The sequence below is a fragment of the Amazonocrinis nigriterrae CENA67 genome (genome assembly GCF_016056305.1).
GTDB lineage: Bacteria > Cyanobacteriota > Cyanobacteriia > Cyanobacteriales > Nostocaceae > Amazonocrinis > Amazonocrinis nigriterrae.
This window is the reverse complement of the sequence record NZ_JAECZC010000029.1, coordinates 153,072-209,891: the sequence shown is the minus strand read 5'-3', so window position 1 is coordinate 209,891 and position 56,820 is coordinate 153,072. Positions and strand designations below refer to the sequence as shown.

Genomic DNA, 56,820 nt, shown 5'->3' with positions numbered 1-56,820 from the left:
CTCATCCCCCTCATCTCCCTCATCCCCCTATCTCCCCTACTCCCCTAAGAATTAACGTGCAGCGGCTTTGCGTCCACTACCTTTTAAAGCATTGATACTTCGTAATCCTGTCCAGCCGATGATAATGTAACCAATGGATAAGAGCAGGCTGCTAATACCAATACGCAATCCAGATTTCCAAGCGTTATCTTTAGCCTGTTTTTCATCTTGTTCTTTTTGAGAACGAATTAGGCTCAATTGTTGATTTTGCAAGGACTGAATATCAAACTGCTTGGCGATCGCTTTGTCCAGTTCTTGGGGGTTTGCTTTGGCTTTCTTCAGCAAATCTTTCAATTCCGCAGGAGCCTGGGGATTGTCTATTATTTGCTTATATCTTTGCTCATCTTGGAGAATTCCAGTTAAAAGAGTTTTCCGCTGGTTACGCAACTGCTCTAACTGAGCTTTTCCTTGGTCGGTGTTCAGTTGTGCCTGTAATTGACTAGCCTGTGCTTTCAGTTGGTTTTCTTGTGCATCGGCTCTCTGATTAATTTGATTTATTAGCTGACCCTTGGCTTGATTCACATTGTTAAGGTGCAGGGGAAAAATCAGCAAGAACAATAACCCCAAAATGCTAGCTATGATCAAAGCTGGAAATCTTAAGTCTACAGTTGGCGGGCGATCGCCATCACTGGCTTCATCAATCCAATAACCGACAAACAACATGCCTAAACCGACTAAAGGTACAATTCCTCTATCAACTAGTGCTGTTGCTAGGTTGATTTGCCATCCTCGATCAGTTGGTTGGAAAGGTAACAACAGAATCAAAAAGTCAAGAAAAAAGGACAAAATTAAGATTATTCCCACCACTTTTAGAGTGAGGGCAGAATTTACAGAGGCAACACGGTTAGTCATAATTATTCAAACTTGTGGTGAATCAAACTGATTGTCCTATTTAAAGTTACTTGAATATTGTTCACACGACTTTGGCTATTCCATTAAGCTACGTATAAATTATGTAGAAACAAAAAGCAGATGCAATAATATTACCGATTTTTTGCCTCTTAGTTTGAAACTACACCACGGTAGCATTTGTTATCTTCCGTGTCTTCAGGAATAGCATCGTGTTTAAATATACGAACCTAGGCTGAGTTCGGGTAAAAGCATCTACAAAAATATAAACGCATACTTTGAATTTGTCTTTCTGATTTTTCCACCTCTTAATTGTCTGACAGCCCGACTTCCCTGTTAAAAACTTGTTCCCAAATCGGCAGATCCTCTGGAAGGTCAACATCAGCCAAAGCAGGTAAGTATATAAGTGAGATGTTGAGTTCTTCGGCAATATCCACAGTTTGTTGCAGTACTTGAGAAGTTCCCCAGTCGATGTTAGCGAATAATTCCGGGATGAGGCGACGTAAACCTATCAAGTAATAACCGCCGTCAATCGCTGGCCCCAGCACGAGGTCAAAGGTATGCAGTTGTTCAAAGGCTTGAGTGAGAATCTGGGAATTGACACCAGGACAATCAGTACCAATGATAATTACTTGTTCCATGCTAGATTGAAAAGAATCGAAAAGCGATCGCGCCATCCGCAAACCTAGATCCCCTTCACCTTGAGACTGGTAAACTAAACCAAGCCCCAACCAATCTTGCATTAGTTGTAAATTGCCACCAGTAAATCGTACTTCTAGAGATATGCCAGTTGCTTTCTGCAATTCTTTAACTTGAGATACTGTATATTCAGTCATCTGCCGTTGCAGATTTGCAGCACCAAGAATACCCAAAGCAGGTATCAGTCGAGTTTTCGTCTTCCCTGGTTCTGGATAGCGAGTGAAAATAATCAAGTGCTGTTTTGAATTCATTGATGATTGCAGCACACAATACCTTATTTAACTTAACTAACAAATATCTTAATAGCAATAATCGCCATCTGTATTAGCCCTACTATGCTCTTTTGCTGTTCGCATAGCCCCTATGAGTGTAGAGACATAAATACAACGCTTAGCTTTACCACCATACTTACTAGATAGCGTCATCCTTCTGATCACATTAGGATTACCCATGTAATCAAATTTAATTTTGCGTATGCCATTTGACAGTTGTAAAGTTGTCTCAGAATCAATTAGCACGTGAGAATCTAAATTATTCCAATTAAGACTCGATGGGTTGACACTAGCAGGATGAACTACCCATTGAAGGATACCATTTTGTTCACGCAAGCTAAATTGCCAAGTTACTTTTTCTTTAGTAGATTGACTTCTGGTTTGTCGTATAGCTTTGTGAAGTTCTTCTTGAGCATTAGTAAGGCGATGAGTGTCCACAAAAGCTAGCCAGTTAGGTAATGCCAAACCAGCTAAGACCCCAATTGCCATAATCACTACTAAAATCTCCACCAGTGTGAAGCCACTGTTAGAGTTATGCTTAGATATATTTTTGATATTAACTAAAAGCAGAAAACGCACTTAAGTACTTTCCTACAATATTATGCACCCGACTGAATCATTCCATTAAATACCAATAGCTTAATGCTAATAGTAATTTTATTTGTCTAAATAGCCATTTCTCCACAGATAAAAATGGCTAATGAAACTACTTAAAAATAATTGCATTTCACAGGCTGCAACCAAATCTGTTTTTACTTTTAATCTATATTTAAGTATATGCAATAATATTTTACGTAAATCATTAATCATATAAGCCAATAAAGCTATTGGTCTAACCCAAGATTTTATATTTACCATTCGAGTAACATAACGACTCAACCCAATACCTTTAAAGAATGGAATTAAATACTCTTTTTTTAGGCGATTTTTTGGTATTTGATGATAAATTTCCATTTCTGGATTGTACCAAATCTCCCAACCCGATTTTTGAATATAAGACAACATTTCTAAGTCTTCACTAGTTAGCATGTTGTCAGTAACTCTACCAGTTAAAATAGACTTATTTGGCACACTATCTAACCAAGCTTGTCGGCGAACAACAAGGCCAGCAGAGGGCGGTAATAATTTTTTTGATGGTTTATACAGCAAAGGTAAATTACCTCGTTCTGTAATTGCTAAAAATGGAGCAATACGGTGAAAGTTTTCTGGTGGTTCCACTTCCCAACGAGCATGTATTTGGCTGCCATAAGCCCCTGCTTGAGGATACTTTTGACCAAAAGCATAAGCTGCTGCTACCCAGTTTGGCTGTGGATAGTTATCATCATCTAGAAAAGCAATTAATTTCGCTTCAGATTCTTGAACTGCTCTTTTTCTGGCATAAGCCGCTCCCTGTTGCTCTTCAAAACAATATTTCAACGGGTAAGCACATTGCCAATTATCTTGATAGCTCTCAACAACTTTAGCTGTATCATCATTACTATTGTTATCGACAACAATAATTTCCCATGCAAAGTGTTCAGTAGAAATTTGATTTCGTAGTTTATCTAGCAATTCAGGCAAGCGACTTGCCCCGTTATAAGTTGGAATTGCGACAGTCAAGTCAAGGCCTGTTATCATGAGTAAATATACAAAAATTCAATAAATAAACTAATTTTGAACCTTGAGCATTTTTATAGTGTTCAGCCTCTTCACAGAATTCACAGTATATTTTAAAATTCAAAAATTTTTAGCTGCATTCATTCTCATTTTTCCCAATTTTCACTGCACCTAAAATAGTTTTCATGATTATACAACGTTTGATATTATAAGCTTGAGTAGGATTTCCAGGTTTAGCCATAGCTACCACAACAATTAAGCCCTTAGTACCAAGATTAGTATTTTGTACAGATGTTGAATTAGCGTTACCTGTCTTAATTGTCAAATCTAAAGCCCCTGTATAGTCAAAGGTAATAGTTTGTGGTTTGCTAGTAGCAGTAAAGACGGGGCTAGAGGCATAAGTGGGACTAGAATTGTCAGTAGTATTTTCGTTAGTAATATTAGTCTGGATGAGAATTTGTCCCGGTTGAATTCTTAAATCTGTGCCCAAGTCACGCCAGTAGTTAGTAACAGTAGAGCCTTTGGGATAGATGGCAATTTGCGGAACGTTATTGTTATTTCTGAAGCTAATGCTGTAACCAAGTTTTCGTTTTTTAGCTTCTTGCTGAGCTTGCTGGAGTGCTGACCAAATAAGATCATTGGCTTTATTTACCCGTTGTGTGTTCATAAAACTTAGCCAACTAGGAGCGGCGATCGCTGCTAAAGCTCCAACTATAACTACCACTACCAAAACCTCAATGAGAGTAAATCCAGTCGTTGGTTGATAAAAGCGGGAAGATAGTTTTGCTTTTTTAGCTAATACTTTCATAAAATATTTATATAAAATTTTTATAAAACAGGGTTGGTACAAATACAACGATGAGCAAAATATGATTTGCTTCTATTTCATCTAGTTTTGTATAAGTCTATAGGTACATCTCCAAAAAGAATATGATCAAACATACTTTTTTGATAAAGGCAACCAAACCACAATTTATTTCGTAAATAAGAATCCACGTCCTTTAACCTGTGTGCTAAATTCGGGAAAATAAATTTTTTTATTCTCAGAGTATTTAATTTGATTCTCATTGTTTTCAATACGAGCATATGCATTACCACGTAAATGAACCTCTGCTACAGTAATTTTTGCTGTGGATTGAACACAGACATAGAAGCTTCCCGTTTTGAGGTTCGTATCAGGAACAGAAGCACCTGTTGCACCACTAGCATAGTTTGGAACTTGTTGCATACCTGTGGGACAATTGCGGGGGCTGACTGCTGAATTATCACTAACTGTGGTTTGATCAATATAATCAACTAAAGGCAAAATGCTTGGAGTATTAGTAGCACTAGCATCTTTTGTCCAGTTATTCATCTTATCCCTCAAAGTTGTATATAAATTATTCGGATCAAATATCTGAAAACCAGGATCTCTAGTGCTTGTTACATCAGCGGTAGTTTTTCCATAACCATCACTCAATTGAAACCTACCAATACGAGCCGTTTTAGACCAAATATTATCAGCATTGTCACCTTTAATCAAATAATAGGCAACTAAGGAGTAAACATAAGTATCATCATATCCAGCACTAGCGCCAGTACCAACACTAATAGCTTTGGGAATATATTGACGTTTCCAAAATACGAGGACAGGAAAGTAATTAGTTTGCTGATCATTCTTAGGTAGCTGGCTTCTAATTGCCGCAATTCCATCAGCATCATAAATGTAAATTGCTTGCTCTAAATCTCGTGCAATGTAATCAAGTGCTGCTTTAATTTCTTGCTCAGAAGTAGCTTTTGCTTGTTCTTTGCGGTCATTATCCATAATCGTGATCATGAATCCCAATAAAGGAGTGATGACAAGTGCTGCTAAAATTAACGCCACAAGCAATTCAATCAGTGTAAATCCACCTGATTCTCGTTTATCTTGAAAATGTTTTAGATATTGATTGAAAAACCATTTTTGATATTTCATATTCAGCTAACTTGTAATTCAGTAATTCATATTTATAGTGAATTAGATCAACCCAATCTTTCCAGCTTTCCTTACTTTTTAGTAGAGAATAACAAGTAAAAATTAGGGTTTTGCTCTACTATCGTTGTGACAAAGGGTTTGAAAAAGAGTTATAAACCAATACAGTTCAGTTAAGCATTTCTTTCTTCTCTCTTCGTCCTTGGCGTCCTTAGCAGTTAGTTAAAACATTTGACTTTGACCGAGAGTTTTAGCTTTAACTGAACCGTATTGAGTTATAAACAGTACTTTTTGACTTTACGTCAATTAGGGGTTACAAAATTAAAACCTATTGCATTGTTTTAGAGTGACTTTTCAGTGTGTAGCATCAAAATTTGCAATTATTAATTGCAAGTACTATTAGAAGTAGTGTTAGTAGTATCCTTGAGGCGTTCACAGAAATTATTAAAAGTAGTGGAACTATTGGTAATTTCTGTTGTTATTTCCACCAATGGTGATTTGCGATCGCCTACTCCCGCAGTAAAAGTCGTTTGCTTATTAGGTGCTTTTTTGAGGTTGCCACCATTATTAGCAAAACCATCTGCTCTATAAACACGAACACCCAACTTATAGCCTTGTGCAGGGTCAGTAATATTAGTGGTGACTCCAGCAGTAGTAGTGGTGGCTTTGTTATAGCGAAACGCTTGAATTATCAAATCATTTGCACTGTTATTGCTACAGCCACTTCCATCGATATCGATGCAGTATAAATCAGTTGATGGTGCTGAGCAGTAGGCATTAGCGTTACAAGTCAAAGTTCCTAATGAAGGAGCATTGTAGTCGTTTATTTTAATAGGAGTGCCTGAAGATTCACCAGTGGTTGGTGGAGTAGGAATTGTTCCTGATCTCACACCATCGATATAGCTTTTGGCAGCATTTGTTGCCGTCTCAACGCGCTTTGCTTGTACCCGTGTTGCCACAGAAAAGACAATCACAGGAGTAATCGCACTGAGCAAAAAGGCAGCAACTAAAAGTGCTACTAAAGATTCAATAATAGTGAAACCAGATTCATGAGACTGACTTTTCACGTCATGTGGAAAAGTTAACGCCAGACCTAACCCCCCAGCCCCCTTCCCTTCAAAGGAAGGGGGAGCAATTAAAGCCTCTACGCCACTTGCTACAAGTCGGGAAACCCGCCCAACGCAGTCGCTCCTCCTTGTAGGGGAGAGGTTTGGAGAGAAGTTTTCCAGATCCCGTGAAAAGTCTGATTCATGAGAAGGCGATCGTTGCTGCTGTTTGTGATCAATCATAATCTCAGCAATTAGGGTAATATCAAGGACAGGTAGGACGTTGGTCTGAGCTAAGAGCGTATTTAAAGCCAGTGCCATAGGAAGCAGCTGCATTATCGAAGCCTGTAGTTGTGTCAGTTTGGGCACCACATAACAAAGTTTTTACCCAAGGATCATCTCGCCCTACTTCTCTGTAATACTCATTAGGATCGCCTACAGTCGGTGATGTGAAGCGCTGAGAGAACAAGTCAGGTAACTGCGTCAGCAAGGCGACATCAAAACCCCACGCACGGTTAGGCTGTACATAGAAGGGTGTACGTCCCAAGGTTGCACCAGAAGCACCACCAGTATTTACGGTAGTTCTGTAGCCCTGTGGGTATCCAAAAGCCGTTGTTGAACTGCTGTAACCGTTGGTAGCTGAGTAAGTACCAGTAAACATAAATGTTTGGAAAGGCGCTGTGGCATAAGAACTGCGTTTATATTGAATGAATGCTCCAGCAATTTTGTGGTTTCTGTTGTTCCAGTTCTCTAAATAGCGCACGAAGTTTTCTAAACCGCCATTACTTTCTTTTGGTCGTCCTGGGGTGTCACCTTGAACAAATGCAACATTTGTCTCGGTTGTGGGATCAGTAACGTTTTGCAGCCAAGTGTTGCTTCTATCTTTGATATTGCGGGTATATGAGGAACCTGTGTTTAAAGTGTTAGTATCTAAGTCTGTTCCAGAACCACCAAAGGGATACTGAATTTGTAAAACTGGTATCAATAAAGGCTGGTCTGTATTTTTGGTATTACCAATACCATCACGATTCATAATCCACAGAGGATAGTTATAGCCATAATTGGGTGTAGGTGTAGAAGTATTAGGATTAACTGCCGTTCTAAACCATAAAGCTCTACTATGTAACCTCGGTCGGTTAGTACTACTGTATGTGTCGTAAGAATAGTAAGCTACTTGTCCACTTTTATCGTCGGTAGAATCAGGAGTGGGGTTATCATTACTAAGAAGACCAAGAATATTAGTACCCTTTATTCCTAGAGGAATTGGTCTACGATTAGGAGAAGTGCCAGTTAAGAGTAAGTTACCACTGGTATCACGTAAGAAAGCAACTCGACGAGGGAAGCGTTGGTCTGTTGCATTTAAAGCTGGTCTAGCTGTAGTACCTGCTCCCAGTTTATCAACGGTAAAACTTGTATCGTTTGTTAGTATTCGCTTTGTACCCAGATCTGTTGCTTTGTAATCCCAATCAACAGCACCACCAGTTAGATAACCAACACTCCAATCACTAGGTTTACACGCTGAAACTGTTGGTTTGTGACACAGTTCCATTACATACTCTGGAAATGAAGTCCTGCGCTGAACTGGGGTAACGAAGTTGTTAAAGTACGAGCTTTTTAGGGTTGCACTAGTACTCAAATCAATTGGATTACCATTATCATCACCATTAGGCTTCCAAGGGAAACTGGTTACGAAGTTGTTATCCCAAAAACCATTTAGTCTACGAGCAACAACGCTGGGTATATTTTGCTCAATAATGGTAACAGCAGTGTCACTCGTGTCACCATCATTGTTGAGATCGACTCCCAGAGTCGTTTCATTCAAGGCAGTAATACTAGTATTATTTATTACATCATCATTGTTGAGGTCTAACTGTAGAGTCGTTTCATTAAGTGTGACTGTGTTGGTTCCTATAGTATCGTTCCCATCGTAGTCATACCCTCTGAGAGGAGGTGCATTATCTCTCAAATCATAGTCACCTTCGTTACGAAAACCTTCCTTAAAATTACCTGACAAGATAGTGATACTATCTGCTATGACAGTGGCAGACCGCCATGTTTCACCAGTAGTGCAAGTGGTGAACTGACCAGGACGACAAGCGAAGTTATCATTGAGAGTTGTACGACCATAGAAATTATTCCAGTCGGTAGCTAAATTTTGACTGGAAATGAACTCTTCTTGGGAGTGAGTATTGAAATTCCCCTTAATATAAGCTGGCAAATTGGTTGCCAAAATTAGGCCCTTTTCTTCTGGCTTATAAGTAGAGTTACGGCTGATGTTACTACCATTAATCAGCATGATGCCACCGGGACGACGGGTAGAGTCTAGTTTAAAGTCAGTAGCGCTGAGGTTTGATGTTGAATCGCTTGCGTCTCCTAATGCATCATCACGAGTTGCATAGATTATGCCACTGTTAGGTAATAGAAATTCGCCTGTTCCAATTGCTTTTCCCCGCAATAAATTCAAATCTAATACTGTGGCACGAATTTCTAAGGGTTGACGCTGTTCTACATCTAGGTTGTATTCGGTAGGATCAGAACTACCTGGTTTAGTAATTGCCTTAACTTGTCTGGCATCAAGAAAAGCTACTTCCTTAATTGCACCATGAGGAATCACAGTATTTGTCGGAGTTTTAGTTACTCCTGAATCCAGAAGTTCTAGGGCGCAAATTGCAGAGTCAAGGGCAGATTTGTCAGAAAGAGTGAGGTTTCCACTGCCCTTGTCCAAAGCTTTCTTAAGTGGTTCATTCACCAGTCGTCCATTGGGATATTTCAGAGAGGCTTGGTAAGTCAGTGCAGCTGCATAATCGGTCTTTGTCTTACTGGGAGCAGCATAAACTACGCCATTGTTAGAGTTACCCGGATTTGCTGTAACAGTGCCAGTTGTATCTGTTAATCTACTAACATCTGGAAGACTTGATTTGTTTCTAGCTGTGGTGCTACTGGTAGGGTCGTAGAAACTGCTAACACAAGCGATAGGTGTTTGGGGGTTGGTGCTGGGGCTTTGAGGATTGAAAGCGCTTTGGGTGTAGTGATAAACCGCTGTAGCCCGCATTTGTAGATAAGGTGTTTTATCACTGGGTAATCCCTCTGTAGTAGTAGTGGCTACAGCCATTGAGTCTGACCAGACGGTAGGTAAGGCAGTACTAAAGTCTGTGGTAGTTGGAGTGAAACCAGTAGGTAAGTAAATACCTGCACCTGTTACTACACGCAACCCGCCAACCACATCAAGAGAACCTTGAGCCTGTTCTGCGGCTTTCTTCTCCCAAAAGTCATCCCGTTCTGTAATCCCTAAATCGTCTAATTGATGAACTTGAGGAAAGCGCTTGCGCGGATCTGTTCCACTACCGGTTGCATCCCATACTTTACCTGAAATTGTCTGACCACTGTCTAGCCCATCTAGCTGGCTAACAAACTTAGTACCATTCCACCAGATTTCTGGTAAACCATTCCCTGCTACGACGCGATCGCCAATTTTTCCTTCATCACCTTGTGGTTCTGGAAATTTGGTTGCTGTTGCTGGTAAAAATATCTTTGTTGTGTCGCTGGTTTGAGTTTTGATAGGTAAATTGGAGTAACCTGTATGAGTTGTTCCATTAGTGGGATCATACGGATACATCCATTTATCTGGTGGGCGTAAATCGTTAGTACCACTCCCCTGAAGAACGTCGCTGGTTGTATAGTCAGCTGAAACTGTATTTTTTATTGCTTTAGCTACTTCTTGCCCAAAATTAACTTCCGCATAGGGAACGCGGCGTGTACGCTTTCTAAAGTAAATTTCTAGTTGTTCTTTTTTGACTGTCGTTGCGTCGAGACTAGCATCAGCAGTTGTTTGCCGTGTAATCTCTTGTGTGACTTCTTGAGGAAGAGTAGCCACAAGCATTGCGGCATCTACTAACAGTTGAATCCGCATTTCATAGGCTTTGCTGTTGTAAGCTATATCGCTTCCGCCGGAGTTGGTTACACTTTTGTTGTCAGTGTTAATAAAATTAAAGTCACAATCCTTAGCAGGGTCATACTTAGTGGTGTCGCAGCTATTCCTAGTCAACTGAGGGCCGCTTTCTTTGAAGTAATGTAGCAATGTACCAGGAGCAGCAGTAGTAGGAGCATTATTGATATCAGCAGCATCTATTACACGACCATTAGCAACATTACCACCGACAATAATTTTGCTGTTTGCTTCGTCATAGTAACAAGACTTAGGACTGCTAACTAAAAATAACTGGATGGGTTCACTACTAAACCGTTGTCCAGTCAACAAGTTACCGTTTGTTACAATCCTTCCATTTAAACGGAGTGCATCTCCAGGGGCTATTTCCAAGTCATCGTTATACAATACTGCGTTGTTGCTGAGGGGAACACGTTCTCTATCTTGCTCATATTCCAGAGCAGCAAAGCCTTTATTTCCTTTAAATGGTTGATACTTATTAGCATCAAGACCTGTAATATTAGTGATAGGTACTGTAGTTGTATAAACAAAAATGCCTCTTTTGAGCGTTCCAGCTCTTTTAAACCAACCTTGAGTACCTACTAATTGGGCGCTGGTAGTAGAACCACCAGTACATTGACTACCTTGGTTGTTTTCATTCATTGGTGGTGTCCTTGCCTCTAAAGGACTTCTTGGTCTACTAGAAAGAGGCGAACGAAAGTAAATACCATACAATGTAAAACTATCAAATTTGCCGTCATTGTTAGTATCTACTGGATATTTCCAAGCAGTAGTCAGAGTTTCTTCTGTGTCTAAAGTGCCTGTGTTTGTTTGAATAGATGAGTTATTATTAATGTCATAAACCAGTTTTAATTGCGTTTCATCACCAAAGGTATATTGATTAATACTGCTGGTCATCACTTGGTATAGTGAAAAATCCGCTGGTGTGGAACGTGGTAATTTAGGATCTTGAAAGAGTTTATCAATTTTTGCCTTTGCTCGCTCAAGGGCTGGTGATGCTGAGCTAATAACAGCCTGATTGACGCGAACATTATTAGCATTTTTAGAACGTTCAAAAGACCTAAATAAAATTGCTGTAGTTAGCAGTATGACTACCAATGCTACCATTGCCACTGTTGGTAAGACAAAACCAGCATTGAGCGAACCTCGTCGTCTTTTGGTGATAAATAAAGTTCGTAATAGCCAAATAATTGGCTTTTTAATTGAAGATAAAAATGTCTTACTAAATTGTTTGAATATTATTTTTATTGTCTTTGCTAGCTGGCGTTTTCTAAACATAGCTGCTTTCCTATAAAGTAAGTTAATTACCAATTTTTTTTGCAATTTAAACCTATATCTGTAAACTCAATTTACATATAAATGAGATTTTTATTTATGCAAATACTGGATTGTTCCTGCTACCAAATACAGCAAAAATTAAAAATATTTTTCAGTTATATGATTTATCAGATTTTTATGTTTTCCATCAATACTGATTTTTTCTGAAATTAATTCGTAGTCTAAAAAAAGTATTAAAACCATAACTTCACATGAACTTTTACAAAATGTATCTCACCTGAAGGCAACTTCATGAAGATATAGTTAGGGGAGTAAGCTTATAGTACCCACTGCTTAAAGGAAACATATCAGTCAGGTGCTAAATAATATTAAGTAATTAAAAACCTCCCGAAATGGGGAGGTTAGTAGTGTAAATATTCTGGATTCCAGATAACTTTCCAAGGACTAAGGCGTGTATTACCAGCCTGAGTTCAGAAACTTAGTAATGATTCAGGTTAATTCCTGCTTCTTTAGCCATTGCTTCTAACCCTTTGATTTCTAGGGTTTTGATGGCTTTGGTAGATAGCTTCAGTTTTACCCAACGATTTCCACTTTCCCACCAAACACGCTTGGTTTGCAAATTGGCGTGCTGAAGGCGTTTGGTACGGCGGTGAGAGTGAGAAATTGCAAAGGCGTTATTTGCCTTTTTACCAGTTAATTCACAGCGACGAGACATAGCAAGTTTCTCCAGATTGCTTTGATTTTATTACAGCCTTTCTATTTTAGGGCTTAGGTGGGGAGATGGGGAGATGAGGAGCAGGGGTGCAGGGGTGCAGGGGTGCAGGGGAGATGAGGGAGATGGGGGATAAAGAAAATTACCACTGACCACTGACCACTGACAAATGACAATTAACTCCTAACTCCTCACTCCTCACTCCTAACTTACTTGCTAGCTTGTTCTGTCAGCTTTGTGAGTACTTCATTTGAGCGTTCGACAAAGGATTTCATTCCCTCAGCATCAAAGCCTTTTTGAGACATCAGCGCTAAGTCGTAGACGTGTTGGCAAATCATATTCACTAATTGGGTTGTTGGTGACTCGCCATCACCTTGAATAATACTACCTTGGTTGAGATTGGCTAGATTTTGAATCAGGGGATGGGCAGTATTCACTAGCAAAATGTGGTCTTCGGGAAACTCTACATTCTGCTGTTGCATCATGGCGTTCATCTCCCGCAGGCGACGCAGAATTTCTGGAAGCAATACCATCGCTGGCGGTGTACCTTGAGGATCGTCTGACTTTAATGCTTCGGTGCGAATGTTGACTTTGGGTTTGTTGAGGGCTTTCTCAAATAATTCTTTGATTACCTCTGTGCGGGTTTTGTTGGTCTTGGGGTCAACTATTTCGCTGGCTTTGTCTTTATCCAGCAGAGTATTATCTAAGTCAGAGTCTACCCGCGTAAATTTGACATCTTGATATTCCCGCTCTAGGAAGTTGATAAAGTGAGTGTCGATGAAGGAGTCCATAAACAGGACTTCTAAACCTTGGTTTTTATGTAATTCTATGTAGGTCGCTTGTGTTGCTTCATCGGTGCTATAGAAAACGCGGTTTTCGTGGCGTTCTTTATTACGTTCTAAGTATTCTTTGAGGGTGGTATAGGGAGTAGTGGATATTGCATCCTGGGAGTTAGCAGTGACATCTTGCCAAACATCCCCTTCTTGAGACTGTACCTCAACTGCTGGAGTCTCGGCAGCTTTTTGGGCAATTTTAGCGGTGCTACGAAAGATGATGATGTCTTCGACTTGTTTTTTAAATTTCTCGTCGTTGAGAACACCGAATTTGACAAAAGTGCCGAGATCCTTCCAAGCACTGATGTATTGTTCGCGGTTGTCGCGGTAAAGTTCTTTGAGGCGATCGCCTACTTTCTTAGCTATATAATCGCCGATTTTCCGCACGGTGCGATCGCCTTGTAATGCACTACGCGACACATTCAAGGGTATATCAGTACTATCAATTACACCGCGCATTGGCGTGAGAAATTGCGGGATAATTTCTTCGCAGTTGTCGCTGACAAAGACTTGATTGCAAAATAGCTTGATTTGCCCTTTTGTCACATCGACATCTGGCTTCATTTTGGGAAAATACAAAATCCCGTTGATGATAAAGGGATAGTCTGTATTTAGATGCACCCACAACAGTGGTTCTTCTTGAAAAGGGTATAGGTAACGGTAAAATTCTAAATACTCTTCTTTGGTCAGGTTGTTAGCAGACTCTCGCCAAGGTGCTTTTTGCTGATTTAAAACTTCACCTTCCAGTTTGATTGGTACTGGCATGAAGTCGCAGTAGGTCTTGACAAGATTTTTAATACGTGCTGATTCTAAATATTCTTCTTCGTCTGGTAGGAGAGTTAAGGTAATGGTAGTGCCGCGAGTGGTGCGGGATGATTCTTCTAGGGTAAAGGCTGGGGAACCATCGCAACTCCAATGTACAGCTTGCGCCCCTTCTTTGTATGAAAGAGTGTCGATTTCGACTTTTTGCGCCACCATGAACGAGGAATAGAAGCCAAGACCAAAGTGACCGATTATTGGTTGGTCTGATTTGCCTTGGTACTTCTGAATAAATTCTTCGGCACTAGAGAAAGCAACCTGATTGATATATTTCTTAATCTCCTCTGCTGTCATGCCGATGCCGTTGTCAGAGATGGAAACGGTCTTTTTATCTTTATCAATGGCAATTACAATTTCTGGTTCACCGATGTCTCCCGCATATTCCCCAGCGCGAGATACCATGTTCAGCTTTTGGATTGCATCTACAGCGTTGGATACCAATTCTCGCAAGAAGATTTGATGGTCTGAGTAGAGCGACTTTTTGATAATTGGGAAAATATTCTCAGTATGAATACTGATAGTGCCTTGTTCTAGCATGATTGGTAATCTTCAATGTGACTAACTGAGATTATCATTATGGCAAATACGCCCCAGCCCTCTAAAAGCAGAGGTAAACTCGGAGAATGTAGGGAGCGTGATACCAATTAGGATTTTAATGGCATAGCTGAGGCGATCGCTTGTTTTTTCAGCACTGTTTGCCCCATAGGGATGATTCGGATTTCCCTACCAGTGGTATCTAGTTACAATTTGTTAAGGATTTTCAAGCGATCGCTCAGTGTCTTTGTGCCTTTGTGGTAAAAAATTTACTCTTTAACCACTAAGACACAAAGACACCAAGGTGAATAGGTAAAAATTTGACCCAATTTTCTGGGATTTTTACTTGCTTTGAAAGGCTAGGTAGACTTTGCCCACCATATCTAGTTTTTGCTGAGCAAAGCTTACGTCTATTTAAAAAATTAAATCGTAGTCCTATCGATGCAAGATATAAATTAAACAAAAGGAAAAATAATTTTAAAAATAGCAATTAATATAAGTCTACTTTGCCGTAGTGCAGATGGATCATGCTTAATATAATTCCAGAGAAATATTGCAGATATCCAGCTTTTTTTTAACTTACTTGGTGACTCCAAGGCTTTAAAAGTTAAGTATTTGTAAAGGTAAGCAATACTATATCTTTTTAAATGAGATAAAGATTCAGCTTTCTGATTACTAAAAGCACGTTCAATCACTTTTAGAGAAGCAGCTTCTTGTATTTTCAATTTAGTAGACATCGAGTTGGGAGATACTCGATATAATATTTGAGCTTTTGGTACAGCTACAAATTCGTAAAGAGCAGCTAGCCTTAACCACATATCCCAATCTTCAGCCGCAGGAAGTGTTTCATCAAAACCACCAACTTCTTTTAGCGCTTCAGAGCGAACTAAGGGGTTAGAACCATTTTCTAATAAGTTGCGTAATACAAGCTGTTTATAAACATCTCCTGTGACAGTGATGTGTGTGCCTGATTTTAAAAATTTACCTTCAGTGTCAATATAATTAGTCCAGCTATAAGCAACAGCTGCCTTTGGATGCTCTTGCAATGCTTTAAGTTGAGATTCAAGTTTATCAGATGTCCAAAGATCATCAGCGTCTATAAAAGAAATAAAGTTTCCTGTACAGTGAAATAAACCGCGATTACGGCTAGCAGCTAGACCCGCATTCTGATAAGAGAATACCTTTAATCGGTCATCTTGTATACTTTCAATAATCTCTAATGTCGAATCATTAGAACCATCATTGATAAGTATAAGTTCTATATTTGTAAAAGTTTGGTTTAAAACTGATTGAATAGTCTCTTTAACAGTTTTTTCTCCATTATAAACAGGAATAATAACAGATATTTGGTTTAACATTTTTTTGGCAATATTCAAATTAAGAAGTTTTTTCGTATCCTAAAAAAGTACTTGTATTAGAAAGTTTAGGAAATTTATTCAACAACTGCTGAGCCAATTGAGAAGGCAGTACAGTCATTACTGTAAGTTTTAAAAATGCTTTAAAAATAACAGGTTTTAGTACCAGAGAAGGGTCACTTTTGATGGCTGTTGCTAAAATTCTAACTGCTTGTAGAGTTTTTTGCTTACCTGGGGTTACGTCTAGAACTTTATAACTTAAGTATTTATATAGGTTAGCAATACTATACTTTTTCAAATACTGTAGAGATTCGGCTTTTTGGTGAGCAAAAGCTTGTTTAATAACTTGGAGATTAGATTTTTCTAAACCCAATATGTCCGAGGACATCGAATTGGCAGAGATGCGATATAAAATTTGTGGTTCTGGAATGACAATAAAATGATAATTGGCTGCTAAGCGTAGCCATAAATCTGTATCTTGTGCATTGGTTAGTGACTCATTAAAACCCCCAACTGCTGTAAAAGCACTCTTACGTATCATGACGTTGGAGCCGCTACCAATGAAATCATCTAGCAATAACTTATGATAGACATCTCCTACCCATTGAACATAAGAACAAGGACGTAAAAATTTACCATTCTCATCTATACAATTAGTCCAACTATAAGCTACAGCAGCTTCAGGATGTTTTACTAAAGCTGTATATTGAGCTTCTAGTTTGTTGGGTGTCCAAATATCATCTGCATCTAAAAAGGTAATAAATTCACAGGAAGAATGTTGAACTCCACGATTACGATTTACAGCCACGTTAGCTTTAGGGTAAGAAAAGACTCTTATTCGCTCATCTTGAATTTGCTCAATCATATCTAATGTTGAGTCTGTAGAGTTAGCATTGATAATGATTAGTTCAAAATCAGCTAATGTTTGCTGTAAAACAGAGCTGATAGCCAATTTAATAGTTTTTTCACCATTGAATACGGGAATGATTACAGATATTATTGGCATAATTTATTCATGATTTGTAGAAAATATTTTGTTTTAATGTAGACGCGTAAGCGGTGAAGCAGTACGGTCTTGGGGTTTCCCCAAGTGAAGTAACTGCTGAACCCGAAGAGCTTGCCGCAGGCTACCGCAGAGACGCAGAGAACGCAGAGAGAATTAAGGTTACTATATCAGGTCGATATTTTTTTGAAAGACTTATTTAATCTAAGTTTCAATAGATAAAAGGGGCTAATAAAAGTAGTCAAAAGTCTTTCCATTTCAATCGCTGCGACTAAATCACTTTTGAGTACTCCGTAATAACGAATAAAATGTAGTATTAATTTACGGAAGTCATTAGCTAGATATATAAAAAATACAAATGGTTTTTGCCAGTTTTTAATTAGTGACATCCGCAGATGATAACGGCTCAAACCAATACCACGCATTAGGGAAATTAAGTATTTTTTTTCTAATCTCCAAGATGGGATAATATGTTCTATTTCCATTGTTGGACTATACCAAATTTCCCAGCCGGCTTTATGAATGTAGGATAGAGCTTCTGAATCTTCTCCAGCTAACATTGATGAACCAACTCTACCTACTAGTAAAAGATGCTGAGGGACATGATCTTGCCATACTTGACGACGCACTACTAAACCTGCTCCAGGGGGAAACCCTTTTTTTTGCGGTTCATATAAAAGTGGTTGTGAGCCTCTTTCGTTAATAGCAAGATAAAAAATAATTTGTTTAAGGTGTTCTGGAGATTCAACTTCAAATAAGCCATGAATTTGGCTACCGTATGCACCTGCTTTGGGATGTTCTTTGCCAAATTTGTATGCTGAGATTACCCAGGTGGGTGCAGGTAAATTATCATCATCTAAAAAACCAACAAATTCACCTTTTGCTTCTCTAATGCCTTTACTTCTGGCAAAAGCTAGTCCTTGTTCACTTTCAAAACAGTAGCGTAAGGGTGCATGGTTAGACCAGCTAGCTTGGTAATTTTGAATTAGTTTTGCTGTATTATCGCTGCTGTTATTATCAACAACCAGAATTTCCCAATTTAACTGTTCTACATCCGTTTGGGTCTGTAATCGCTCAAGAACTTTGGATAAGCGGCTTTCTCCATTGTAAGTAGGGATGACTACAGTAAAATCAACGCACATTATCAACAAAGTATTAAATTCAAAAGATTCTGGTTTTATTATGCCCAGTCTGGAGTCAAAAATTTAATACACTTAGAATTTATATAAACAATAGTAGAGGCGTACAGCTGTACGCCCCTACCCATATATTTGTATCAGGTTTTTCATGAAATGGTATGATTTTGGTTTAGCGGCTATTCATGAATAGCCGCTACAGTGTGTAGTTTTGTGTATGTTTTAACTTTTTGTTGTTTACAGTTCAGATGACGGTTCCAAGAAGTTTCCGATAGTTTGGAGAGTTGTCACCTTAACGGATAATTTTTTAGTAAAAGTCAGACCTTTTTCACCTTTGTCGATGATGATCGTATCGCCAGAGATAAAAGTGTTTTCTAATAACTTAGTGGCGAGGGGGTTTTCTACTTGTCGCTGAATTGCTCGTTTCAGTGGACGCGCACCATAAACTGGGTCATAGCCTGTTTCTACTAAATAATCACAAGCAGATGCAGAAATTTCAAAAAAGATTTTTTGCTCTCTAAGAAGATTTTCTACTCGCTTGAGTTGAATGCGGATGATGTGGCGCATTTCCGAGCGACTGAGCGTATGGAAGAGAATGATATCATCAACACGGTTGAGAAATTCGGGGCGAAAATGCGATCGCAAAGCATCGGTGACACGATCGCGCATCATGTCATACTTGGTATCATCACCAGATACATCTAGGATATGTTCGCTACCAATGTTACTGGTCATGACAATCACAGTATTACGAAAATCTACCGTTCTGCCCTGTGAGTCAGTAATCCTACCGTCATCCAATACTTGTAACAAAATATTAAACACATCTGAGTGTGCTTTTTCCACTTCGTCTAAAAGTACCACTGAATAAGGATGACGGCGAACCACTTCCGAAAGTTGACCGCCTTCTTCGTAGCCTACATATCCTGGGGGCGCTCCTACTAGACGAGAAACCGAGTGTTTTTCCATATACTCGGACATATCCAGGCGTACCAAGGCATCATCAGAATCGAAGAGAAACTGAGCTAAAGCGCGGGCAAGTTCAGTTTTACCCACACCTGTAGGCCCCATGAACAAAAATGAACCAATGGGGCGAGAAGGGTCTTTCATTCCCGCACGGGCGCGACGAATTGCTGCTGCTACTGCTGCTACGGCTTCTTCTTGCCCAATGACACGTTCATGCAAATGGTGTTCTAGTTGCAACAATTTTTGCCGTTCCGATTCCAAAAGCCGATTTACAGGGATTCCTGTCCATTTAGCAACGATTTCGGCAATATCAGCTTCAGTGACTTGTTCACGCAGCAAAGTAGAACCAAGGCTTTGAATTTTCAAAAGTTCCGCTTCTTTGGCTTCGCGATCGCGCTGCACTCCTTCCAATTTGCCATACTTTAGCTGGGCAGCTTTATTTAAATCATAAGCACGTTCTGCTTGCTCGATTTGCACCCGCAAAGCATCTTCTTCTTTCTTTAAAGCGCTGATGGCTTCCAATAGCTGTTTTTCACCTTGCCATTGTTCATTGAATTGGTGCTGTTTTACGGTTAAAGTCGCGATTTCTTGCTCTATTCGCTCTAAACGTTCTCTGGTTGGGGAAATAGTTTTTTCTTCTCCAGCCAATGACAGCTTTTCCATTTCTAACTGCATCAAGCGGCGGTCGATAGCTTCTAATTCTGCTGGTTTAGAAGTAATTTCCATTTTCAACTGTGCGGCTGCCTCATCCACCAAGTCAATAGCTTTATCTGGCAAGAAGCGGTCGGAAATGTACCGTGCTGACAAAGTTGCAGCTGCTACCAACGCCGAATCAGAAATTTTGACGTTGTGGTGGACTTCGTAGCGTTCTTTCAACCCCCGCAAAATAGAAATAGTATTTTCCACGCTGGGCTGGTCTACAAATACTTGCTGAAAGCGACGTTCTAGGGCTGCGTCCTTTTCAATGTGCTTGCGGTATTCATCCAAGGTCGTCGCCCCAATGCAACGCAGTTCTCCCCGCGCCAGCATAGGTTTGAGTAAATTTCCCGCATCCATCGCCCCTTGTTGGCTGGAACCAGTACCAACTACGGTGTGCAGTTCATCAATAAATAAAACTATGTTACCGTTAGACTCCGTAACTTCCTTGAGAACTGCTTTGAGACGTTCTTCAAATTCTCCCCGCAATTTAGCTCCAGCAATCAAACTGCCGATATCTAAAGATATGAGTTTACGGTCTTTGAGAGATTCGGGAACATCGCCATTGACCATCCGCTGTGCCAGTGCTTCGGCGATCGCGGTTTTACCTACCCCAGGTTCACCAATTAATACAGGGTTATTTTTGCTACGTCGCGACAAGACCTGAATTACCCGACGAATTTCTTCATCTCGCCCAATCACCGGGTCGAGCTTTCCAGCTTTTGCCTGTTCTGTCAAGTCCCTACCAAATCTTTGTAAGGCTTCATACCGAGACTCTGGATTTTTATCTGTAACCTTTTGCTTACCACGAACAGCTTTCGTTGAGCTTTCCAGCTTGGTGATGTCCAGGTTAAAACTTTTGAGTACCCGCCGTCCGATTCGTTCATCTTCAGCAAAAGCTAAGAGTATGTGTTCCACGGAGATGAGGGAATCTTCCATTTTCACTCTTAGTTCCTCAGCTCGGTCTAACATCACATCCAAGCTGCGACCGAGGTAAAGTTGGTCACTTTTGCCAACTTTCGGTTGACGTTGGGTAAAAGCTTCTAGTTGCTGTTGCAAGCGTAGCGGATCAGCCTCCGCTCTGGCTAAAATTCGTATTGTTAAACTAGTCGGCTCTTGTAACAGAGCAATCATTAAATGTTCAACATCTAATTGCTGTTGTTGATATGCACGGACTATATCCTGAGATTTAACAATTGCGTCCCAGGCTTGATCAGTAAATTTATCGGGATCTGTAGGCTGCATCTTTATAATTTTGGATTTTAGATTTTGGATTTTAGATTTGAAGTTTAGTGTAAAAATTGGTTAGTGAGGAGAGCTAAAAACTTTCTATGCTCAATTGCAAGCGACTTTTTCACGATACAGGAAGTTCGCGTATAACAGAGGCGTTCCTATAGTCTAGAGTAGACTGAAAATTGCATACTTCATCCTTGATACTTGATTCTTTTCCAGAGACTACTCACCAAATAATTATCGAAACACTATTAGCCTGTATCAGCATGTATCTGCGGTTACAATTTGAGATGAGTAATTGGCGATCGCTTGAGCAACTACCTATTCCTTAATTTAAAACGAAAACACCATTCCGATATTACTGAGATTGGGAATGGGGAACTCGGGGCCCCCTCTGGGGATAAGGGGCAATGGGGAATTGGGCATTGGGTATGGAAAATGGGAAATGGTTATTTTCCCTCATCTCCCTCATCCCCCCTGCTCCCCTGCTCCCCTGCTCCCCTGCTCCCCTGCTCAAGAGCTTACTGACTCACAAGTTGTTCTTGTGCTTCCGATTTCTGGGCTGATCCTTGAGTTCCTAGTTGAATCAGTTCAACTTTGTAACCATCTGGATCTTCGATGAAAGCAATTACTGTGGAACCATGTTTCATTGGCCCTGGTTCCCGTACTACTTTACCACCACGATTTTTGATTTCCTCACAGGTAGCATAAATATCATCAACACCAAGGGCAATATGACCATAAGCATTACCTAATTCGTATTTGTCTACCCCCCAGTTGTAAGTGAGTTCTAGCACTGTGTTGTTGCTTTCATCGCCATAGCCGATAAAAGCTAAGGTAAATTCTCCTCCTGGATAATCTTTTCGCCGCAGTAATTTCATTCCCAGGAGTTCGCAGTAAAATTTCAAAGACTCTTCAAGGTTGCCTACCCGCAGCATTGTGTGTAGTAATCGCATAATGATTTTTTGTTGTGCCTTTGTAAATATGGATTTCTGCCAATCAATATTTTACAGAAGTTACCCGCTTGCCTAAAATTTATAGTTTGTGCATCTAACAGCAATTCACCACATATCTGGAAATCTTCTTTAATCTCAGTCGAGAAAGTCCTCTGAAAGCCTATGCTAGCGATTGGGTTCATTTACTGGACTGTATACGCTCAACAAGTAAGAACGCCCTTAAAGAAAGGAAAAACACAGATGAGTAACATTCTAGATACTGCCATTGAAGCGATCGCTGCCCGCGAAATTCTGGATTCACGAGGTAGACCGACAATTGAAGCCGAAGTGCATTTAGCCAATGGTGCTGTGGGACTAGCACAGGTTCCCAGTGGTGCCTCTACGGGTACTTTTGAAGCCCACGAATTGCGTGACGGCGATAAAAGTCGTTATGGAGGCAAAGGCGTACTCAAGGCGGTACAAAATGTCAAGGAGGTATTTACCCCAAAATTGTTAAACTTGGATGCCCTCAACCAAGAACTCATAGACCGGACAATGATTGCCCTGGATGGTTCTGGCAACAAATCCAATTTAGGTGCTAATGCGATTTTAGCGGTTTCCCTGGCAGCCGCCAAAGCTGGTGCTGAGGCTTTGGCAATTCCTTTGTATCGCTACTTAGGTGGCCCTTTAGCAAATTTGTTACCTGTACCGTTGATGAATGTGATTAACGGTGGGGCACACGCTGCCAACAATGTGGATTTTCAAGAGTTTATGATTGTCCCCATCGGCGCATCTTCTTTTAAGGAAGCGTTACGCTGGGGCGCGGAGGTGTTTGCTACTCTCAGCAAAGTTTTGGATGATAAGGGTTTACTGACAGGCGTAGGCGATGAAGGCGGCTTTGCTCCTAACTTGGAGTCCAATCAGGTAGCTTTAGAATTATTGGTGGCTGCCATTGAAAAGGCTGGTTACAAACCAGGAGAACAAGTTGCCCTGGCGCTGGATGTCGCAGCTAGTGAGTTTTACAAAGATGGGCAATATGTTTACGATGGGAAACCACATGCTCCTACAGAGTTTATTGATTACTTAGGGCAATTGGTTGATCAGTATCCCATTGTGTCAATTGAGGATGGGTTACACGAAGAAGATTGGCAAAATTGGCAATTGCTGACCCAAAAGTTAGGTTCACGGGTGCAGCTGGTAGGCGATGACTTGTTTGTAACTAATGCTATACGCTTGCAAAAAGGTATTGAGCAAAAAGCTGGTAACGCCATTTTGATTAAACTCAATCAAATTGGTTCACTCACCGAGACTTTGGAAACTATTGATTTGGCAACTCGCAATGGTTTCCGGTCAGTAATTAGCCATCGTTCTGGTGAAACCGAAGACACAACCATTGCTGATTTAGCCGTAGCCACCCGTGCAGGTCAAATCAAGACAGGTTCTCTGTGTCGTAGTGAACGAGTGGCAAAATACAATCGCTTACTACGCATTGAAGATGAACTAGGCGATCGCGCCCTGTATGCTGGTTCTGTGGGATTAGGGCCGAAGTAAAGGCAGGGGGGCAGGGGTGCAAGGGAGCAGGGGAGCAATGCCCAATGCCCCATGCCCAATGCCCCATGCCCCATTACGGATAAAATCCCAACTTGGGCAACCCCAAGGTTTCATCCCAGCCCATCATAATGTTCAAACACTGAATTGCTTGACCTGCCTGACCTTTTATCAAGTTGTCAATGGCTGACATGACAATCACACGGCCAGTGCGTGGGTCAACTTCTACACCGATATAACAAAGATTGCTGCCACTTGCCCACTTGGTTTGCGGATATACGCCACTTTCGCAGACTCTCACCCAAGGAGAATTACGGTAGAAAGCTGTGTAAATTGTGTGTAAGTCATCTCTGACTAATCCAGGGTCGCGCAGTGTGGCATATACGGTGGCTAAAATCCCACGTACCATTGGGATGAGATGGGGTGTAAATTGAACTGTGACTTCGTGACCCGCTAAATTGCTGCATATTTGCTCTATTTCAGGGGTATGGCGGTGACGAGCGACATTGTATGCTGCTAATGAATTATCTGCTTCAGCTAGCAATAAGTTGACTTTGGCTTGTCGTCCGCCGCCAGATGTACCAGATTTAGCATCAATGATGGCGGTTTCTGGCACGATTAAGCCTTGCTTAAGAAGCGGCGACAGTGCTAGAAGGCTGGCGGTAGGATAGCAACCAGGACAGCCAATTAGTTGTGCTTCGGCAATGCGATCGCGATAAAGTTCTGGTAATCCATACACTGCTGTGGCGGCAATGGCACGATCGCTTCTTTCGGTACCATACCATGTGGTGTAAGTTGCCAACTCACTAAATCGATAATCCGCACTCAAATCTAGTACTTTACGTCCTTTTTCCACCAGTTTCGGTGCAATTTGGCAAGCCAGACCATTGGGTAAAGAGAGAAACACTACTTCACAACGGTCAGCAATGATTTCCGGTTCTACAGCCTCTATTGGCAAGTTCACAGCATGAGCTAAATGTGGGTAGAGATCCGCAAAGGATTTTCCCGCACTACTCTCACCGCCTAAATAAACTAGTTCGACTTCTGGATGTTCCATCAGTAATCGCACTAGCTGTACTCCGCCATAGCCTGACGCGCCAACAATTCCAACAGGTACGCGTCTTGAATTGCCCATGATTATGAAATCCTTATCCGTTTTTGGTTAATTCGTTATCAGTTATCAACTAAGTAGGTCGGCAAAATAAAGTTAACTTGTCAAGACCATCATTTGTGAGCCACAGCGTTGGCAAGGCAGTCCGGTGAGGTAGCCTTTGCAAGTGGCGTCATTCTTCATTGGTAAGGTTTTTAGATATTTTTACACCTTTGTACAGAGTTATATTTATTCCTGCTTACCTACTTGTCAGTTACCAGACACAAGGTGCAAAAAGCACCATTTAAACAAGCTGGAGTATTTGTAGCTCCAAACTTGGGTTACGGCGATATTCACACTCTCACCAGCAAGATTATCACCAGTTTCTGAGCTTAGGAAATTTCCTGTGAGGACAGAAGCTCATCTGATATTTCTTTATGCAAATATTGGCGGTTGTAGCTGGGAAAAAGGGAAATTAGGACTTACGCAAAACAATAGCCGCACCAAGACGAGGGCTACCTCACCGCATTGCTTCACCTCCTGCCTTTTGCTGATCGCTACACTTTAGTACTCAACGCCAATTTTAGCGATAGAAATTTCGCCATGATATCAAATCATTGCTAGTCTACTTCTGTGCCGTATAAACGAGCTACAATTTAAAAGAAGAAATTGTTAAAAAAATTTACTTTTGGTAGCCGGAAATCCTCTGTGTCAACGCCTAAACCTACACCGCAGTCTCATGCTACTCCCCCCAATGGGGAAGATGCTCGCTTGAATGTGGTTCCTGAATTAGGAAACACTACTGACAGCGCTCACTCCTCAACTCAAAGCTTTGAATTTGATTCGATTGATGCTGCTTTAGCAGATTTGAAAGCAGGTCGCGTCATCGTTGTAGTCGATGACGAAAATAGGGAAAACGAAGGCGACTTAATTTGTGCTGCTCAATTTGCTACACCCGACACGATCAATTTTATGGCGGTGGAAGCAAGAGGGCTGATTTGTCTGGCGATGACTGGCGATCGCTTGGATGAATTAGACTTACCCTTAATGGTGAGCAATATTACAGATACTAACCAGACCGCTTTTACAGTTAGTATTGATGCAGGCCCCCATCTAGGTGTAAGTACTGGCATCTCAGCAGAAGACCGTGCCCGGACTATCCAAGTTGCTCTGAATCCAGCTACAAAACCTCTAGATTTACGTCGTCCTGGTCATATTTTCCCCATTCGGGCGAAGGAAGGAGGCGTACTCAAACGGGCAGGACATACGGAGGCGGGCGTTGACTTAGCACGATTAGCAGGGCTGTACCCGGCGGGGGTGATTTGTGAAATTCAAAACCCCGACGGTTCAATGGCGCGGTTACCCCAGCTATTTGAATATGCTCGCAATCACCAGTTAAAAATTATCAGTATTGCCGATTTAATTAGTTATCGTTTACAACACGATCGCTTGGTGATCCGCGAAAGTATTGCCGAATTACCTACCCAGTTCGGTCACTTTCAAATCTACGCTTATCGCCACACTCTCGATGGCTCGGAACATGTTGCCATTGTCAAGGGCGACCCCGCACATTTCCAAGATGAACCGGTGATGGTGCGGATGCATTCAGAATGTTTAACTGGTGATGCTTTGGGTTCTTTGCGTTGTGACTGTCGAATGCAACTGCAAGCAGCACTGAAAATGATTGAAAGTGCTGATCAAGGTGTGGTCGTTTACCTGCGACAAGAAGGACGAGGAATTGGCTTAATTAATAAGCTCAAAGCCTACTCGTTACAGGATATGGGACTGGATACAGTCGAGGCAAACGAGCGCTTAGGATTTCCCGCTGATTTGCGCGACTACGGTATGGGAGCGCAAATGCTCATGGATTTAGGTGTGAAAAAGATTCGCCTGATTACCAATAATCCCCGTAAAATTGCGGGGGTTAAAGGCTATGGGTTAGAAGTAGTCGATCGCGTGCCTTTGTTGATTGAGGCAAACGATTACAATTCTTATTACCTAGCAACAAAGGCGAAAAAGCTCGGTCATATGCTGTTACAAACCTATTTAGTAACAGTAGCGCTTCACTGGCAAGATGACCCGCAATTGGTGACGAAACGCTATGAGCGTTTAGAAAAATTGCGTCATCTTGTGAGGAGTTATGATTTATTGTTGCAAGAAGAAGCGCGTCCTTTGGGTCTTGCTTTGTTTGACGAGCCATCATTGACAGTACACTTGGGTTTTGACCAACCAAAAGTGGCAAGTTGTGATTGGTATAAGCAAAGTAATCATCCTTACTTGCAAGCAATCTTCCAAATTCTGGATAAATTAGCAGCTTTTCCTTACATCCAAAAGCTAGAATTTCTGATTTCTTCAGGTAGCGATCCTCTGGCTAATTTGCAAGTCCAACTTGATCGGCAGACTTTCTCTTTAGATGTGCTACCTTCATCAATTAGCGATCGCTTGGAGAAACAGCAAATTTACAGCTTTAGTAAATGAAAGTGCTGAGTGAGGAGTGAGGAGTTAGTTGTCAGTTGTCAGTTGTCAGTTGTTATTCCCTATCTCCCTCACCCCCCTCATCTCCCTCATCTTCCTCATCCCCCCGCTGCCCGATAAACTGGACTTAGTTGCCGAAAAGTATGCAGTAAGTTGAGGAATTTATCAAAATCAAAATTTACTGGGTCAATTTTTTGACCTGAACGATCTACTTCTTTGTGCGTAGTGATGCGATCGTCTGGAACTTGACTTTGAGCAATTAACCAAGCGAGTGAATTATATTGAGCTTGTGTGTAACCACTGTGAAATTTTATGTTATCTCCACGACCATCTGGGGGAGTTTCTAAAGAAACGTGGTAAGCAAAATTATTGACTGATGATGCCAAATTCGGGTTAGTCTGCACAGTCTCAGGCCCATCAATACCATTAAATACTGAATTTGCTGCTCCAAAAGCGCGTTTTTCTGGCGGGACTAGATAAACAATCGTTCCATCAAGCTTAATTAAGGTGTGGTAACTCGCTTGAATACTTTCATTCTCTTCATGGGGTGATTGAAAAAAATTAATAGCACTAGAGGCGGAATAACCAGTTTCGTGAAGGACAATAATCGCTTGATTTTTTACGGGTATACCATTAACATCTTGGGCATACCGTTCTCCATAGTTGCTTGGGTGTACTGAGGCAATTTCATATGGTGGTCTGTATTTTGCAAAAGCTTCAGTAGTTCTGTATCTTCCAGAAACTTTATTCTTTTTAACTGGGGATTTGAGCAGATTTTGGGATTTGCTAGCTTGGTTTTTTGATTGTAAATCTATTTGGGGATATTGGTTTACAATTGGAATTTCTGGATTTGATATTATTGTATTATTTGTTGGATTATTTGATAGTTTTGTGCCTTTACCTGCAAACACTGCCAAAATCAAAGCAGTGAACATTAGAGAAATAAATAGTACCCTAGTTGCCCAGTCTCTAAACTTCATTTTTTTAGTATTTATAAAATCGTTAAAAATAAATTTGTTTATTAATTTTACTCACAAAGTAAGATAGTAATACTATTTGAAAGTGCTATTATGTTAGATATTAATTTTAAGTATTTCCTCTTTCTTGTGGACTATTTCAGCTATATATTTATGTCTCTATATTGTTGCTTCAGATAGAGTGGATATAAGAGTGAAGCTGTTATGGAGTGAAATTGTATTAAGACTTAAATATACTCTATGAATTCTTGGCGTTCTCTACGTCTTGGTGGTAGCCTACCCTGTAGGAACACCTAACAGTGAACGGCAAGCTGCTGCTCTTAGAGTTCTGCGAAGCAGTAACCAGGATAATTTTTTTCTTAGAGTTCACCAATTACTTATGTACCAGGTAAATTTCGTAACTGCTCATCTAAATGAGTGCGATCTGCCAAAGCATTTAACAGTGGCCCATGCAAAGTAAATTCTACAACACTGACTGACCCCACAGGGCATCCTAAACGAAAACGAAAACGTCCTACATCAATTCCCAACAAACTACACAAAATTATTCTGATAGTTGCTTTGTGAGAAACTACCAAAACATTGCCATTGCTGTAGAGATGTTTGATTTCTTCAATTACCTGCATAGCGCGAGAAGCAATTGTGACTGCTATTTCTCCACCAGTTGGCGCATACCAAGCGGGATCGGCTGACCAGCGAATATAATCATCGTGATATTCTTGACTGATTACTTCTGGTGTTTTTCCTTCCCACTTGCCATAATTAATTTCCTTCAAACCATCCCGCAGTTGTGGTTCCATCCCTATTGCTGTATACAGAGGTTTTGCTGTCTCGATAGTTCGCTGCATAGGACTGCAAAAAATAGCACTCCAAGGAAGAGATTTGTATGCAGTAGCAAAAGCTTTTGCCATTTCTAAGCCTTCTGGGGTAAGTTCTGAGTCTATGGAACCGCAAAAAGCATTAGTACGGCTGCATTCTGTTTGTCCATGACGGAGTAAATAAAGATGTAGGCTCAAGGTTTGATCTCACGAAGTTTGAATTTGGAAGTTGACAGCAAGATATCACCCAACTAGAGTAACCTAATTTTAGGGAGTTATCGGCGGTAGAAATAATGTTATTGGAATTAAAGCGCATTCATGTTCCACCGGGACAAAGAGTGCTGCTATGTGATGTCACATGGCAAGAATTAGAAATCATTCTCGATGAATTAGGAGAACACCGTGCAACACGAATTGCTTATGACAAGGGAACATTAGAAATTATGGCACCACTGCCAGAACATGAATATGATAAGGAAATTATTGGAGATTTGATTAAGGCGCTACTAGAAGAACTGGATATTGAGTTTATGAGTCTGGGTTCTACTACTTTTAAAAACGAAGTTATAGCTCAAGCAATAGAACCTGACCTATGTTTTTATATAAAAAATGATTTCCAATTTGAGCGCAACCAGCGATTAGATTTAACAGTAGACCAAACTCCAAATTTAGCCTTAGAAGTTGATATCAGTGGTCGGACTCATCTGCATATTTATGAAGCGCTAAAAGTACCTGAAATTTGGCGTTTTTATCAGGGACAATTACAAATAAATATTTTACTAGATGGGGTTTATGTAGAATCTCAACAAAGCTTAAATTTTCCTAGATTTCCATTAATTGAGGCGATACCTGAGTATCTCAGGCAAAGTTTCACCGCAGACACAAATAAGATAATTAAAGCTTTTCGGCTTTGGGTGCAACAGCAAATACAACAGTTATAACTTCTTGATTTTTTACCGAGTTACCTTTTTGTAATCCTATTGATAATCAGCACATAAACTGGCTGTTCCTGCCTTAGCGATCGCTACTATAATCCAGCCAAAGAACATTGGATCTAATGGAATCATTAAAGTGCCTGCTAATACTGCACCAATGAGTATAGGTAATATCTGATTTGCAATTTCAAAAGTATCATTAGTCAAACTCTGTAAAGCTGGACAAATATATTGTCTAACGTCTTTTCTTTGAACTAATTCCTCAGCTTCATGTTGTAATTTTTCAGACCCACTTGAAAAGGCTCTAATCTGCGATTTATCCAAAGATTCGGAAAAAGATATCAATTCTACAGCTTTGATAACTTGTTGTTGGAAAGTGTCTATATTAAAGTTATCTAGTTCTGACATACTCAATTTCCTCAAATAATTTAGACGAAATTACAGCTAAAAATTTATGATTTATATCAATTCAACCTAGTCTTATAAATCAATTTTTTATGTAAGTGCTAGCTCTAAATCTAACTCTTTTAAAACTTCACTTATAGGAATAGCATAAGTTATTCCACAACCGTTACCTCCTCCCATATCTGTGCCTGCGAAAAGTAAACCAATTGCATAACCATCTTGATCTACAATAATTGAACCGCTATCCCCTCGCCGACTGAATGCTTTATTTCCATTTCCTTCAATTGTAATTAAGTTGTTAAATATACAATTATTTAGCTCTCGGTTGTAAGGCACTGGCACATAATCCATATCGTAGTCAATAATTTGCCCCCAAGTGAGTCCAGTTCTCCGTCCTACCTTGGCAACCATGAACTCATGAGAATCATCATCTACGACATTCTCAAACTCTTGTTGATTGTAAAAGCCTTTCAACGAACAAATACCACTGAGTTCACTTATTTGTCCTACAGCAGTATTTTTTACTGTGGCAGTGGCGGCATCAATAAAGTTCATCTCGCCAGTCTTGAGGGGAACAAACTCTTTTAAACTAGCAATCTGGTCTGTATCTTCTTTCCCATCATCTTCTCTTGCTGGTTGGATGATAGCATCACCAATTTGTGCATTATTAGTATTCGCTAAGACATGATTATTACTCAAGATTAGTAGTTCTGATTCACCCCGCTTTCTGACAAAGCACCCAAGAGTCCCTGTGCCAGCAAGTGGATCTGAATGAGATATAGATATTCCAATGCATAAAGGACGTTTATAATGTTGTTTTACCAAAGTTTGTGGATACACAGGGCCAGTAATTTGTACATTGATCTCTCCCTTAGCCATCTCCACAACTGGTTGAATCAGTTCAAGATGTGATTTGTCAGGTATGTGTATAGCAAGCTTGTAATTTCTTTTCCCGCTTAGGTGAATTCCTAAAGCTGGGGGTATAGGCAACGTTTCATTCCTATAAGAATACGATGAATAAGGCCTAATCAAATTCTGTCCAACTTTGTTAGTAGCAAGTTTTTTTAGCTCTTGGACGTTTTCCAGGTGCATGACTTTACTAGCTGATTGATTACTATTGAAGTAGGTCGGTGCGAATAAAGTTAACTGGTCAGGCCCGTCAATTGTCATTAATAAGGTTTTTCGATACGTTTACATTTCGTAATATAGTTGGGTTTATTCCTGCCTACCTACTTGGGTATAATATCTTGATAAAAGCCTTACCAGTGATTTAAGTATAATATCTTAAACAAAGGTGTTTTTATATAAAAAACTGTGGATAGGAGCGTGTGTGAAGCTTCTATCCACAATTCTAGTGTTATGATTTTTTCTAAAAATTTAATGATTTTTGATCAAAAAGCGTAAGCTGTACCAACAATTTCAGCTTCTACTACTACATTGTTCACTCTTGATGGTATATTAACATCCTTGGGTAGAGGTTGAGAGAGGTGAACTTTTACAGAATAACCATCTCCAGAGCGATTAATGCCCACACCTGTTAGCTCAGGTCTATCGCTAATTTTAGATAGCACTTCCTTTTTTGCTTCGCGGGCCTGCTCTTTGGTTGCTATTTGTTTGTGATTCATCTCATTTCACCTTTTGAGTAGGCTATTTGGAACAAAAGTTGTTAAGGATTTACAAAAGTACTGTTCAAAGCAAAAATACTTAGAAATAGATATATTTAGCCCTTTTGATAAATTTAAGGTAATATTGGGGTGCTACACCAAAGCAACAAAAAAGTTAAATGAATATAATCCATACATAACATAGGTTATAAAGTTTGGGGTAGTTGAAAAAATTGGGGTATCCCCAAACTTTATAGGGCTGTTTCTGGACTTGACTGATGCCTAGATATTCTTATGGTGATGAGGTGCGAAAGCGGGTGAGGCGTTTGTTGGAAGCGATACTCACCTACGTTGCTCAAGAATTCGAGTATGATCAAGCCCAAGAAACCAATTTTACATGGCAAACTCAGACTGATCTAGTTGTCAAGACAAAGTTGAGATATTTACAAGAATTGACAGTGCTAGATAAATACCCTGGTAATTTAAGCAAAGAACAAATCAGGGAAGCTTTGAGGCTACTGCAAAATTTCTTAGGAGTTCTAGAAGATATCCGCGTCCATCCTCGAGGTTCAGAAGACTGGTACTTCAAGTTGAAATTGTGGTCTAGGGATATAGAAAAAAATTTGGGACAGTTTGATATTGAGTGGGCTAACCGCCAACCAGCAAGGTCTAAAGCTAGAAAGCCTGCGGCTGTATCTGAAAATATGGCACAAATTGCTTCTGTAGAACCAAGCCACTACGAAAATATTTCTTTGAGTGGAGTGAAGAAGTTTTTTGGACAAGAAGACGAACTTCAAACTCTGCATCAAGTGTTGCAGCAAAATGACTCTATTGATACGACCTACATAGAAATTGCCTCTTTACAAACAACCTGCTACCAGAACATTCCTTTAAGTGGAGTGGTGAAGTTTGTCGGACGTGAAAAAGAACTGCAAACCCTGCACCAGATATTACAGCAAAATGACCGGGTAGCGATCGCGGCGATCGCTGGAATGGGCGGTGTTGGTAAAACAGAACTTGCACTGCAATATGCAATCACCTACCGCGAAACCTACAACGGTGGTATTTGCTGGTTGTTTGTCAGAGTTGGGGATGTAGGGATTCAAATTGTGCAGTTTGCTAGAACCCACTTTGACGTTAACCCACCAGAAGACTTAGATTTACTCGCACAAGTACAGTACTGTTTTTCGCGTTGGTGTGATGGTGATGTGCTATTGGTGCTAGATGATGTCACTGACTACCAACAAGTCTACATTTACCTACCACCGTCATCTTCTCGATTTAAGGTTTTGATTACCACACGTCAGCACTTGGGACGCATAGCACAACTATCCTTGGATGTGCTGCAACCAGAGGTAGGGTTGGAGTTATTAAAGTCTTTACTCAAAGAAACACCAGAGCGAATTGAGCGAGAATTAACTGTAGCAAATCAATTGGCTGGATGGCTTGGATATTTGCCTCTGGCTTTGGAGTTGGTGGGGCGATATCTGGCGCGAAAACAGGATTTAACTTTGGCAGAAATGTTGCGGCGGTTGCAAAAAAAGCGGCTAGAACAAGCTGCCCTTGCTGAACCAGAAGCTGACATGACTTCACAAAGGGGTACGTTAGAAGCTTTTGAATTGAGTTGGCAGGAATTAGCAGATGCAGATAAGCAACTCGGCTGTTTACTGAGTATATTTGCTGCCGCCCCTATACCTTGGTATTTAGTAGAACAGTGTTTACCAGAAAAAGACGAGGAAGAAATAGAGGAAATTAGAGATGATAAGTTGTTGAATTTGCATTTACTCCAGCGAAAGGCTGAAGGAATCTACCAACTGCATCCGCTAGTGCGCGAGTTTTTCCAATATAAGCTTACAGGTTTAGAGCAAGCAGAAGAATTAAAGCGATCGCTTTGTCGGGTAATGGTAGCAGTTGCAAAGGAGATTCCTCAAACTCCAACCCTTGAGGAAATCACTGCTGTTTCCCCTGCAATACCTCATATAGCTGAAGTAGCAAATCGTCTCATTGAATACGTCAGTGATGATGATTTAATTTGGACATTTATCGGTAACGCTTCGTTTTACAATGGTCAAGGATTGTATGACAAAGCAGCGCCTTGGTTTGAGCAATGTCTAGAAGTTACCAAAAAACGCTTAGGAAAAGAACACCCAGTTGTCGCCAATAGCCTCAACAACCTAGCGTTACTCTACAAATCTCAAGGCAGATACAGCGAAGCTGAATCCCTGAACATCCAAGCTTTGGCACTTAGGCGTAAGGTGCTACCAGAAGAACACCCAGTTGTCGCCAATAGCCTTAATAACCTAGCGTTACTTTACAAATCCCAAGGTAGATACAGCGAAGCTGAACCTCTTTACATCCAAGCTTTGGCACTTAGGCGTAAGGTGCTACCAGAAGAACACCCAGCTGTCGCCACTAGCCTCAACAACCTAGCAGGACTCTACTACTCCCAAGGCAGATACAGCGAGGCCGAACCCCTTTATATCCAAGCTTTGGCACTCAGACACAAGCTGCTAGGAGAGGAACACCCAGATGTCGCCACTAGCCTCAACAACCTAGCGTTACTCTACCAATCCCAAGGTAGATACAGCGAAGCCGAACCCCTTTACATCCAAGCTTTGGCACTCAGACGCAAGCTGCTAGGAGAAGAACACCCAGATGTCGCCACTAGCCTCAATAACCTAGCGTACCTCTACTATTCTCAAGACAGATATAGCCAAGCTGAACCACTGTACATCCAAGCTTTGGCACTCAGGCGTAAGCTGCTAGGAGAGGAACACCCAGTTATCGCCGCTAGCCTCAACAATCTAGCAGGACTCTACGAATCCCAAGGCAGATATAGCGAAGCTGAAACCCTGTACTTACAAGCTTTGGAAATTTATGAACAACGGCTAGGAAAAAATCATCCCCAGACGATCGCAATCAAGGAAAATTTGACAAGTTTCTTAGAAAATCGCAACTTGAGTAATTAAATCATAGAGGCGTATAGTAATACGCCTCTACAACTAATTCTAAGCGGTGAAGTATTTCGCTACTGGGTGATAGGCAATAATCGCCGTTGTTGACTGTTCTGGATAAAGTTGTTCACTTTCATCCATATATAAGTTAATGCGATCGCTCTCCAATAACTCCAGTTGCTTAAACTGATCCTGAATATTCGGACAAGCCGGATAGCCAAAACTATACCGTGAACCAGCATATCGCTGTGCTAACACATCCCGAATATTATTCGGTTCCTGATCACCAAAACCCAACTCCAGGCGAATTCTAGCGTGTGTCCACTCCGCCAACGCCTCTGCAGCTTGCACCGCCAAGCCGTGGAAATACAGATAGTCAGTGTATTGATTTGCTGCAAACAACTTTTGGGCAAACTCCGTGGCAATATCACCCACAGTCACCGCCTGCATCGGGAACACATCAATTATTCCCGACTCCTTCGGTGCAAAGAAATCTGCAATACACAGCCTTTTCCCCGACTTCTGCCGCGGAAACTCAAAACTTGCTCTTACCTCTGCGTCCTTGGCGTCTTGGCGGTTCGGATCATAAACATACAAAGTATTCCCCTCAGCTTGACAAGGAAAATACCCATAAATCACCTGCGGCTGCAACAAATTCTCCTCAATAATTCGCTGCTTCCAGTTTTCCAAAATCGGATACACCTTCTCATCCAAGAAAGCTTGATATTCTTCCTTAGATTGTTCCTTTGGCTTGCGGAATTGCCATTGTCCTGCAATCAAAGCTTGCAAATCCAAATACCAGAATATTTCCTCAAAAGGAATATCAGCAGGCTGTAACAACTTTGTTCCCCAGAAAGGCGGCGTGGGACGGGGAATATCTAAAGTTACAGCGTCCGAACGTTTTGTATCTACAGGGAGTAGGGAGTTGGGAGTCGGGAGTCGGGATGCTTCAGCAGGGGTTTGTGATTTATGATTGTTAGATTCTAATTCTTGGGTTGCTACTTCATCCAAAAATCCTTGCAAATCATCCCATTTATCAGCAGCTTTGGCTGGCATTAATTTATCCATGAAATGCAAGTCAGAAAAGGCATCTTTACCATAAACAACTTTACCTTTGTAAGTGTTTTGGCAATCTTGATTCACAAACTTGGGAGTTAGCGCCGCACCACCTAAAATCACCGGGACGGTAATTCCCTTTTCGTTAAATACCTCCAAATTCTCTTTCATAAAAGCCGTGGATTTTACCAGCAAACCACTCATGGCAATACAATCAGCTTGATGTTCTTCGTAAGCTTGAATAATATTTTCCACCGGCTGCTTAATTCCCAAATTTATCACCTTGTAGCCGTTATTCGACAAGATAATATCCACCAAGTTTTTACCAATGTCGTGGACATCACCTTTAACTGTGGCAATGATAAACGTACCTTTGGCATTGTTACCAGTCTCCGATTTTTCCATGAACGGTTCTAAAAACGCCACCGCTGCTTTCATGGTTTCCGCAGACTGCAACACGAAAGGTAGTTGCATTTGTCCAGAACCAAATAACTCACCTACAACTTTCATGCCATCCAGCAGGAAAGTATTAATAATCTCCAAGGGTGGATATTGTTCTAAAGCTTTTTGAAGCTGTTCTTCTAAACCAATGCGTTCGCCGTCGATGATATGACGCTTGAGACGTTCCTCGATAGGTAAACTTTCGTCCACGCCTTTGTTGCGTTTGGTTGTCACCCCTTGGAATAACGTAGTCAGTTCTGCCAAGGGGTCATAAACGCAGACATCACCCTCAAATTTCCGCTCATCGTAAATCAATTGCCGACAAACTTCTTGATGGCGTTCTTCAATCTTAGAAAGTGGTAAAATCTTGCTAGCGCTGACTATGGCTGCATCCATTCCCACTGCCATTGCTTCGTGCAAAAACACCGAGTTCAGCACAATTCGCGCTGCTGGGTTTAAGCCGAAGGATATATTGGATACACCTAAAATCACATGACAACCTGGCAATTCTTGCCGAATCCGCAGAATTGCTTCTATGGTGGCTTTACCGTTTTCTCGGTCTTCTTCAATCCCCGTAGAAATGGGTAATGCTAAAGTATCAAAGAATATTTCCGTTGCAGGGATGCCGTATTCTACAGCTTGACGGTAAGCGCGTTGAGCGATCGCAAATTTTTTCTCGGCTGTGCGCGCCATGCCTTCTTCATCGATAGTACCAATAACGACACCAGCACCGTACTTTTTCGCCAATTCCAACACTTTCAAAAACCGGGGTTCGCCGTCTTCGTAGTTGGTGGAGTTGAGCAAACACTTACCACCAGCAACTTTTAAACCCGCCTCCATTTTTTCCCATTCTGTGGAGTCGAGCATCAACGGTAGTGTCACATTATTGACAATGCGGGAAACTAATTCGTGCATATCCCGCACACCATCGCGCCCCACATAATCGACGTTGACATCAAGCACATGGGCGCCTTCTTTAACTTGCGCCCTCGCCATCGACACCAGCCCATCCCAATCTTCGGCATTCAGCAAATCGCGGCACTTTTTAGAACCGCTGGCGTTGAGACGTTCACCCACAATCAAGAAAGAATTATCTTGGTCGTATGGTTGCGTGGTGTAAATTGATGCTGCCGCAGGTTCTAAACTCGGCTGTCTTACCTTTGGTTTTAAATCTTGAGCAATTTCTGCCAATTGTTGAATATGTTCTGGACGCGTCCCACAGCAACCCCCAATCACTTGGACACCCAAATCTTCAACAAAATGCATCAATGCCATCCGTAATTCTAACGCTGTGAGGCGGTAATGTGCTTGACCACCAACGTTTTCAGGCAAACCTGCATTAGGAATACAAGAAACAATGAAAGGCGAATGTTCTGCCAAATACTTGATGTGCGGTTTCATCAAGTCTGGGCCTGTGGCACAGTTCAAGCCGAGAATATCAATTGGGTAAGGTTCCAGAATTGTTAACACAGCGCTGATTTCTGTACCTACCAGCATTGTACCCATGCTTTCCATTGTCACAGAAACCATCAGCGGACGGCGATCGCCTTTCTTTGCAAAAACTTCTTCAATGCCATTCAGCGCCGCTTTAATTTGCAGCACATCTTGGCAAGTCTCTACAATAAATAAATCAACGCCACCATCCCACAACGCCTCTGCTTGTTCAGCAAAAGCAGCTTTCATGGTGTCAAAGTCAATATGTCCCAAGGTAGGTAATTTCGTTGTGGGGCCGATGGAACCCGCGACAAACCTGGGTTTTTCTGGCGTAGAAAATTCCGCCGCCACACGCTTTGCTAATTCCGCCGCTGTCTTGCTGAGATAATATGCTTGGTCTGCCAAGTCATATTCTGCCAGTACAATGGACGTACTGCCGAAAGTATCCGTTTCAATGACATCTGCACCAGCGGCGAGAAAGTCACGGTGAACCTTAGCCACAGCTTCGGGTTTCGTGTGGACTAAGTATTCATTACAACCTTCATACTGTGGGCCGCCGAAATCTTCAGCGGTGAGGTTTTGCGTTTGTAAGTTGGTTCCCATGGCACCGTCAAAGACGATAACCGGGAGTTCTGGACTACGCAGGCGTTCAAGGAAAGGATGAGTCATATTTTCCTAGAGGAAATGAGGAAATCAATAGAGTATTGTGATACTCTACTTAATATTATTATTTTCCATGATTTTAAAAATTTCTTTAGTATTTTGATGAATCTGATATGCTGACAAGGTTGTCAGTTGTTATTTTTCTTCCCCTGCTCCCCTGCTCCCCTGCTCATCCTACGGTTCAGTATATTTGCAAAAAACGTTTATCCCAATCTTTAAGATATACAATACTACAATAGTGGCGATCGCGCCATCAATGGGTATTCCATGTACTGCTGCGACGGCGACTAGTGAGCCAATGATACTGTTGAATAAAGAAGCACTACTGGGATTACTTGTGTATTCTTTGATTTTGCCCCGTAAACCATCATCACCGCAGATTTCAGTGCGAATTTCATCGAGGGTGAGTTGCAACAGAGATTTGCCTTTGCCAAAATCTGTTTTACCGAATTTCTCCTGCCAAACTGCATCAAAACTAGCTTCGAGATAGCCGTTGTTTTGTTGCAGAGTAGTTAATGCTTGTTGCGCTTGGGTGTCGTCTGGGAGAAGTTGTTGAATTTCTTGAATTTCGGCAATGGTTAATTGGGGATTCATATATATTTACTTTTATGGTTTATTGACTGTTTGTTAATTCTTGAATTAACTCTTCAGGGGTGATAATTCTAGGACTAGTAACTGGAAAATCTGCTGGGTTGCGGGTAATAATAGCGTCTAAGTGATTGAGTACCGCAGTGCTATATTGAATAACGTCTTCAAAATCTCTAAAATTAGTCGTTAGTGCCACATTGATTGCGGTACTGTCTACGGTAGCGATACGACAGAAAGTAACTATTTCCCTCAAAAATTCAAGGGCTAGATTTCGACCTTTTTCTTTACGGATTATGTAGTAAATGTCACCAAAAGAAGCTGCACAGATGTAGCCTTCTATTTGCCCATTTTCAACAAATGATACAACTGTCTCGCTATTGCTAAAAAAAGGTTGTCGTTCAAGAGCAACATCTAGAATAACATTGCTGTCTAACAGGACTTTCACAGATTATGTTTCTCCTTTAAAGCTTCCCATCTGGCTTGGTCTGGGTCAAAATCAGGAGGAGCAGGTTGTGTTTTTTCAAACCAGCCTTGCAAAGCTTTGATTTTTGTTTGTCTCTTAGGCTTTTCTGGCTGTGACTCAGCAGAAGTTCCTGTAGCACTTTCCAAGGATGGAACTGGCTGCAAAATAATGACTTCCACTTTCCCAGGAGCAATATTTAGAGGTTCGTCAATAATCAAATGACCTGATTCGTCAATTGTGGCGTTGAGCTTGTAGGCTTGCATACTAGTTTTCCTTATTTATATTATTAAATAATATTTTAGGCGATCTTACAAATTATGTTTTTCCTTTAAATATTCCCGGTTTGGTCTACAATTAGATGACCTGATTTGTCGATTGTACCGTTTAGTTTGTAGGCTTGCATAGTTCTGTTCCTTTTGTTTCTAGGATAGAACAAGCTGCTTTTCATATTGCGACCGCAGTTGTTACGAACGGCTGGCTTGACGTAACGAACATCGTGATTTTTAGGCTTATGCTGATGCGATCGCTAGTAAAATTTAAATAAAACTGATGAATGAGCTACACATGGTAGAGAAAAATGCTCATTAATGCCGATTTTAATATGCAACCCTTTTTAAATTTCCCAGCTAGCCAGAAAAATCAACAATATACTGATTCAATTTCTTAAAATTAAGGCAGTCCGGTAGGGTGCGTTATCGCGCCAGCGTAACGCACCGTAAATCTCTGGCGGTGCGTTAGGACTATCGTCCATAACACACCCTACAAAACTCACCCATCGTTATCTATCATGTGTTGTGAGATATTAAAGTCTTGTTCTAATTTCTGTTTGACGTGGCTAGGCAGTTGATTGAATTTTTTATCATTTACAATCAAAATTCTTCCTGGAAAGTCATTTCCAGGTATAAAATCTTCAAAAATTTTAAATTCATTATCTAGTAAAAGCTTTACCATATTCATACTAGGATTGAGATTATTATTGTCTGCTTTAGAGTTAATTTCACTAGACACATAACTGCAAAACCAAGCTAGTGAGTCATGATCGTTTTCCAGTTCCAAGCGTAAAGCTTGTGTAATCGATTTATTAAAAGAAACAGTATGACCGAATGTATCAAATACAGCATCTAATCTTTCAGGATTTTTTTGTTTGATTAATGTAATTATGTTATCTATAAGAGGTTTGATATTTTTAATATTTTTTAACTTAAAATCATTAACATATCTTTTTTTAGTTAGTAGCCGCATTGCTAAATATACCTCACCTGAGTCATCTTCAGATAGTAGCTGCCAAAATGTCTTCATAAACTGATCTTCGCCAAATTTCATAGAGACTTGTGATATGACATTTAGTTGAGCATCAAGTTTTTCATCATCAGCATCAATGTCTATCATTAATGCTTGAAAGTATAGCTTTAAAGCTTCGGTTAAATGCCCTTCTTCTACTAAAGCATGACCCCAAGAAGTTAATGCTTGAGAAGCTAAGTCCCAGTTTTCGAGCTTTTCAGCAATGTGAAATGACTTTTTACAGTAGTTAGCAGATTCTTCATAGTTTTTATTTTTCCATGATAAGCTACCTAAATTATATAAAATAACAGCTGTTAAATAGTCAGCACCCTCCATATCTTCAGCTATTTGGAGAGCTTGTTTATAATAACTAATGCTAGATATTTGATTGCCTTCTTGGGCTGCAATATCTCCTAAATTAATCAATACTGCTGGTATTTGTTTTATATTTACTTGTTTTATATAAATATTAAAAGCTTTATTAAAATACTCTTTAGCTTGCTCTAAATTTGCTTTGTTTGACTCTATAAGCCCAAGTTGATAATAATTATTTGCTGCTCTACCATCATGAGAATTTTCTCTTATTGCTAGAGATTTTTGATAATATTCTTTGGCTTCTTGATAATTATTTTGAAAAAAAGCTAAATTGCCTAATTGATGATAAATTCTAGAGACTTCTGGAAAATCCTCGTCTGATTCAAAAATTGGGAGTGCAGTATAATAATATTCCTTTGCTTGCTCAAATATTCCTTGTCTTTGAGCTGCTATCCCAAGACTAACATATAAACCTGCTATTTTAGCATCTGTCAATGTATCTTTAAGTTCTTCTAACTCGCTTAGTATTTCCTGACAAATAGCTGAAAATTTTGCTGTTTTTGTATAGTCAGATATTTCTCTAGCATCTGCACTTCGTAAATAAATCCATAAACTAACTGCATCATTACCTTTAGATTTTGCTTCTGATAGTTTTAAACCAATTTGACTCCTTATTCTTCGCTGCAAGCTTTTCCATTCATCTTTACGACTTTGGCGAATATAGATTTCACTTAACGCTTGCAATAAAAATTGGATACTATGCCAATCTTTATAATGTTCTGCATTGTGTAGACTTTGAAGGATATTAGGCTCTTCAAAGAGTAGCACGTTATACAAATAATGAGAATTTTCACCAATTAAATTTTCAGATATAGTTGCCGCAAAAAATGCATAAAATTCTATTATTGCTTTCTCTAAGTCTCTAATCATTGCTGGGGAATGATGTTTAGATAAGATCTGGCGAAAATACCAAGGTAATGTTGGATGAATTTTATAAGAATTACTACCATTATTGACAAATGTCATGAGTAAGGAGGGAGCAAGCTGAATTAAATCGTGATTCCAATTTTCCAAAATACCTGCTTGTACACCTTCATCTAATATTTTTATCCAGTTAGATTCTTTTAGTATCTCGCCAAATAAAGCTTGATATTTTTGTCGAAACTGATTACTTAAAGCTTCAGAACACATATTAAGTGTTATGGCATCAATCCTCTCATAGAAAAAACCCAAAAATGGCAAATGCCTTCTTGTCTTCTCCGACAACTTGCCAAAGGAATAATCCAAGGATATAGTAAGCGACTTATCCTTGTCCTCATCCTCCTCACCTTCAAAAGTATCCAACCCCCGCCGCAGCGCCTCAATTAACTGCACGGGTGTCTGTGTCTTTAAATGCGGCAACACCACCCGCAAAGACAACGGATGTCCCCCCAACAATTTCAACAACTCCAAATACTCTGCTGGCAGGTTCTTTCTCTCCACACCCACCGTTTGCAAAATCTTCGCGGCTAACTCTTGGGCATCCGCTTGAGACAACCCCCGCAAATTGATTAAACTATACCCACAATCTAGCCAAGGTTCTTCGCGGCGACTGGTAATTAATACCCAAGATTTACCACCCCGCAATTCCTTAAGAAACCGCTTGAGCTTATTTCTTTCTTCCCCACTCACTAAAGGTTCATTCCCCGTAGGAAAACCATTAACAGGTTCAAAGTTATCCCAAATCAACAAACAACGATGAGTTTGCAGATATTGCCGCACCACACCCTCTTGCTGTTCTGGCATCATTTGGGAAAATCTTTCACCACCTAATGCCCTACCAATTTGGTTAATTACCTGACTCAACCCCGCACCTTGTTCAAAGGAGGTGAAAAAAATATGTTCACGTCCTTGAGTATCATCCAACCACCGGGCGAAACCTGCGACTAACTCAGTCTTCCCAACACCGCCCATTCCCTGCACTAACACTACATGATTTTGCCGAAATGCTCTTTCTAAACGTAAAATCTCATAATCTCGCCCAATAAAACCATAAGCACTTTCATCGGGTAAATCTACAGCTTTGCTGCTTTGTGGCGTGTTGTCTGCTTGCGCCATCAAATCGGCAAAACTCGGTGCTGTCTTCTTAGGAACAAAGGGCGTGTAAGGTTCCTGCTGATATAAAATCGGCACAAGCCAGTCTTGTAAAGGTAAATTTCCTTTCGGGCTGGGGCGCAGTTTTTCAATAGACATGGACTTGCGCCCAGCTGCAACGGCTGCGGCGATACACTCTCCCCTGACTAATTCCCCATACAACCGCCCAATAAAGTGTTCTGCACCTTTGGCGTAAACTGAATACGCCATCGCTACCACACCCTTTGCCCCCAATTTCACCAACTGTCCCGCCACAGAAGAAAAGGCTTCTTCGCCTACTTGTCCAGATTTGCAAGCATTCAGTACAAAAATCGGCACACGACAATCTGTTAAATATTGAGCAATTTCCCTCGCGCTAACAACTTGCTCATTTCCCAGTTCATCCTCAAAGACTAAAACGCCCTGTGTGTTGTTGTCAAAATTTCCATGTCCATCAAAATGGACGATATGATAAAAACCTTTATTCGCCTGGAGTTCCGCTTCAAACGCTTTCAAGCTAGGGGGACGCAATACTTTAAGATTGACTCGCTGGCGTATTGGTTGCAACGCTGCCAGCAAGGGACGGGCAATGGTTTTAAAACCTACATCTTGCTCATCGTCAGGACGGGCAATTACTAATAATATATTCAGTTGATCATCGGGCATTGGTGGCAATGGTGCTTTTACAGCCTGACTGCTGAGACTGCGATACATTCCCGCCAGTGAAGGCGCAAGAAATTGATAGTCGGGGGAATATAGCAACTCCCAAGGCAAGTTCAGCACTTCGGCCTTATCGGAAATGATGCCCAGTTCACAGTTATCAAGTCCTTCCCTTGTCGCTTCTTGAAAAAACTCTCGCGCTTTCTCACTGCTGCGAAATACTAGTTCAAATAAGTCTTGTCCCCATTGCTGTAATTTTTGTTCGATTTTTGCAGCGTTACCAGGAAAAATACCGTAAGGAAATTTTAAATAATCTTCTAAATACCAGCGCAGTTCAGCCGCGTTTTCTGCATCAAAAGGTTGTTGGAAAGGGACTGCTGGGGCAAGGCGAGGATTTTCATATCGGCGTTGCCAGGAAAGTTGGATTGTTTCGCTTTGATGTGTGATTCGCAACCTATTTGTTGCCATTGCTGCTGTGCTGGTGACTCGGTAATCTGATGTTAGCTTATCTGGGTAATTCACGCAGAGACGCAAAGGCGCAGAGAGGAAGATTGAGTTTTGATAGTTCCCCGCAAGTTGGTATGATTTGGGTTTGTGTGGCTTTTAAGTGGGTGAGACTTCAAATTATTATTAGCTAATTATTTTATGCTGCCAGTTATTGAAACGATTTTTTTACGTCAAATGGCTTCGGGCGATCGCCTGTTTCTTCAAGTTTACAAATTCGTTGGCGATCAACCAGGTAAAAAGGTTTATATTCAATCTAATTTACATGGTGCAGAAATCGCTGGGAATGCTGTTATTCACCAATTAATAGAGTTTTTATTGACAATCAATGCTACTGATTTAGCTGGAGAAATTTGGTTAGTTCCGGTTTGTAATCCTATGGGTACAAATGAACGCGCTCAACATTTTTCCCCTGGGCGATATTGTACCTATGAAGCTAAGGATTGGAATCGGATATTTTGGGACTATGAGAAAGAAGCTGATGATTTAGTAGAATTTACTAAATCTCAACTTCATCTTACTCCAAAGGTCGTTCGCCAAAATTATTTAACTATAATTCAAGAGCAATTCGCCAAACTTTTAGAAAAAATTAATTCTCCAACTAGCGTACCTTTCACTGAAAGTTTTCGCTACCAATTACAATCTATCAGTTTAGATGCGGATTATTTGATTGATTTACACAGTTCTACAAATCAAGCTTTAGACTATGTTTATTACTTCTGCAATCGAGAAGATAGTGCAAAATACTTTTTGCTTGATTTCGGAATTTTACTTGATAAATATGATGGTGATGCTTTTGATGAAGCTTTTATCAAGCCTTGGTTAGCTTTGGAAACTCTTTTTCAACAACTTGGTAGAGAAATCAAATTTGATATAGAAGCTTGGACACTGGAACTAGGAACAGGAATGCAGATGAACCCTGATTCAGTAGCTAAAGGTGTTAGGGGTGTGAAAAACTATTTAATACAAAAAGGTGTATTGCAAATTCATAATTTACCATATCAAACAAAAAATGATAGAATGTCTTTTTTCACCAGCAGCAAGAGGAAAAAATATTATGCGATCGCAGGTGGCATGATTCAATCTAGAGTAGAATTAGGTACTCAAGTCAAAGCTGGTGATCAACTGTATCAAATCCTCAGTTTTAATAAAGAAAGTAAATTGCCAAGTGTCATAGATATCTTTGCCCAAGAAAGTGGATTGGTTTATGACATTTCAACTAATCAAGCTGTAAATCAAGGTGAATTTGTACTTGGAGTTATTAGTTAACTGATGACTGATGACTGATGACTGAATAGTACTACAGCATTTCTCAATCATCGTGAAAATCTTTATTTATTCTCTCTGCGTCACGGACACTTTCCTCAACGGGGGGGAACCCCCGCACGGAAGTGTCCTCCTCTGCGCCTCTGCGGTTTAAAAATAATTTATTTAACCACAAAGGCACAAAGAGAAAACATAATTCCTAACTCCTAACTCCTAACTAAATTTAGTCTCCTAAATAAATCCCCATGCCACGAGCGGTTTTAACTAAAGTACCATTAGGATCAACGGCGCTGTATTGAGCGATCGCTTCTGTAATTGGTACGCTTAATACTTGACGATTTTGCCATGTTACCATGCGATCGTATTTACCTTCTGCTATTAAATTAACCGCCGCGACGCCAAAAGCTGTTGCAACTAATCTATCTAGTGGGGAAGCAGTTCCACCCCGTTGAATGTGTCCTAAAACTGTGACTCGCGTTTCTACACCAACACGCTGGATAATTTGATCTGCTAAATATTCACCAATACCACCATATCGCGATTGTCCTAGGCGGTTTGTCATCGTCACAATTTCCCCATCGTGGGTGCGAACTGCCTCAGATACAATAATCAAACAGTAGTTTTTGCCTGTTTCTTGGCGTTCTTTGATTTTGTAGCAAATATGGTCAATGGTGTAGGGAATTTCTGGAATTAAAATTACATCTGCTCCCCCCGCAATTCCCGCAGCTATTGCTATGTGTCCCGCATCACGTCCCATCACTTCTAAAATCATGACGCGGCTATGACTAGCAGCTGTAAAATGCAACCTATCTAATGCTTCAGTGGCGATATTAACAGCTGTATCAAAACCAATGGCATGTTCAGTAACACCAATATCATTATCAATGGTTTTGGGAATACCAACTAAATTAATACCACCTTGTTGTGCCAGGCGGCGAAGAATTGCCAAACTGCCATCACCACCGATACCAATCAAAGCATCTAAATTTAATTCATGATAGCCTGCGATAATTTCTTCGGAGCGATCGCACAAACTACCATCAGGCATGGGAAAAGCAAAAGGATCGCCTTTATTGGTTGTTCCCAACATTGTACCACCAGCAGTTAACAGCGAATCAACTTGTTCAATTTCCAGTTTTGTAGCTTGTGGTGGACGTGCCATTAATCCTAATGTAGCTTGACGAATTCCTAACACTTCCCAGCCATAGGTATTCACAGCACAATGTACCACAGCTCTAATTACAGCATTCAAACCAGAGCAATCTCCCCCACTAGTAAGAATGCCAATGCGTTTGTGTTCTCCCATATCTTTCTTTTGACGTTATGATCCAAGTATGATTAGTAGTAGATTAAACCTAAGCAAAGGTTAGTAGTACATTAAGCCTAAGCAGAAGCAATCCCTAAAAATGTTAGGGTGATTTTATGATTGTTGATGTTTTGGGAAAAAACCCATTTACCTCATCTATAAATTACGAGGATGGAGCCAAAGTTGACTAGTATTGATAATTACACCTTCTCTTATTCAGGAGAAGTCACAATTCCCCAGGCTCCTCCTGAATTTAAGTCAGGTTTTATCGGCATTATTGGTCGTCCAAATGTCGGTAAATCTACTTTAATGAATCAATTAATAGGACAAAAAATAGCGATTACATCACCAGTAGCACAAACAACACGTAATCGTTTACGAGGCATTTTAACTACACCAGAAGCACAGTTAATTTTTGTAGACACACCAGGCATTCATAAACCTCATCATCAATTGGGAGAAGTGCTGGTACAAAATGCCAAAATAGCCATTGAATCAGTAGATGTAGTGCTATTTGTAGTAGATGGAACAGCAGTTTGTGGTGCAGGCGATCACTTTATTGCCGATTTACTGATTCGTAGTCAAACACAGGTGATTTTAGGTATAAACAAAATTGACCAACAACCTGCAGATACTCAAGTTATTGATGAGAGTTACGAACAGTTGGCTAAATCTCATCAATGGCCAACAGTGAAATTTTCCGCCAAAAGTGGTGCAGCATTACCCGAACTTCAACAGATATTAATCGAGCATTTAGAAACCGGGCCATTATACTATCCCCCGGACTTGGTGACAGACCAACCCGAACGCTTTATCATGGGTGAGTTGATTCGTGAACAAATTTTGCTGTTGACGCGGGAAGAAGTACCCCATTCAGTAGCGATCGCCATTGATAAAGTAGAAGAAACACCAACCATTACCCGTGTACTTGCCACCATACACGTAGAACGGGATTCTCAAAAAGGGATTCTGATTGGTAAAGGTGGCTCAATGCTCAAAGCAGTTGGTAGTGCAGCCCGCGAACAAATCCAAAAGTTAATATCTGGCAAAGTCTACCTAGAACTATTCGTGAAAGTGCAACCAAAATGGCGTCACTCTCGCGTCAGCTTAGCCGAGTTGGGCTATCGCGTGGAAGAATAAATAAGTTAGGAGTTCAAAGTTATGAGTTTTTAATTAAAGACTTAACTTCTAACTCCTAACTCCTAACTTCTAACTTCTGAAAATGTCTCCAGATACCAGCCATCACTTCAATTTACCTACCAATGTTTCTCAATTGCGCGTCTTAATAGTCGAAGATGATCCCATGATGCAACTGGGATTAGAACAGTCATTAATGGCTCATCCCCAGTTGCAAATTGTGGGACAAGCGGAAGATGGCTATTTAGGTGTGCAAGCAGCGCTGAAATTAAAACCTGATTTGGTAGTCATGGATATTGGCTTACCAAGACTAGATGGCATTGCAGCGACAAAGCAAATTAAGGCAGCATTACCAGAAACTCATGTGGTGATGTTGACATCGCACAAAACGGAGACAGAAATTATTGCGGCATTATCTAGCGGTGCCGATGCTTATTGTATCAAAGGTGCGAGTGTAGAGCGACTATTGAGTGCGATCGCTGCCGCAGTTGATGGTGCAGCCTACCTCGATCCCCAAATTGCCAGACAAGTAATTGACAATCTTAAACCGCCATCGCCTACCAACAACATTGCTAACCTATCTGTGCGTGAGTTAGAAGTCTTAAAACTAATGGTAGATGGGTTAAGCAACCCAGAAATAGCTGAAAAACTATATCTCAGCCCCAATACAGTTAAAACTCACGTTCGGGGGATCATGAACAAACTAGCAGTTGACGATCGCGTGCAAGCAGCTGTTGTTGCCTTGCGTTCTGGTTTAGTTTAATCATATCCACTACTGCTATTTGGAATTTCCTTAATTATTTCAATTGACATAATTAGGATCTACGCTCATTATCATAAATTTTTAGCCAGTAGGGCGTGTTATGCCGCAGGAATCACCCACCTTTAATTAATTGTTGGCGGTGCATTGCGCTTGGCGACAACGCACCCTACATTGAAATTCCTTAACTGTTCACAGTTATCAGTCATCAACTTAAATTGTCAAGTTTATCTTGTTTTAATTCTAAATTCAAACTAGTGTTTATGCACTTGCTCTAGCAACCACAGTGAGGCAACGGTGCCTACAAAATGAGCAGTAATAGCATTAACGTTACCCAGCATTACAAACACATCAAGCGCTCGAATAATGTTGTATGGATCAGTTATTGCTACTCCGGGAGGTTGGGATATAGATTTTGCTACTAGTACAGCTAAGGTTGCTCCAGCACCCAAGAGCGTTAATAATATCCCGGCTAAACTTACAATTATTCCCAATCGGATGGCTTTAGTTGTATCCGCCTTACTAGGATGCACAGCCGCATTAGGATTTGCTAATCTTTTGCCTATGCGAGTGTAACGAAAATCCCAATAAACATTGAATAAAACTAATAAAACTCCGCATACAGCCCAAAAAATGCCAACCCCAAGACCAGCATTTGGTTGATCGGTAAAACCACGACCAGTAGCAGCGAACAACAAAGCTATGCCAGAAACTACTGCAAGTCCCAATTGTAGCCAGAAAGCAATCCAGCCTGTGAAGCGAATAGTATTACCAATTCCTTGAGTTGCTGGTGCTAGCGATCGCACTTCTGATTCACTTTGCATATTAACTTCTACCCTAGATAATCACAATATGCCCCAGTTTTTAAGCATATTCCCACAGTTCAATCCATACGCCCATCCCTAGACAGAATCACCGCGTAATCTTGGGGAATACTTAGCGCAGGGGAGCAGGGGAGCAGGGGGATAAAAACAACTGACAACTGACAACTAACTTTTATCTACCGATTTTTCAAATCCTGCCAAATGATATTAATTGATCAAACTCAGGGGTGATGAGTATTTAGCAATTAAATTGACAAAATCGCACTATCAAGAGTGATATTTAAACGAAAAGCAGCGATGTGTAACGACAAGCCTCTTCGAGTCTACGCAAAGGATAAAGTGTATGATTAAATCTTGGATGGTAATTGGAGGTGTAGCTTTTATAATTGCTTTGGGAGCTAACTTGATTACTCCTAGCGATCGCAAGTGGTTCAAACGTCTACAAAGACCAAATTGGCTAACTTTTGAAGCAGCCATTCCATTTATCTGGACTATAATATTTATTTGTGGTGCTTGGTCAGCTTATATTGTCTGGGAAAAAAACCCAGGAACTAATTCAACGTGGTTAATAATGGGTTTATACCTGCTTTTAGAAATTGTAATTATTGCCTACACACCTGTAATGTTCAGGCTTCGCAGCTTGAAAGCAGGCACAATTATTGGTGGTGCAGGTTTTATTATAGGTGCTTTTTTGATACTTATAGTCTTAACTATTTCTGGTTGGGCTGCACTGTTATTAGTTCCTTATTTGCTATGGAGTCCCATAGGCACTTACACAACTTGGGAAATGACTCGTCTAAATCCTCAAGATGCTTAATACTAATTCGTAATTCGTAATTCGTAATTCGTAATTAAGATTCGTCAGATATGGTCTGAATTTTGAAGTTTGAATGTCCTGCCGGATTTTAGAGAATTGGTATGATTCCTAAACCTATACAGTATTGGAAGCGATGCGCTCCCAAGAAGGCGATCGCAAATGATATACTTGCAAAGCTTTAAGCGATCGCTTGAAGCTTACTGCCTAATGTTTCATTGATAGCCGTTCTTAGTAACTCAGTTATGGGAATTCCAGCTGCTTTCGCCATAGAGGATATCACACTTTTGGAGGCAAAAGAACAATATAACCCAGCTTCTAAAAACCAAGGTTGTCCATTTGGGTCGATGCGGAAGTCAAATAAACTGTAGTGGCGACAACCTAAAGCCTGATGACACTTTTTAGCTACTTCCTGAACTTTTTGGGTAATCGGGTCGTTAGGATCTACAATCCAAGACTTGATATTATCTTTAGCAGCGTAACGCAATTCACCATCGTCCGATTGTAGAAGTTTATCAGTATGGATGCGGATGGGTTTGTTGTGGGGGTCTAGCAGATATTCTTCAAGGGGTAAACCCACTAGTTCCCTATCTTTTACAATGATACCGCATCTGACTTCACGACCGGCTTCGATGAATGTTTCTACAATTACCTCATCCGCATATTCAAATGCTTGCTTCAAAGCTGCGTCATAGTCAGTAGCTTCTCTGACTAAAGATACCCCTAAAGAGTTGTCAGAATTTACAGGTTTAATAATTGCTGGAGGTGTAATTGTCGGAACGTCCCCTTTGCGAAGTATCTCTCCACGAGGTACTTTCACCCCTGCTGCTTCAACAATTGCTTTGGTTCTGGCTTTGTGGGTCGTTATTGCCATGAGATCCGCAGTATTGCCTACGTAAGGAATCTGGAGTAGGTCGAATAAAGCGCGGTACTGAGTCATTCCAGGTATACAAAACATTTGTGGTAACACAAGGTCAATGTTTTGCTTTGTGATCAACTCTATCGCTTCAGACAAAGGAACCGATTTACTAGCAGCAATATCTTCTCGACTCAGGGAACGAGGAAATCGCCACTGGCGGTCAGGTGTAATATATGCAATTTGAAAGTCATAACGCGATGGATCTGCTGTTGCTGTCAAACAGTCCTGAGCATAAAGACGTGACAAATTACAATAAAATTCATTGTCTGCTGACCCAACTAAATGAAGAATACGAAGTATTGACATAATTCATCTACCTAAAGATATAAATAAACCACAAAGCCACAAAGACACAGAGAAAAACTTCCTCTTTGCGCGGCAGTCGCTTCAAGTCGGCAAAGCCGCCCAACGCGCTGCCTTGTCTTTGCGCCTTTGCGTGAGGCATAACCCTCAATCTCCTCCCAATTCCACCAGCTTCCCGATATTGAAATCTATCCGCGTCCAACCTTTGAGTTGACGCAAATTCTTCAGCAACAACAAAGGAATTTGCCAGTGATGCACCATTAAAAACGGTAAGGGGTCATGGAATTTGTAAATTGCATCAGTCCCGCGCCAAATATTCCAAATCCATGTTTTCAATTGCTTGAAGGAACGGATACCAGTCAAACGCCACACTTCATGGTAAGTCCAATATGTAGGTTTGCTTGTGGGTAATGGCTGCAAAGTTTCAGTTGTTGCTTCTTTGCTAAGGTAAGCTTCTGCAACTTTGGGATGGTCGTAGAAAGTGGTAATTGCTGAGTGAGTCCGCGGGTTGCACTCAATAGCATAAACTGTGCCGTCTTCAGCTTGGATAAAGTCAAAGGAAATCTGTCCTGTGAGTTTCAGTTCCTTGACAAAATGCTTCACCCATTCCAGAATTTGCGGATTTTCAACGTTTTCATAGTTGACTTGAAATGCTGAAGATTCACAGCAACAATGTAATCTCAGTTCCCCATTTCGGACGGTGCTATGGGTGCAAAATTCCTTACCAGGGATAAATTCTTGCATAATCCACGGCTTTTCGGGACTGATGGGTAAGCTTCTGACGAATGCTGCTGTTTCTTCTGGTGTAGCACAGGGAAGTTTGGTTAAGTCCAAACGCCGCACTGAGTCGTAAGGTATGCTTTTGAGGATATATTTACGAGTTTCCCCAGAAAAGTCAAAATTTAAGACTTGTTCAGCAGAGGTGATTTTGAAAGATTTGGGTACCGATAAACCAAGCGATCGCGCAGTCTCAGCCAGGGCATATTTATCATCTAGCATCTGAGTAATATCTGCGTCAAAGTGAAACACTTCGCAATAACGCGATAACTCTGGTTTTGCTAAAGAGTCGTAGTAGCTTCCGACTGGACTGGTGACAGGTATGTAGATATCAATATTTTCTTGTTTGATGATATCTATTAAAGCCTGGGTATAGCGTTCTGGGTTCTCCTGGGGAGCGGGAACTGTGTAAAATTTATCTACCGCCTGGGAATATTGATGTCCTGTCAACCAATATTTATGAGTTTCCAACAAAACTACTCGATGTCCGGCGGCGTGAAATGACCTGGCCAGTTGTAAAGCTTTGGTCATTTTACCGCCACTGATCAAGATATTTTTCGGATTCGTAGCTTTGACAACTGGAGGTAAGAAAGGACGCAAAATAGCACGCAACAACAACGTTACGAAAACGATGCTGGCATTAATTGGCAATGCTAGTAAAAGCAAAGTCAATGTGCCAATGTTGGGGAAAATAGCGGCTATTTTGCTTGTTGCAGGTACGGAAGGTGTAGCAGGTGCGGAGGAGAAAGAAATAGATTGTGCCATAACAAACCAGGCTATGGATTTACTCTGCGGATAATTGTTAAGCCATCTCGCAGCGGCAATATTACCTGTTCTACACGCGGGTCAAGGGCTACGGTACGATTAAACTGTGCGATCGCTTCGCCGTTGACGCTGCGTTCTTGTGCAGGTAAATACACCTCTCCTTGCAGCAATGTATTATCAACGCAGATAAAGCCTTCTGGTGCTAGCAAGTTCGTATCTAGCAGCTTTTGGAAATACGCTATGTACTCTTTTTTATCGGCATCGATAAATACTAAGTCAAAGGATTCTCCAGCTTCAGCCAATTTCTCTAGGGTTTCCAAAGCTGAACCTAATTCGATGCGAATTTTTGCACCGTCAGAAGATTGATTGAAAGCAGTTTGTCCGACTTCAGCCGCGTAAGGGTCTACTTCACAAGCAACCAATAGTCCATCCGCAGGTAATGCTTCTGCCATTGCTAGTGCAGAATAACCTGTGAACATACCGATTTCTAGCACTTTTTTAGCTTTGGTCATGTGAACAAACATTTTTAGGGTTTGTCCTTCTATATGACCAGATAGCATTTCTTGTTCTAGAGGTCGTACAGTTGTCCCTTCTGTAAAGTGTTCACCCCAGGCTTCTGTTGCGGTTGTCTCGGCGAGTGCAGCCAAAGCAGCCGATTCTTGGGTGGTGTATTCTTCTATGTAAGGGTCTAGACCTGCTGCTAAACGCCATGCTTGCTTGATATTAGCTACTAATTCCGCTGGTAAATCTGTGCGTTGATTAATCTCTTGTACAGCAGCTTCTAGCTTCTTTGTCAAGATTCCCAACGGTGTCACAGGTCTAGCTGTGGGTTTTGCAATGACGCTAGACATTATTTTGCACTCCCGACTAGTTCTTTAGATGCGGTAGCCGGATACATGTCTACACCTTCGCCACCACGAGGATAGGTGATGCAAAGTTCTTTATGTTCAGCTAAAACTTCTGTTAATTCTTCCTCTGTAAAGTCGTTGACAAAGAAGCACTCACCGATAGGTCTTGGCATGGCGGCTCTTTGTAAACCATCGCGGGTCAAACTGATAGACTTGGTAGCACGCCATAAAAGTTCTGCATCCAATAAAGGATGGTCTAGTGCTAGACCGATACGACTCATCAAGCCTAAAATGCGATCGCGTTCTTGGGTGCTAATATAACCTCGTTTAGCTGCGATCGTTGCAGATAAAGCCATATCAATGTTGACTGCATGTCCGTGGAACATCGGGACACGGGGTGCAAGTTCTAATGTCGGACTCCAAGTATGTCCGTAAGCAATGACTCTATCTAGGTCTAATTCATGGAGGTTAGGTACTTCCAATTCCAACATCTTTTTGATGGCTTTGTAAGTCACTTCATGAGCTACTTCTTGAATTTCTGGAGTTGCATCAATATTACCAAAGTGAGTGCGTAGCAGTTCTTCGCCGTACTTTTCTAACAACTCAAATACTTCTTTGTGACCAACTACAGCAATTTTAATTAATTCCGCCATGCCGTTACGTACTTGGTCTGTAGGCAAAGTCCGCAAGAAAGAGAAGTCTAAGAAAACTTTTTTGGAAGCATGATAAGCACCCAAACGGTTTTTTAGCTTTTTATGGTTAACTGCAACTTTGATGGCCACACTGGCATCAATTAAGCCAATCAAAGTTGTAGGAATACGGATGTAATTGCTGCTACGGCGATAAGCAGAGCAAGCAAAACCTACTACATCTGTAATTAAACCGCCACCTACTACCAAAACCGGTTCTTTGCGAACTAGTCTAAAATCTGCAAACGCATCTATAACTGTCTCAAAAGTTTGGATGGTTTTGTTTGGCTCAGTAATAGTTATGGGGAAAAGTGTTAAATCGATACCGTAATATTGAAAGTATTGCTGAATTTGATTACCGTGGAAACGGCTGACGTTAGCATCTACAACGGCCAAGCAACGGCCAAAACTTCTGTATACATCTGCAAGTTCTTGATTTTTAATATCAAAAACACCATTTACATAAACTAAATCGTACTCAATCTTTTCATAACCTTCCACATGAAAGGCATTTGCAGAAGCTTCTAACTTTGCTTGGACGATGCTCATTATTCTTTTCCTTTGATTAGAAAATAGTAGTACAGAGTTGATTTGTTCTTTAAATTCAGCTAGAAGTTACATCACTTCTATAAATACATGCTTTGCTAAAAATCCTCAATAATTCGGAACCCTTCTATTTAGAAATTCAAAAGAAGCAGTTCCTCAAGCTATTAGATGAGAATTGCAATTTTGAGCATGTAATTACCTAGTGCTAAGCCTTAGCACATTTACTTTTGCAAGCACCGCAAAAATTTTACAAGTATTTGCTGAAACTGAATTTTTCAACAAATACAGTCAGTAAAGACTTTATAGATTTTCCCTCACTTTCAAAGTGTTAATACTAGATGTAGACCAGAAAATTAGGTACTTCTAGCGGATGAATAATGGAATGAATTGCAACTAAGTGAGAGAACCTGTCTGACTGATGAAAGCCCTTAAGGTTTTCTTCATAATTTTTAACATACCATTATTTGCAAATTATTGCACCTGATTTTTTTAATTTTCTATCAAAACAAGTAATTGCTCTCTCTGAGGCGTTTTCCGCTAGGTTTAAACCTGCCTAAACGATGTTCCTTATTTTTATCCTTGATGTGCGAAAAGAGTCATATGAACATAAAGCCAAGTTGCTTTTTTATGATTCAGTTAGAAGTGACTGAACTCTTAAGAAAAGCATACTTCACCAAAAATATATTGCATCTGAAATGCCTCTAATTTAATAAAAAAAGAGGTATATCTCAGAGCTTTTAATGGTAATGAAAATGTGACGCATGGCGAAATGTAGCGCTAAATTTTGAGCGCATCTACTTTCACAAGCGCAGCAGAAATGTCAAGAGTCTTTTTTGAAGCCTATGGCTCCTAAAAATCCAAATAGATGAAGTTTCATGAATTGTCTCTCATTTTCAAAGCGTCAGCAGTAGATATAGTCCTAGGAAGTTACGGACTATTAGTGCATGGGTTAACGGGCGGCAACCAACCCTGAGCAGCTGTTTGACCTGCTTAAAACGCTTCACATTTTATTTACGTTTCTAAACATATCATTCTTCGTAAATTAATGCACCTATACTAAAGGCACATTTCAAACGATAGATATACAGTTTTAGAATTTTGCTAGTTTTATGAGCTAAGTATGATTTTTGACTATATAAGTATTAATACTTATTGACAAAATATATGTATTTACTGAATAACCATATCAGCAACAAATGAGTATGTTTGAGTATTTATACTTAAAAAATCAAATAATATATGGCAGAAGAAAGGAATAAAAAGCTTATATGACAGGGATTATAGCTCATAAATCTGTCATTCGATGTCTGCCCAGTACTATTAATGATGTACCGAGATTCAAACCAATGACTGATTAAACGTAAGCCTTAAATTGTCAAACTTGCAGTGTAGGAATTGACAAAAGATAAAGACATAGTGTAAGTATGATTTCATCTTGGATGATTGTAGGGGCCGTAACATTTTTAGTTGCGATCGCAAGTTTTTTGATTACACCCCGTGATGTCAAATGGTTCACCCACTTGAGTCGCCCTCGATGGTTAGTTTTTGAGCCGTTTATCCCACTCATCTGGACTGTAATTTTTATTTGCGGTGCTGCTTCAGCTAATATCGTTTGGCAAAAAAATCCCGGAAGCCTAGTTACCTG

The 56,820-nt window shown here is 40.6% G+C and carries 43 protein-coding genes and 1 pseudogene; 11 read left to right on the top strand and 33 right to left on the bottom strand.

Translation table 11 applies throughout. The features are described from left to right. Nucleotides 1–51 precede the first annotated feature (51 nt). The 14 genes from hpsJ-B to clpB all read right to left on the bottom strand — a co-directional run bounded on the left by hpsJ-B (nt 52) and on the right by clpB (nt 20,975). Nucleotides 52–891, bottom strand: a complete 840-nt coding sequence (hpsJ-B, locus tag I8748_RS16785) for a hormogonium polysaccharide biosynthesis protein HpsJ (RefSeq protein WP_198125709.1) — start codon at nt 889–891, stop codon at nt 52–54. Nucleotides 892–1,196: 305 nt separating this feature from the next. Further along, nucleotides 1,197–1,838, bottom strand: a complete 642-nt coding sequence (locus I8748_RS16780) for a TIGR04282 family arsenosugar biosynthesis glycosyltransferase (protein WP_214662598.1) — start codon at nt 1,836–1,838, stop codon at nt 1,197–1,199. A gap of 48 nt (nt 1,839–1,886) precedes the next feature. Next, nucleotides 1,887–2,438: a pilus assembly FimT family protein gene (locus I8748_RS16775; RefSeq protein WP_198125707.1), complete on the bottom strand. Its 552-nt coding sequence runs from the start codon at nt 2,436–2,438 to the stop codon at nt 1,887–1,889. 78 nt (nt 2,439–2,516) lie between these two features. After that, nucleotides 2,517–3,476, bottom strand: a complete 960-nt coding sequence (hpsE, locus tag I8748_RS16770; RefSeq protein ID WP_198125706.1) for a hormogonium polysaccharide biosynthesis glycosyltransferase HpsE — start codon at nt 3,474–3,476, stop codon at nt 2,517–2,519. A 109-nt stretch (nt 3,477–3,585) separates the two neighbouring features. Then, nucleotides 3,586–4,263: a pilus assembly FimT family protein gene (locus I8748_RS16765; protein WP_198125705.1), complete on the bottom strand. Its 678-nt coding sequence runs from the start codon at nt 4,261–4,263 to the stop codon at nt 3,586–3,588. A 165-nt stretch (nt 4,264–4,428) separates the two neighbouring features. Continuing rightward, nucleotides 4,429–5,409 (bottom strand): hormogonium polysaccharide secretion pseudopilin HpsC, encoded by a 981-nt coding sequence (gene hpsC / locus I8748_RS16760; protein ID WP_198125704.1) that lies wholly within the window; start codon nt 5,407–5,409, stop codon nt 4,429–4,431. 380 nt (nt 5,410–5,789) lie between these two features. Then, nucleotides 5,790–6,788 carry a hormogonium polysaccharide secretion pseudopilin HpsB gene (gene hpsB, locus I8748_RS16755; RefSeq protein WP_318781232.1) on the bottom strand — a complete coding sequence of 333 codons (999 nt, stop codon included), beginning with the start codon at nt 6,786–6,788 and terminating at the stop codon, nt 5,790–5,792. Then, a complete protein-coding gene (hpsA, locus tag I8748_RS16750) occupies nt 6,718–11,676 on the bottom strand; it encodes a hormogonium polysaccharide biosynthesis protein HpsA (RefSeq protein WP_198125703.1) in 4,959 nt (1,652 codons plus the stop codon). Before hpsA ends, hpsB begins: the two co-directional genes overlap by 71 nt. 478 nt (nt 11,677–12,154) lie before the next feature. Next, entirely contained in the window at nt 12,155–12,391 is a 237-nt protein-coding gene (rpmB, locus tag I8748_RS16745; protein ID WP_096556637.1) for a 50S ribosomal protein L28, read from the bottom strand. Nucleotides 12,392–12,597: 206 nt separating this feature from the next. Continuing rightward, the gene (gene htpG, locus I8748_RS16740) at nt 12,598–14,577 is read right to left on the bottom strand and encodes a molecular chaperone HtpG (protein ID WP_198125702.1); all 1,980 of its coding nucleotides are present in this window, start codon (nt 14,575–14,577) and stop codon (nt 12,598–12,600) included. Nucleotides 14,578–15,029: 452 nt separating this feature from the next. Continuing rightward, nucleotides 15,030–15,950, bottom strand: coding sequence for a glycosyltransferase (locus I8748_RS16735; RefSeq protein ID WP_225896440.1), 921 nt, complete (start codon nt 15,948–15,950; stop codon nt 15,030–15,032). A gap of 1 nt (nt 15,951) precedes the next feature. Continuing rightward, complete coding sequence (locus I8748_RS16730) at nt 15,952–16,935, bottom strand: glycosyltransferase (RefSeq protein ID WP_198125701.1); 984 nt, start codon at nt 16,933–16,935, stop codon at nt 15,952–15,954. A gap of 167 nt (nt 16,936–17,102) precedes the next feature. After that, entirely contained in the window at nt 17,103–18,074 is a 972-nt protein-coding gene (gene hpsE, locus I8748_RS16725; protein WP_198125700.1) for a hormogonium polysaccharide biosynthesis glycosyltransferase HpsE, read from the bottom strand. Nucleotides 18,075–18,305: 231 nt separating this feature from the next. After that, nucleotides 18,306–20,975 (bottom strand): ATP-dependent chaperone ClpB, encoded by a 2,670-nt coding sequence (gene clpB / locus I8748_RS16720; RefSeq protein ID WP_198125699.1) that lies wholly within the window; start codon nt 20,973–20,975, stop codon nt 18,306–18,308. 170 nt (nt 20,976–21,145) lie between these two features. Between clpB and I8748_RS16715 the strand changes: the two genes are divergently transcribed. Then, nucleotides 21,146–21,295 (top strand): hypothetical protein, encoded by a 150-nt coding sequence (locus I8748_RS16715; RefSeq protein WP_198125698.1) that lies wholly within the window; start codon nt 21,146–21,148, stop codon nt 21,293–21,295. A 189-nt stretch (nt 21,296–21,484) separates the two neighbouring features. On the opposite strand, the gene gloA is transcribed toward I8748_RS16715, so the two are convergent. Next, the gene (gene gloA, locus I8748_RS16710) at nt 21,485–21,919 is read right to left on the bottom strand and encodes a lactoylglutathione lyase (RefSeq protein ID WP_198125697.1); all 435 of its coding nucleotides are present in this window, start codon (nt 21,917–21,919) and stop codon (nt 21,485–21,487) included. A 240-nt stretch (nt 21,920–22,159) separates the two neighbouring features. Here gloA and eno point away from each other — a divergent pair, with 240 nt between their 5' ends. Continuing rightward, nucleotides 22,160–23,449 (top strand): phosphopyruvate hydratase, encoded by a 1,290-nt coding sequence (gene eno, locus I8748_RS16705; protein ID WP_198125696.1) that lies wholly within the window; start codon nt 22,160–22,162, stop codon nt 23,447–23,449. A 73-nt stretch (nt 23,450–23,522) separates the two neighbouring features. Here the strand turns inward: eno and argC are convergent, their stop codons facing one another. Continuing rightward, nucleotides 23,523–24,581 (bottom strand): N-acetyl-gamma-glutamyl-phosphate reductase, encoded by a 1,059-nt coding sequence (argC, locus tag I8748_RS16700; protein ID WP_198125695.1) that lies wholly within the window; start codon nt 24,579–24,581, stop codon nt 23,523–23,525. A 663-nt stretch (nt 24,582–25,244) separates the two neighbouring features. Here argC and ribBA point away from each other — a divergent pair. After that, a complete protein-coding gene (ribBA, locus tag I8748_RS16695) occupies nt 25,245–27,014 on the top strand; it encodes a bifunctional 3,4-dihydroxy-2-butanone-4-phosphate synthase/GTP cyclohydrolase II (RefSeq protein ID WP_198125694.1) in 1,770 nt (589 codons plus the stop codon). 95 nt (nt 27,015–27,109) lie between these two features. Here the strand turns inward: ribBA and I8748_RS16690 are convergent, their stop codons facing one another. Then, a complete protein-coding gene (locus I8748_RS16690) occupies nt 27,110–27,991 on the bottom strand; it encodes an N-acetylmuramoyl-L-alanine amidase (RefSeq protein ID WP_198125693.1) in 882 nt (293 codons plus the stop codon). Nucleotides 27,992–28,365: 374 nt separating this feature from the next. Next, entirely contained in the window at nt 28,366–29,004 is a 639-nt protein-coding gene (locus tag I8748_RS16685) for a histidine phosphatase family protein (RefSeq protein WP_198125692.1), read from the bottom strand. Nucleotides 29,005–29,099: 95 nt separating this feature from the next. Here I8748_RS16685 and I8748_RS16680 point away from each other — a divergent pair, with 95 nt between their 5' ends. Continuing rightward, the gene (locus I8748_RS16680) at nt 29,100–29,747 is read left to right on the top strand and encodes a Uma2 family endonuclease (RefSeq protein WP_198125691.1); all 648 of its coding nucleotides are present in this window, start codon (nt 29,100–29,102) and stop codon (nt 29,745–29,747) included. 36 nt (nt 29,748–29,783) lie between these two features. Here the strand turns inward: I8748_RS16680 and I8748_RS16675 are convergent, their stop codons facing one another. The 3 genes from I8748_RS16675 to I8748_RS16665 form a co-directional block, all read right to left on the bottom strand. Continuing rightward, complete coding sequence (locus I8748_RS16675) at nt 29,784–30,149, bottom strand: hypothetical protein (protein ID WP_198125690.1); 366 nt, start codon at nt 30,147–30,149, stop codon at nt 29,784–29,786. 87 nt (nt 30,150–30,236) lie between these two features. Next, entirely contained in the window at nt 30,237–31,136 is a 900-nt protein-coding gene (locus tag I8748_RS16670; RefSeq protein WP_214662597.1) for a S1 family peptidase, read from the bottom strand. Nucleotides 31,137–31,537: 401 nt separating this feature from the next. Continuing rightward, on the bottom strand, nt 31,538–31,771 hold the full coding sequence (locus I8748_RS16665; RefSeq protein WP_198125688.1) for a hypothetical protein: 234 nt from the start codon (nt 31,769–31,771) through the stop codon (nt 31,538–31,540). 257 nt (nt 31,772–32,028) lie between these two features. On the opposite strand from I8748_RS16665, the pseudogene I8748_RS36280 reads away from it, so the two are divergent. Beyond that, a pseudogene (locus I8748_RS36280) lies at nt 32,029–32,388 on the top strand (hypothetical protein); the annotation flags it as partial. Between the two features lie 261 nt (nt 32,389–32,649). Further along, nucleotides 32,650–34,719, top strand: coding sequence for a tetratricopeptide repeat protein (locus I8748_RS16660; RefSeq protein ID WP_404800323.1), 2,070 nt, complete (start codon nt 32,650–32,652; stop codon nt 34,717–34,719). A gap of 39 nt (nt 34,720–34,758) precedes the next feature. Here I8748_RS16660 and metH read toward each other — a convergent pair whose 3' ends face one another. The 5 genes from metH to I8748_RS16635 all read right to left on the bottom strand — a co-directional run bounded on the left by metH (nt 34,759) and on the right by I8748_RS16635 (nt 44,239). Further along, nucleotides 34,759–38,304: a methionine synthase gene (gene metH / locus I8748_RS16655; protein WP_198125687.1), complete on the bottom strand. Its 3,546-nt coding sequence runs from the start codon at nt 38,302–38,304 to the stop codon at nt 34,759–34,761. Nucleotides 38,305–38,472: 168 nt separating this feature from the next. Next, the gene (locus I8748_RS16650) at nt 38,473–38,892 is read right to left on the bottom strand and encodes a hypothetical protein (RefSeq protein WP_198125686.1); all 420 of its coding nucleotides are present in this window, start codon (nt 38,890–38,892) and stop codon (nt 38,473–38,475) included. Nucleotides 38,893–38,911: 19 nt separating this feature from the next. Continuing rightward, nucleotides 38,912–39,331: a type II toxin-antitoxin system VapC family toxin gene (locus I8748_RS16645; protein ID WP_198125685.1), complete on the bottom strand. Its 420-nt coding sequence runs from the start codon at nt 39,329–39,331 to the stop codon at nt 38,912–38,914. Continuing rightward, nucleotides 39,328–39,612 carry a hypothetical protein gene (locus tag I8748_RS16640; RefSeq protein ID WP_198125684.1) on the bottom strand — a complete coding sequence of 95 codons (285 nt, stop codon included), beginning with the start codon at nt 39,610–39,612 and terminating at the stop codon, nt 39,328–39,330. Before I8748_RS16640 ends, I8748_RS16645 begins: the two co-directional genes overlap by 4 nt. Nucleotides 39,613–40,117: 505 nt before the next feature. Further along, entirely contained in the window at nt 40,118–44,239 is a 4,122-nt protein-coding gene (locus I8748_RS16635; RefSeq protein WP_318781231.1) for a tetratricopeptide repeat protein, read from the bottom strand. Nucleotides 44,240–44,362: 123 nt separating this feature from the next. Here I8748_RS16635 and I8748_RS16630 point away from each other — a divergent pair, with 123 nt between their 5' ends. Continuing rightward, nucleotides 44,363–45,490, top strand: coding sequence for a M14 family metallopeptidase (locus tag I8748_RS16630; protein WP_198125683.1), 1,128 nt, complete (start codon nt 44,363–44,365; stop codon nt 45,488–45,490). A 220-nt stretch (nt 45,491–45,710) separates the two neighbouring features. Here the strand turns inward: I8748_RS16630 and I8748_RS16625 are convergent, their stop codons facing one another. Continuing rightward, complete coding sequence (locus I8748_RS16625) at nt 45,711–46,793, bottom strand: ATP-dependent 6-phosphofructokinase (RefSeq protein ID WP_198125682.1); 1,083 nt, start codon at nt 46,791–46,793, stop codon at nt 45,711–45,713. A gap of 171 nt (nt 46,794–46,964) precedes the next feature. Here I8748_RS16625 and era point away from each other — a divergent pair, with 171 nt between their 5' ends. Further along, complete coding sequence (gene era, locus I8748_RS16620) at nt 46,965–47,933, top strand: GTPase Era (protein WP_198125681.1); 969 nt, start codon at nt 46,965–46,967, stop codon at nt 47,931–47,933. 82 nt (nt 47,934–48,015) lie between these two features. After that, on the top strand, nt 48,016–48,693 hold the full coding sequence (locus tag I8748_RS16615) for a response regulator (RefSeq protein ID WP_198125680.1): 678 nt from the start codon (nt 48,016–48,018) through the stop codon (nt 48,691–48,693). Between the two features lie 251 nt (nt 48,694–48,944). On the opposite strand, the gene I8748_RS16610 is transcribed toward I8748_RS16615, so the two are convergent. Then, nucleotides 48,945–49,514, bottom strand: a complete 570-nt coding sequence (locus I8748_RS16610; RefSeq protein WP_198125679.1) for a DUF3611 family protein — start codon at nt 49,512–49,514, stop codon at nt 48,945–48,947. A gap of 343 nt (nt 49,515–49,857) precedes the next feature. Between I8748_RS16610 and I8748_RS16605 the strand changes: the two genes are divergently transcribed. After that, nucleotides 49,858–50,331, top strand: coding sequence for a TspO/MBR family protein (locus I8748_RS16605; RefSeq protein ID WP_198125678.1), 474 nt, complete (start codon nt 49,858–49,860; stop codon nt 50,329–50,331). Nucleotides 50,332–50,509: 178 nt separating this feature from the next. Here the strand turns inward: I8748_RS16605 and I8748_RS16600 are convergent, their stop codons facing one another. Genes I8748_RS16600 through I8748_RS16585 form a run of 5 tightly spaced genes read right to left on the bottom strand, consistent with a single transcriptional unit; the run spans nt 50,510 to nt 55,178 of the window. Beyond that, nucleotides 50,510–51,553: a D-alanine--D-alanine ligase family protein gene (locus tag I8748_RS16600; RefSeq protein WP_198125677.1), complete on the bottom strand. Its 1,044-nt coding sequence runs from the start codon at nt 51,551–51,553 to the stop codon at nt 50,510–50,512. A 7-nt stretch (nt 51,554–51,560) separates the two neighbouring features. Next, entirely contained in the window at nt 51,561–51,692 is a 132-nt protein-coding gene (locus I8748_RS35720; RefSeq protein WP_263975831.1) for a hypothetical protein, read from the bottom strand. Between the two features lie 5 nt (nt 51,693–51,697). Beyond that, nucleotides 51,698–53,092, bottom strand: a complete 1,395-nt coding sequence (locus I8748_RS16595; protein WP_198125676.1) for an ATP-grasp domain-containing protein — start codon at nt 53,090–53,092, stop codon at nt 51,698–51,700. Between the two features lie 11 nt (nt 53,093–53,103). Then, nucleotides 53,104–53,943, bottom strand: coding sequence for an O-methyltransferase (locus tag I8748_RS16590; protein ID WP_198125675.1), 840 nt, complete (start codon nt 53,941–53,943; stop codon nt 53,104–53,106). Beyond that, entirely contained in the window at nt 53,943–55,178 is a 1,236-nt protein-coding gene (locus I8748_RS16585) for a sedoheptulose 7-phosphate cyclase (protein WP_198125674.1), read from the bottom strand. The genes I8748_RS16590 and I8748_RS16585 overlap by 1 nt, the downstream gene beginning before the upstream one ends. A gap of 1,421 nt (nt 55,179–56,599) precedes the next feature. On the opposite strand from I8748_RS16585, the gene I8748_RS16580 reads away from it, so the two are divergent. Next, the coding region (locus I8748_RS16580; RefSeq protein ID WP_198125673.1) for a tryptophan-rich sensory protein at nt 56,600–56,820 on the top strand (221 nt) is incomplete at its 3' end.

What these genes read in the sequence shown, in the direction of transcription:
- hpsB (WP_318781232.1), bottom strand. Translation starts at nt 6,788, where the DNA reads ATGCAGCTGCTTCCTATGGCACTGGCTTTAAATACGCTCTTAGCTCAG.
- gloA (WP_198125697.1), bottom strand. Translation starts at nt 21,919, where the DNA reads ATGCGATTACTACACACAATGCTGCGGGTAGGCAACCTTGAAGAGTCT.
- I8748_RS16675 (WP_198125690.1), bottom strand. Translation starts at nt 30,149, where the DNA reads ATGTCAGAACTAGATAACTTTAATATAGACACTTTCCAACAACAAGTT.
- argC (WP_198125695.1), bottom strand. Translation starts at nt 24,581, where the DNA reads ATGGGCAATTCAAGACGCGTACCTGTTGGAATTGTTGGCGCGTCAGGC.
- I8748_RS16590 (WP_198125675.1), bottom strand. Translation starts at nt 53,943, where the DNA reads ATGTCTAGCGTCATTGCAAAACCCACAGCTAGACCTGTGACACCGTTG.
- I8748_RS16600 (WP_198125677.1), bottom strand. Translation starts at nt 51,553, where the DNA reads ATGTCAATACTTCGTATTCTTCATTTAGTTGGGTCAGCAGACAATGAA.
- hpsE (WP_198125700.1), bottom strand. Translation starts at nt 18,074, where the DNA reads ATGTGCGTTGATTTTACTGTAGTCATCCCTACTTACAATGGAGAAAGC.
- metH (WP_198125687.1), bottom strand. Translation starts at nt 38,304, where the DNA reads ATGACTCATCCTTTCCTTGAACGCCTGCGTAGTCCAGAACTCCCGGTT.
- I8748_RS16780 (WP_214662598.1), bottom strand. Translation starts at nt 1,838, where the DNA reads ATGAATTCAAAACAGCACTTGATTATTTTCACTCGCTATCCAGAACCA.
- clpB (WP_198125699.1), bottom strand. Translation starts at nt 20,975, where the DNA reads ATGCAGCCTACAGATCCCGATAAATTTACTGATCAAGCCTGGGACGCA.
- htpG (WP_198125702.1), bottom strand. Translation starts at nt 14,577, where the DNA reads ATGCTAGAACAAGGCACTATCAGTATTCATACTGAGAATATTTTCCCA.
- I8748_RS16595 (WP_198125676.1), bottom strand. Translation starts at nt 53,092, where the DNA reads ATGGCACAATCTATTTCTTTCTCCTCCGCACCTGCTACACCTTCCGTA.
- hpsE (WP_198125706.1), bottom strand. Translation starts at nt 3,476, where the DNA reads ATGATAACAGGCCTTGACTTGACTGTCGCAATTCCAACTTATAACGGG.
- hpsC (WP_198125704.1), bottom strand. Translation starts at nt 5,409, where the DNA reads ATGAAATATCAAAAATGGTTTTTCAATCAATATCTAAAACATTTTCAA.
- I8748_RS16690 (WP_198125693.1), bottom strand. Translation starts at nt 27,991, where the DNA reads ATGAAGTTTAGAGACTGGGCAACTAGGGTACTATTTATTTCTCTAATG.
- I8748_RS16625 (WP_198125682.1), bottom strand. Translation starts at nt 46,793, where the DNA reads ATGGGAGAACACAAACGCATTGGCATTCTTACTAGTGGGGGAGATTGC.
- I8748_RS16665 (WP_198125688.1), bottom strand. Translation starts at nt 31,771, where the DNA reads ATGAATCACAAACAAATAGCAACCAAAGAGCAGGCCCGCGAAGCAAAA.
- I8748_RS16630 (WP_198125683.1), top strand. Translation starts at nt 44,363, where the DNA reads ATGCTGCCAGTTATTGAAACGATTTTTTTACGTCAAATGGCTTCGGGC.
- I8748_RS16765 (WP_198125705.1), bottom strand. Translation starts at nt 4,263, where the DNA reads ATGAAAGTATTAGCTAAAAAAGCAAAACTATCTTCCCGCTTTTATCAA.
- eno (WP_198125696.1), top strand. Translation starts at nt 22,160, where the DNA reads ATGAGTAACATTCTAGATACTGCCATTGAAGCGATCGCTGCCCGCGAA.
- I8748_RS16605 (WP_198125678.1), top strand. Translation starts at nt 49,858, where the DNA reads ATGATTAAATCTTGGATGGTAATTGGAGGTGTAGCTTTTATAATTGCT.
- hpsJ-B (WP_198125709.1), bottom strand. Translation starts at nt 891, where the DNA reads ATGACTAACCGTGTTGCCTCTGTAAATTCTGCCCTCACTCTAAAAGTG.
- I8748_RS35720 (WP_263975831.1), bottom strand. Translation starts at nt 51,692, where the DNA reads ATGCCTCACGCAAAGGCGCAAAGACAAGGCAGCGCGTTGGGCGGCTTT.
- I8748_RS16650 (WP_198125686.1), bottom strand. Translation starts at nt 38,892, where the DNA reads ATGAATCCCCAATTAACCATTGCCGAAATTCAAGAAATTCAACAACTT.
- hpsA (WP_198125703.1), bottom strand. Translation starts at nt 11,676, where the DNA reads ATGTTTAGAAAACGCCAGCTAGCAAAGACAATAAAAATAATATTCAAA.
- era (WP_198125681.1), top strand. Translation starts at nt 46,965, where the DNA reads ATGGAGCCAAAGTTGACTAGTATTGATAATTACACCTTCTCTTATTCA.
- I8748_RS16680 (WP_198125691.1), top strand. Translation starts at nt 29,100, where the DNA reads ATGTTATTGGAATTAAAGCGCATTCATGTTCCACCGGGACAAAGAGTG.
- I8748_RS16640 (WP_198125684.1), bottom strand. Translation starts at nt 39,612, where the DNA reads ATGCAAGCCTACAAGCTCAACGCCACAATTGACGAATCAGGTCATTTG.
- I8748_RS16585 (WP_198125674.1), bottom strand. Translation starts at nt 55,178, where the DNA reads ATGAGCATCGTCCAAGCAAAGTTAGAAGCTTCTGCAAATGCCTTTCAT.
- rpmB (WP_096556637.1), bottom strand. Translation starts at nt 12,391, where the DNA reads ATGTCTCGTCGCTGTGAATTAACTGGTAAAAAGGCAAATAACGCCTTT.
- I8748_RS16615 (WP_198125680.1), top strand. Translation starts at nt 48,016, where the DNA reads ATGTCTCCAGATACCAGCCATCACTTCAATTTACCTACCAATGTTTCT.
- I8748_RS16610 (WP_198125679.1), bottom strand. Translation starts at nt 49,514, where the DNA reads ATGCAAAGTGAATCAGAAGTGCGATCGCTAGCACCAGCAACTCAAGGA.
- I8748_RS16730 (WP_198125701.1), bottom strand. Translation starts at nt 16,935, where the DNA reads ATGCCAATAATATCTGTAATCATTCCCGTATTCAATGGTGAAAAAACT.